This is a genomic window from Roseobacter fucihabitans (assembly GCF_014337925.2).
Lineage (GTDB): Bacteria > Pseudomonadota > Alphaproteobacteria > Rhodobacterales > Rhodobacteraceae > Roseobacter > Roseobacter fucihabitans.
The window spans coordinates 3,242,133-3,299,803 of sequence record NZ_CP143423.1; the positions used below are offsets into that span (position 1 = coordinate 3,242,133).

Consider the following 57,671-nt stretch of genomic DNA (forward strand, 5'->3'; position numbering starts at 1 on the left):
CGCAAGCCGCCAGGGCAGGCGCAAGTATCAGCGATACACAATCCCCGACCCCGCCGGTCGAATGCTTGTCCAGAACCGGGCCATCGAGGTCCCATTTCAACACCTTGCCACTGTCGCGCATGGCCAGTGTCAGCGCCACGCGCCCCTCAGCGCTCAGACCCCGCAGGCAAATCCCCATGGCAAAGGCACCCGCCTGCGCATCACTGATCGCGCCATCAGCAAGCCCCTGCGCGAGCCAGGTCAACTCTTCGCCGTCCAGTGGGGCCCCGCGGCGCAGCTGCGCCAGAAGCATCCGCGCGCTCAATTGGCTCATGTCGACATATGATCCGCGTTAAAGACACCCGGCAACAAATCCCCCATCGTCATGACCTGCTCGATGCCCGTGAGCGTCGCCATGGTCACGCGCATGTCACTGGTTGCAAATTCCGCGAGCTTCTGGCGACATCCACCACAGGGCGTCACCGGAGTCGGCGATCCGGCAACAACATAGGCCTCGATCACGCTGGTCTCTCCGGCAGCAACCATGGCGGCAATCGCCCCGGCTTCGGCGCAGGTGCCCTCCGGGTAGGCGACGTTTTCCACGTTGCACCCGACATAGACCGCGCCCGAGGCGGCCCGGATTGCCGCCCCCACCTTGAACCCGGAATAGGGCGCATGGGCATTTTCGCGCACGGTTGTTGCGGCCTCTTTGAGCGACATATGAACCTCTTGTGACATCATGCTGTCCCCCAGCGTGTCCTCAGTGACGCGCGTTTGCAAGAGGCAGGGCGCTCAAACTGCCCCGCCCGGTGTGGTGTTGAAAACACCCGGCAAGGAGACCTCAAGCAGTTCAAGATCATCCGAGGGGTCCCCGTAGCGCACCGGCATGCCCGGCGGGATCACAAATGCATCCCCCGCTTCCAACTTATGCGGTGCGCGCCCTTCGCCCTCCAAAACCATGTGACCTGCCATGACAAAAGTGAACAGAATATCTCCATCATGCTGCGTCCAAACGCTTTTCTCGGCGGTAGCGCGCACCACATGCACGCCCGCTACATTGCCGGTATGGGCGGCAATCGTCGTATCACGGCTCTCGAAACCGGGGATGCGGAACGGCCCCCATGTCGCCGCATCGGCCTTGTGATGCACGAACCGCTGGCCGGAGAACACCCGCTCCGGATTGGCAGGGCCATTGGGCAGTTCCATATCGTGATCAATCGTCGTGACATGCTCTGCCGGCACGCCAATTTCGATCACTTCGATGTTGTCAGAGGCAAAAAGGACGCGGTGCCGGATCTGGGGCGGTTGGATCACGCAATTGCCCGCGTGCAGGCGGAAGGGTTCGCCTTGGTCTTCATAGACCAGATCAACCCAGCCGCGATAGCAGAAGATCAGCTGAAACCCGACCGTGTGGTAATGCACCATATCAGGCACCGGCCCGCCGTCGGGAATGCGGATGTGGCTGGCAATGATCGACCCGCCCAGACGGTCGGGAATAAGATCACGGTAATGCATACCTGCCCGCCCGATCACCCAGGGGGCCTGATCCGCCAGGCGGCGCACCACAAAGCTATGCACCGTTTCGGGCATCACCAGCGGTTCGTACAGCGGGGCGATGTCGATCTGCGTGCCGTTGGGGGCCTTAAGGCGTGTCTTACCATCGGCAAACCCATCTGGATCCTCACAAAGGATGCGCAAATGCCCCGGCGCGACTGCGACGTCTTTTTCGATACGGACACGCAAACCATGCCCGGAAAATACCGCGACCGTAGGGTCATCCGCGGGATATATCATATCCATCCGCATCCCCAAAACCTTGGTATAAAAAGGAATATCGTCACGCAACTCCTGCGTTGGCAACAAAACCTCAGCTTTGATCTCGCCCATGACACCTCTCTTGCTTGCACCCGCATCCTGCGGTGCGCCCCACAGATTTACAAGACATCACCAAGGACCCGCGCGCAAACGACCCCTACCCCGCGCCCGTCGCAGGCGCACAAAAAAACAGCACCTTGGCGCGCACCCTTGAGTAGTTTAATGCTAAACTATTCCGATCGGAGGAGCTTCCACGTCATGACTGAATCCAAGAACCTGCGCCAGGCGGCACTTGATTACCACGAGTTCCCAAAGCCGGGAAAACTCGAAATTCGTGCCACGAAACCACTGGCCAATGGGCGTGATCTTGCGCGGGCCTATTCTCCGGGCGTGGCCGAGGCCTGTTTGGAAATCAAACAAGAGCCTTCAACGGCGGCGCGCTATACCGCGCGCGGTAACCTGGTCGGCGTTGTGACCAATGGCACGGCCGTTTTGGGGCTTGGAAACATCGGCGCGCTGGCCTCCAAACCGGTGATGGAGGGCAAGGCCGTTCTGTTCAAGAAATTCGCAAACATTGATTGCTTTGACATTGAAGTAGACGAAAGCGATCCGGAAAAACTGGCCGACATCGTTTGTGCTTTGGAACCGACGTTCGGTGCGATCAACCTTGAAGACATCAAGGCCCCGGATTGTTTCACCGTGGAGCGCATTTGCCGCGAGCGGATGAACATCCCTGTCTTTCATGATGACCAGCATGGCACCGCCATTGTCGTGGGTGCCGCTGTGACCAACGCGCTTTATGTGGCGGGCAAGACCTTTGAGGACATCAAGATCGTCTCGACAGGGGGCGGGGCTGCGGGCATCGCCTGTCTGAACATGCTGCTCAAACTGGGCGTGAAGCGCGAGAATGTGTGGCTCTGCGACATTCACGGCCTTGTCTATGAGGGCCGCGAGATCGACATGAACCCCAGCAAAACCCAATTTGCGCAAAACTCCGATCTGCGCACGCTGGAGGACGTCATCGGGCAGGCTGATCTGTTCCTCGGGCTCTCCGGACCGGGCGTTTTGCAGCCCGAAATGGTCTCGAAAATGGCAGAGCGCCCGATCGTTTTTGCACTGGCCAACCCGACCCCGGAAATCCTCCCCGACCTCGTGCGCAGCGTCGCACCCGATGCGATCATCGCCACCGGGCGGTCCGATTTTCCCAATCAGGTCAACAATGTACTCTGCTTCCCCTTTATTTTTCGCGGCGCGCTTGATGTGGGTGCGACCACCATCAACGACGAAATGGAGCTGGCCTGTATCGACGGAATTGCAGAATTGGCGCGTGCCACGACATCCGCAGAGGCCGCCGCCGCATATCAGGGTGAACAGCTGACGTTCGGTCCCGATTACCTCATCCCAAAACCGTTTGATCCGCGTCTTGTCGGTGTTGTTTCCTCCGCCGTGGCGCGCGCGGCAATGGAAACCGGTGTCGCCACTCGGCCCATCGAAGATCTGGAGGTCTATCGTCAAAAACTGGACGGGTCGGTCTTCAAATCCGCGCTATTGATGCGCCCGGTCTTTCAGGCGGCCCGCATGGCCCCGCGCAAGATCGTGTTTGCAGAGGGCGAAGACGAGCGTGTGCTGCGCTGCGCACAAGCTGTGCTGGAAGAAACTACCGAGAAACCCATTCTGATCGGGCGCCCCGATGTGATCGAAACCCGCATCGAGCGCGCCGGCCTCACCATTCGTCTGGGCAAGGACGTCGATCTGGTGAACCCGGAAAATGACCCGCGTTACCGGGATTATTGGGAAACCTATCACGCCCTGATGGCGCGCCGCGGTGCCACGCCGGACATCGCGCGGGCCATCATGCGTACCAATACCACCGCCATTGGCGCGGTCATGGTACAGCGCCAGGAAGCAGATAGCCTGATCTGCGGCACCTTTGGTGAATTCCGTTGGCATCTGAATTACCTGCAACAGATTCTCGGGCGGGACGGACGCAAACCCGATGGTGCGCTGTCGATGATGATCCTTGAGGACGGGCCATTGTTCATTGCGGATACGCAGGTGCATTTGCATCCAGACCCCGAACAGATTGCGACAATCGCCATGGGGGCTGCGCGCCATGTGCGCCGATTTGGCATCGAGCCTAAGGTTGCGTTTTGCTCGCAGTCGCAATTCGGCAATCAGGGCGAAGGCACCGGAGGGCGTTTGCGTGCTGCGATCAAACTGCTGGATGCGCGCAGCCCTGATTTCTGCTATGAGGGCGAGATGAATATCGACACCGCGCTCGATGCAGAATTGCGCGCGCGGGTTATGCCCTCCAACCGGATGGAAGGGGCGGCCAATGTTCTGGTCTTTGCCCATGCGGATGCGGCATCGGGCGTGCGTAACATTCTCAAAATGAAAGGCGGCGGGCTGGAAGTCGGGCCCATTCTGATGGGCATGGGCAATAAGGCGCATATCGTTTCCCCCTCCATCACCGCGCGCGGGCTTCTCAATATGGCGGCCATCTCCGGGACGCCGGTGGATCAATACGGCTAAGAGAAACGCGATCTCAAGCGGGGTTTCAGTGTCTTGCAGTTTTAGCAGACTAAACCGCAGTGGTCATTAGGATGACTTCTTCTTGATTTTGATTTCGACCAGCAAACACCCTATGTTCTTTCTAAGACAACCGTTCGCTTCATTCATCTTTCGGAGTTGCCCCGTGATCCAAAAAATGGCCTTCATATCCGCAACCGCCCTGCTGGCCTTGGGTGCATGCGCCACAGTGTCGAGCGAGACAATCAGCACGGTCGTGGTGGATGGGGAGGCCTATGACGTTCGCACCCGCACGATCGAGGGCGCAAACGGGTCTTATGAGACGTCGAGCGTTCGGGTAAATGCCCGGTATTACCTGTGCATCCTTGACAGCCCCGGCGATTGCGAAGCTGCCGCGCGCAGGGGGCTGGAAGACCCGATTGACCGCTTTTGAGCCGCCGCGCCTGTGCCACCCGGCGTTTCTGACCGGCTCACGCTTCATCCGGTTGCCGCTACGTATCATCCGCCCCCTTCGGATCGCAGATGCACCAAACCATTGCGTCATGGCGCGGGGGACCTGAAGCGTCGAAACCTTCACCCCCCCCGGTCGTCGCAATAATTCACAATAATTCGCAATAAGGAGACCTCATCACATGCAGCGTTTGATCGGGATAGCCGCCTTGAGCGCATGTTGTGTTCTTGCGGCCTGCACGAGCGCGACGCAGGAAAAAACCGGCTTGCTGAGCGTGGATGGGAAAGCCTACCCGCTCAAAACCCGCAGTTTCCAGACCGACCAAGGGAGCCGCGCGCAGCGGTATGAGCGCACATCCGTCGCCGTCGGCGCAACCCGTGTGGTGTGCGATCTTGAAGAGCCGGGACAATGCGAAAAGATGATTCGCCGCGCCGAGCTGGGGGACCTGCGGCGCACCGTCGACAGCCCCGTTAACGCAAACATCTTCGATTTCCCTTTCGGGCTTTGATCTCAGCCTCTTGCGGTTCGCCCCGCCGCGCGGCTACACCAAGGGAGGTGCAAGGCCGGGAGGGACATATGGGCTATCAGGAAATATACGCTGCCAGCATGGCGGATCCCGAGAAATTCTGGATGGAAGCCGCTGAGGCTATTGCGTGGAGCAAACCTCCGAGTAAGGCTCTGTTTGATCGTGGCGACGACCTTTATGAATGGTACGCGGATGGGTTGACCAACGGGTGTTACAACGCCGTTGACCGCCATGTGGCGGACGGTCGCGGCGATCAGGTCGCAATCATCCATGACAGCCCGATTACCGGTTCCAAATCGCACCTGACCTACTCTGAGTTGCAAACACGGGTGGCCGCGCTGGCCGGGGCGCTCGTTGCGCAGGGTGTGAGCAAGGGCGACCGGGTGATCATCTATATGCCCATGGTGCCGGAGGCGTTGGAGGCGATGCTGGCCTGCGCGCGCATCGGGGCGGTTCATTCCGTGGTTTTCGGCGGGTTCGCGGCCAATGAATTGGCGGTTCGGATCGATGATTGCGAGCCCAAGGCGATCCTTGCGGCCTCCTGCGGGTTGGAGCCGGGCCGGGTGATCCATTACAAGCCCCTGCTGGACGGCGCGATTGACATGGCGCGGCATAAACCAAAGGTCTGCCTGATCCTGCAACGGGATCAGGAACGCGCCGACTTGATCCCCGGACGTGATCTGGATTGGCACGCCGCACAGGACGGCGTAACCCCTGCGGAATGTGTGCCGGTTGAAGGCAATCATCCGGCCTATATCCTCTATACTTCTGGCACGACCGGCGCACCCAAGGGTGTTGTGCGCCACACTGGCGGGCATCTGGTGGCGCTCCACTGGACGATGAAAAACATCTACCAATGCGATCCCGGTGATGTCTTCTGGGCCGCATCCGACGTGGGCTGGGTCGTGGGGCACAGCTATATCTGTTACGCACCACTGATCCACGGCAACACCACCATCGTGTTTGAGGGCAAGCCCGTCGGCACCCCTGATGCGGGCACGTTCTGGCGGGTGATTTCCGAACATAACGTGCGCAGTTTCTTTACCGCACCGACGGCGATCCGGGCGGTCAAACGCGAGGACCCCAAGGGGCTGGAGCGGCAGAGATACGACCTGTCGTGTTTGCGCGCGCTTTACCTTGCTGGGGAACGCGCCGACCCTGATACCATCGAGTGGGCCGGTGATACCCTCGGCGTGCCGGTCTATGATCACTGGTGGCAGACGGAGACCGGCTATACCATCGCGGGTAACCCGGCCGGGCTCGAAGCCTTGCCGGTCAAGATCGGCTCTCCCACCGTCGCCATGCCAGGCTATGACGTGCAGATTCTCGATGAGGCCGGGCATCCGCAAAAGCCCGGTGAATTGGGCGCAATCGCAATCAAACTGCCGCTGCCCCCCGGAACCCTGCCGACGCTCTGGAATGCCACGGATCGATTTCGCAAAAGCTATCTCACGCATTTCCCCGGCTATTACGAAACCGGCGACGCGGGCATGATCGACGCGGATGGGTATCTTTATATCATGGCGCGCACGGATGACGTGATCAATGTTGCCGGGCACCGTCTGAGCACCGGCGCGATGGAAGAGATCCTGGCCGCCCATCCGGATGTCGCGGAATGCGCGGTAGTGGGTGTGTCGGATGCGCTTAAGGGGCAGGCACCCTTGGGTCTTTTATGTCTGACCAAGGGGGTGAACCGAGCGCATGGTGAGATCACCTCGGAATGCGTGAAGCTGGTGCGCGAGAAAATCGGCCCCGTGGCGGCCTTCAAGAATGCGCTGGTCGTGGAGCGTCTGCCCAAAACACGCTCGGGTAAAATCTTGCGCGCAACGGTGGTTAAAATCGCAGATAACGAACCCTTCAAGATGCCCGCGACAATAGACGACCCCGCAATTCTGGATGAAATAAAGAACGCATTGCAAACTATTGGTTACGCAAAAGATAAAGGGTCGGAATGAACCGCCAAAGCAGTGCTTTGGGACATTTTTCATGGCCTGTGAATAAAACCGCAATGCCCCCGTTGCGCACAACATAAAAAGGACGACCCCCGCAGGCATCGCCCTTTTTTTAAATCGGTCGCTACGAGGTAATTCAAGCGGCCGATTTATATTCTGCGACAAAGCTGTCGATCTGACGCTCAGCTTCATCCTTGGCGATGCCATAGCGTTCCTGGATCAGACCCGCAAGTCGGTCGCGGTCGCCCTCAAGCATATCGACCTCGTCATCGGTCAACTCGCCCCATTTGGATTGCACCTGACCGGCCATCTGTTTCCAGTTACCTTTGATAATGTCCCAGTTCATTGGTCTCTCCTTTACCAGTTGATCTCTTTGAACCAAGCACATGCGCTTCATATGCTCTTGCAAATACAACACCGCAGGGAACCAGAAAGTTCCCGAAGAAACCGTATTTCTGAAAATCCATTCAAATCGCGATTGGAGCCATGTGGCGGCTACGGACACAAACCAACGTCACAACAGCTCAAACACCGCGCCGCTCTTTGGCAGGCCAAAGCCATGCCGGGGAGCGCGCGTTGCAGGTCAGGTGAGATGAAATTCACCACGCCTTCCCGCGGCGTAGCACCGTCATTCCGGCTTGTGCCGGTCTGGTTCATCCGTTGGAGGTTGCTCGCCCGCACCGGGCACCAGCCCATAGGGTTTTGCGATCTGCCAGACGTGATCGGGGATCATGTTCTTCATCTTTGCCGGCACTTCACGGCGCAGATGCAGGACCGTCTCGGCGGCCTTCATCTCCACACGCGCGCGCGCAAACTCCAACCCGCGCGGCCCGATGCGCGGTTGCAGCCAACTCACGATAGGGCGCAGCCAGTCGGGCATCCGCCGCAGGGGCAACCCGCCCGCCGCGCGTTCTGTATTGGCCACGAACCCCTTGACGGCACCGGCACGTTTGCCCGCTGAGCCCGGCGCGCTCACCCGGATGTCATCCGCGATCGTATCGAGGATTTCGGCGCCGCGTGCATTGCGCACGATCACCCATTGCTCCCCCTGCCCGCCCATATACCCCACCGTGATATCGGCCAGCGCGTTGGTGTAATCCACACAGCTGCGGCAGGTCAGCGGGAAAAAGTCACGCGGCAGATCAGAGATCGGCAGCGATAGAAACGGGATCAAACGCTGGCGTCCGTCATTATAGCGCAGCTCGACTTTGAAATCGGTGCGAAACTCAAGATAGGTGATCGCGGCGGGGTCTTCATCCAGCAGGTTCAGGAACTGGTGGAAGTTCTCGGTCGTCGTATTGTCCGAACAGGGCGTGCCGATCACATAGAGCCGCTCCAGCCCCAGGTCTGCCTCCAAGGCGCGCAGCGCATAGATCTGGCAGGGGATCCCGATTACGGCCAGTCGGGTAAACCCCTGCGCCTGCGCCGTTTCCAGCAGAGCGAGCAGCGGCGCATAGCCCATCCGCATCCCCCGCGCCTGCGCCATGTCCTGCGCCTGCGTGATCAGCGCCGGTTTGGGCCGCCAGACGTCATCCGGGTCCGCCACCATGCATAAAACGGCCTGCACCTTGCCGGTTTCCAGCAGACGCGCGCCCAGCGATGTGGTGATCCCGCTCCATTGTGCACCGGGTTTGGGCGTTTTCATCTCGGCACGGTACATCGCCTGAAACGGGCCAAAAAACACCTCGTCGCCAACCTCACGCGTACGCCCATGCACCCGCCCCTCAAAACGCGGATAATCCGGCGCAATGAACTGGCAGGCGCGCCCGCAAGCCTTGGCGTCTTTCATCCGGGATACGCCGCAATCTGTGCAAAGGCCACGCGGCTCAGCAGGGCCAATATCAGGCGTCTGGATCATGTGAATTGCTCGCTGATCAGGCGCTCTTCAAGACCATGACCGGGATCAAACAGGATACGGTGCACGGTCTGCGTATCGGATCGGATTTCGACACTGATGACCCCCATGACCGAATTCGCATCCGCCTCCGCCATCACCGGTCGTTTTTCCGGTTCCAGCACATCAAAGCGTACCACCGCCTTTTTGGGCAGCAATGCCCCACGCCAGCGTCGCGGGCGAAAAGCGCTCATGGCCGTGAGCGCCAGCACTTCCGAACCGATGGGAATAATCGGGCCATGCGCTGAGTAATTATAGGCGGTGGAGCCTGCGGGCGTGCACACCAGCGCGCCGTCACAGACCAATTCCTGCATGCGCAACCGTCCATCCACGGTGATCTTCAGTTTCGCCGCCTGTGGCCCGGCGCGCAACAAAGAGACCTCATTGATCGCAAGCGCCTTGGTGGTCGAGCCATCCGCGCAGGTCGCGGTCATGCTGAGTGGGTTGATCTCGGCTTCCTCCGCCGCCTCCAACCGGTCCAGCAGATCGGTTTCAGAGTAGGTGTTCATCAAAAAGCCGATGGTGCCGCGGTTCATACCATAAACCGGCGTCGCCAGTTTTTGCACATCATGCAACGTTTGCAGCATGAAGCCGTCCCCGCCTAGCGCGACAATGGCATCCGCATCTTCCAGAGGCGCATTTCCATATCGGGTGATCAACGCAGCCCGCGCAGTTTGTGCAACCTCCGCTCGGCTGGCGGTAAAGGCGATCTTGAGGGGCATTGGTCATTTCCGATCCGGGTCTTTGTGATCCGAAACAAGCACATATCACCCGCCAAGGCCAGCGTCGCAGCACATACCACCTTTCGGCTGAATTGCCCCGCTGTGCCCTTCGCCCTATCAACGCCGCAGAGAACGGTTCACGGGTCGCTTTACACTCTTTGCGCGCGACTTAGTTTACTGTAGAAATCTTTAACTTTGATCACTCGATAGGGAGACCCCTCATGAACGCCCCGCACCGTGCCCCCGGCTTTTTCACCACATCGCTGGCCGACAGCGACCCGGAAATCTTTGCCTCCATCACCGATGAATTGGGACGCCAGCGCGATGAGATCGAACTGATCGCGTCCGAAAACATCGTGTCGGCGGCCGTGCTGGAAGCCCAAGGCTCCATCATGACCAATAAATACGCCGAAGGATATCCGGGGCGGCGCTATTACGGTGGATGCCAGTTCGTCGACGTGGCCGAAGAGCTCGCGATCGAACGCGCCTGCAAGCTGTTTGAGTGCGGTTTTGCGAATGTCCAACCAAACTCCGGCAGCCAGGCAAACCAGGGCGTATTTCAGGCGCTGTTGCAACCGGGTGATACGATTCTGGGCATGTCCCTGGATGCGGGCGGCCATTTGACCCACGGGGCCAAGCCAAACCAGTCCGGCAAGTGGTTCAACGCGGTGCAATATGGTGTGCGGCGCGAAGACAACCTGTTGGATTACGATCAGGTCGAGGCCCTTGCAAAAGAGCACAATCCCAAGATGATCATCGCAGGCGGTTCTGCCATTCCGCGCCAGATCGATTTCGCCCGGATGCGCGAGATCGCCGATATGGTGGGGGCCTATCTGCATGTGGACATGGCGCATTTTGCGGGTCTTGTCGCGGCAGGGGAACACCCCTCGCCCTTCCCCCACGCACATGTGGCGACGACAACGACCCATAAAACCCTGCGCGGGCCACGCGGTGGAATGATCCTGACGAATGATGAGGCGCTGGCGAAGAAATTCAACTCCGCGATTTTTCCGGGCATTCAGGGTGGACCCTTGATGCATGTCATCGCCGGCAAGGCCGTGGCCTTTGGCGAAGCATTGCGGCCCGACTTCAAGGACTACATCAAACAGGTCATCACCAATGCGCAGGCTCTGAGCGATCAGTTGATCAAGGGCGGTCTCGACACTGTCACACATGGCACGGATACACATGTGCTGCTTGTCGATTTGCGCCCTAAAAGCGTGAAGGGCAACGCGACCGAGAAGGCGCTCGGGCGGGCGCATATCACATGCAACAAGAACGGCGTGCCGTTTGATCCGGAAAAGCCGATGGTGACGTCTGGCATCCGCCTGGGATCGCCCGCCGGCACGACCCGTGGGTTTGGTGAGCCAGAGTTCCGCCAAATCGCCGATTGGATCATCGAAGTCGTCGATGGGCTTGCGGCAACCGGCGAAGAAGGCAACGCAGCGGTTGAGGCCAAGGTCAAGTCAGAGGTACAGCAGATGTGCGCCCGTTTCCCGATGTATCCCAACCTTTAGCGCGGGGTAAAGGTGGCCTGAAGCCCACCCTACGTCGATACCAACCGGCGATGTGACATGCCGTAGGGTGGGCTTCAGGCCACCCTTTCGGACCTCTAAAGGGCAGTAACGGTATGAAGATAACACGTTCAGGCACCGCACAATCCGCAGACGGGCCATCCGCGTATTTCACCGGCGCGGTGCACATCGCCCCTCTGCTTAATGCACCCGACCCTTCGCGCCTGCGTGCCGCCTTGGTGACTTTCGAGGCCGGAGCACGTACGGCGTGGCATACCCATCCGCTCGGTCAAACACTAATCATCACGTCTGGATCCGGTTACGCTCAAAGCGAAGCTGGACCGGTGCAGGCCCTTCACCCAGGGGATGTTGTATGGTTTCCCCCTGATGAAAGACACTGGCACGGCGCAACCGCCGAGGAAGCTATGAGCCACATCGCTCTTCAGGAAGCGCTCGACGGGGAAACGGTGGCATGGCACGAGCTGGTGAGCGATGCCCAATACACACAAGAGCCCTCGCGCACAGAGAAGTGAAGGACTACCGGCTGACGCCGGTAGCATCATTTGGAGGAATGTAATTCCAGATACTGCGTGATGATGTCGTCGGTGACATTGCCGGAGGTGGTTGAGAAGTATCCCCGGGCCCAGAACCGCCTCCCCCAGTAGCGCTTCTTCAACTCCGGGAACTCCATCTGTATCCGTCGCGACGAGCGGCCTTTGATGCGCTGCATGACTTTGGACAGGGAGAGCTTTGGTGGGCTCGACAGGAACATATGGACATGGTCGCGACCCAACACGCCTTTCACAATATGGACGCCCATTTCAGCACAGGTTTGCATGATAATCTCTCGGATACGCTCCCGCATCGGCCCTTGCAAAACCTTGTAGCGATATTTTGTGGCCCACACGACGTGAAACCTGTGGTAAAATCGCGTGTGAGCGGATTTCGAATAACGCATGATCTTCTCTCTTGAATTTTGAAACCACACCGCCTCAGCGGGTTTCAAAATTCAAGAGAGAAGATCAAAGACAGCTTCGCTGAAGCGGACCGGCTAGAAGCCGGTGGCTTAAATCCATTAGGTGGAAAGTAAACTGTGTCGGAACATTTTGAGCGGTGCCAAGGCATCAAAACAAATACCGGGATGCTCAACTCAAAAAACGCATCAAGCCGGTGCCGTCAAATCCGCGATCTATCTTCATTGCCCAGCGTGGGAAACAACCGCCAACCAGTGCCTGGTTGCCGTAAAAGCCGGCACCTCATGTCTTAAAGTTGAATTCAAACACGCCGCGACCGCCCCTGACCTCAACGAGGTTTTACCCCCGATGAGTGCATCCCTCCGAAGCGTCCAACTGCCCCTGCCTCCAGATTTCAAATCGTGCCGTTCAGACGCAACCAAATGATCACTGCCACACAGACCACTATGAAATTGAACGCAAGCGCGGCCAGCACGGAAATCACACGACCCCGGCGCGCATCCGCACGGTCGATCTTGCTCAGATGTTGCGTGACATCGTCAAAAGAGCGGTCAATCTCATGAGCGTCAAACTGCCGGGTCAATTTGATATTACCCCGCAACGCATCAACATCCGCCACCAAAACCGCCTGCCGGTACAAACGTTTTGGCAAGCGGCGCCGCGCCCGCCCGACGCTGTGTGCGAGCGTTTGCCCTTTGATCCCGAGATGTTTTTCAAACGCGGCGTTCAGGGTTTCGGCTTTTGTTTCGATGTCTAGTGAAGCCTGCATGGGCAGAGCATAATCATCCTGATGGCGCAGACACAATAGCACTGGCACCACGCGTTCAAATCCATTAGCCCGTTGTTATGCTCAGCTATTCTGAATTTGGCGCGCCGGACGCCCCCAAACTGGTCATCGTGCATGGTCTTTACGGATCCGGGCGCAATTGGGGCGTGATCGCCAAACGCCTCTGCGATGTCGCGCGCGTTATCACGGTGGATCAGCGCAACCACGGTCAAAGTGCTTGGACCAAAACCCATACCTACAGCGACATGGCGGATGATCTGGTTGAATTGATCCAGCATCTTGGCGGGCCGGTCGATGTGATCGGCCATTCCATGGGGGGTAAGGCCGCAATGGTTCTGGCTGTGCAAAACCCCGAACTAATACGTCGTCTGATCGTGGGCGATATCGCCCCGGTGCCCTATACGCATAGCCAGATGCAATTCATCACGGCAATGCGCGCGGTGGATTTGTCAAACCTGTCCCGCCGGTCGGATGCGGAAGCGCAGCTTGGTGCTTTGGGCGTCGAACCAGCCTTGCAAAGCTTTTTCACCCAATCTCTGGATGTCGCGGAAAGGCGTTGGCGTCTTAACCTTGATGTTCTTGCCCTGGAGATGGACCGCATATTGTCCTTTCCGACCTTGAGCGGCGCGTTCGAAGGCCCAACGCTGTTTTTATCCGGCGCTGCATCCGATTACGTTACGGCTGAACACCGCCCTGCGATCAAGTCGTTGTTTCCAAAGGCGCGTTTTGCCAAACTGCCCCAAGCCGGGCACTGGTTACATGCCGAAAAACCACGGGAATTCGAAGCCGCGGTACGCGCATTTCTGGCTCTGCAAACGTAACGCTGCTATGTGTTGAAAATGGCATAAATCCCAAGAGCCAGCCCAGGCAAAATATTAAATCCAACTCTGGGTTGTTTACCAATTTCCACTTAATTTATTGCTTTTTCAATCGTTTGGGACGAAATTTGAACTCTGGGCAGGGGTGTCTTGGTATAGTTGTAATGGTGTTGGTATGCGTGGTTTTCTTACGCTCGCAGTGGCAATCGTGCTCGCTGCAACGGTCGCTTTCGGAGCCTCCTCAATCAGTATGCGCGGCCTGCCGGGCATCGCTTTTCTGAACGATAGAATTGACGTTCAGGCTGAGGTTCTGAACGCCTCTTTCGGGATTGCGGATGCGGATCTGGACAGGGTGATCCTACAGTCACCGAAACCGGTAGTGCCGTTTTCCGACGCGGCGGTGCGTTTTGGTGACCTGTCCCAGCCCAAAGGCAATTTCGGCTACACGCCAGTCGATCCGACAAGCGGGGCGGACCCAATTGATGATTTCCGGGCCGTCGCGCTGCGCCGATGCATCAAGTTTATGAACGGGACGACGGACCTGATCGTCGGCCCCCCGACTTTTGAACCCAGTTTCCTGGGAGGAAATCCAGTAGATCCCGTGACATTTGGTTTCCAACCCGCCGTGTTCCGTTCTGGGGGCGGTGGCGGTGCGAATGTACCAGTGGCGACCACGACACCGCCGCTCTTTATCCCGCCTGCTCCTCCTACGGATGGACCAGTCATCACAACCGAAACGCAAATTGCGCCGATTCCAGTACCCGCCGCTCTCTTGTTGTTCGGAACGGCATTCGCCGGTCTCGCCCTGATGCACCGCAGGAAACCGGTTGCGTAGCCTGCTACCCAAAAGAATGCAGGGAGGATGGAGGCTTTTGCAGCACCTCTGGTAAGTGCAGGTTTCCTATTCAAACTCTACCGCGTTGCTGTTTCTTTGCGCATGCCCGCCCGCCGCAAAGCACCGCCGTTCACGAAAGTCAGCGGCGACCGCATAGCAACGCCAGACCGCCAAGACCCGTCAACATCAGCGGCAGGTCGGAGAGCGTGTTGCCTGACAGAATGGCGGGGCGGTCCGAAAACAAGGGATCGGTCGTCGTCGCCACTTCCTGCAACCCGCCCATCCTTTGATGTACTGGAAACGGTGGTCGTGAATTCCACCGTCATGGTGGCCGTCGATGCGGTGGCACATACGACTGCGGCAAATACGGCCAGGCATCAGGAGACGGAAAGTTTCATTCCAATGATTCCCAAATAAGTTTGTTGGTTTTATGTTTCGCAAGTTGCACCAGCGTATGATTTGATTTGCTCAGACCCGGAACGCTAAGGCGCATATCGTTAGTGGCAAATGCACGCTTTCCACTCGGGCGGTATCAACCCGGCCCTGTGGATGTCTTTTGGCTGTTCACTGCGCGGGCAGAGCCTCCCCCCGCTGGTGTGTCATTCGACCTTGCACCTGTGCGCGCGTTGCCTATAACGCAGACAATTTGGACACATGCGGGTGTCCGGAAATCAGGGGGCCGACCATGCCAAAAAGAACCGATATCAAATCCATCATGATCATTGGTGCGGGCCCCATCGTAATCGGGCAGGCATGCGAATTCGACTACTCCGGTGCGCAGGCGTGCAAGGCGCTGAAGGAGGAGGGCTACCGGGTCATTCTGGTCAATTCCAACCCCGCCACGATCATGACCGACCCCGGTCTCGCCGATGCCACCTATATCGAACCCATTACACCGGAAATGGTCGCCAAGATCATCGAAAAGGAACGCCCCGATGCCTTACTGCCCACCATGGGCGGGCAGACCGGCCTCAATACCTCGCTCGCGCTCGAAGAAATGGGCGTCCTGGACAAATACAACGTCGAGATGATCGGGGCCAAACGCGAAGCCATCGAGATGGCCGAGGACCGCAAGCTGTTCCGCGAAGCCATGGACCGCTTGGGCATTGAAAACCCCAAAGCGACCATCGTTACCGCCCCCAAGGTGAACGGCAAAAAGGACCTCGCCGCCGGTGTGGCCATCGCCCTTGAGGCGCTCGAAGAGGTCGGCCTGCCCGCGATCATCCGCCCCGCCTTTACCATGGGTGGCACGGGCGGCGGTGTCGCCTATAACCGCGATGATTACGAGGCAATCTGCCGCTCGGGCATGGATGCCTCCCCCGTGGGCCAGATCCTGGTGGATGAAAGCCTGCTCGGGTGGAAAGAATTCGAGATGGAGGTCGTGCGCGACACTGCCGATAACGCCATCATTGTCTGTTCCATCGAAAACGTGGACCCGATGGGCGTGCACACCGGGGATTCGATCACCGTGGCCCCCGCGCTGACGCTGACGGATAAAGAATACCAGATCATGCGCAATCACTCCATCGCGGTGCTGCGCGAAATTGGCGTGGAAACCGGTGGGTCGAACGTACAATGGGCGATCAACCCGGTGGATGGCCGCATGGTGGTGATCGAAATGAACCCGCGGGTGTCGCGCTCCTCTGCGCTCGCCTCCAAGGCCACGGGGTTTCCGATTGCCAAGATCGCCGCAAAACTGGCCGTGGGCTTCACGCTGGACGAGCTGGACAATGACATCACCAAGGTCACGCCCGCCAGCTTTGAGCCAACTATCGATTATATCGTCACAAAAATCCCAAAATTCGCCTTTGAAAAATTCCCCGGCTCCGAGCCCAACCTAACCACGGCGATGAAATCGGTGGGCGAGGCCATGGCCATTGGGCGCACGATCCATGAGAGTCTGCAAAAGGCGCTGGCCTCCATGGAATCCGGCCTCACCGGTTTTGACGAAATCGACATCCCCGGCGTTGGCGTTGACCCTTGGGGCATCGAGGGTGCGGATCGCGCCGCCATTATCAAGGCCATCAGCCAGCAAACGCCCGACCGTATGCGCACCATCGCCCAGGCCATGCGCCACGGCATGAGCGACGCCGATATCCACGGCGTGACGATGTTCGACCCGTGGTTCCTCACGCGGATCAGAGAGATCATCGAGGCGGAACGGACCCTGCGCGCAGACGGCCTGCCGGGCACGGAAAAGGCACTGCGTCACCTCAAGATGATGGGCTTTACGGATGCGCGGCTCGCCACCCTGACCGGTTGCGATGAGGCAGATGTGCGCAAGGCGCGTCAGAACCTTGGCGTGACGGCGGTGTTCAAACGCATCGACACCTGTGCCGCCGAATTCGAGGCGCAAACGCCCTATATGTATTCGACCTATGAGATGCCTGTTTTCGGCGAGGTGGAATGCGAAGCCCGCCCATCGGATCGCAAGAAGGTCGTTATCTTGGGCGGCGGTCCGAACCGGATCGGGCAAGGGATCGAGTTTGATTACTGCTGCTGTCATGCGTGCTATGCGCTGACCGATGCGGGTTATGAGACGATCATGGTCAACTGCAACCCTGAGACGGTTTCGACGGATTATGACACATCGGATCGGTTGTATTTCGAGCCGCTGACCTTCGAGCACGTCATGGAAATTCTGCGGGTTGAGCTAGAAAACGGCACGCTGCACGGCGTGATCGTGCAATTCGGCGGTCAGACCCCCCTCAAGATCGCCGCCGCCCTGCACGCCGAAGGCATCCCGATCCTCGGCACCACGCCCGACGCCATCGACCTTGCCGAGGACCGTGAACGGTTTCAACAATTGGTGCAATCCCTCGGCCTCAAACAGCCGCACAACGGGATTGCCCATTCGGACGCCGAGGCGCTGGAAATTGCCAAAGACATCGGTTTCCCGCTGGTGATCCGCCCCTCTTATGTGCTCGGCGGGCGCGCCATGGAGATCGTGCGTGATCAGGCCTCGCTGGAACGCTACATCACCAACGCTGTTGTGGTGTCCGGTGACAGCCCCGTACTGCTCGACAGCTACCTGTCAGGCGCGGTGGAACTCGACGTGGATGCGCTTTGCGATGGCAAGGACGTGCATGTCGCAGGCATCATGCAACATATCGAGGAGGCCGGCGTGCATTCGGGCGACAGCGCCTGCTCCCTGCCGCCCTACTCCCTGCCGCGCGACATCATCGCTGAGGTCGAAAAACAGACCCGTGCTCTGGCGCTCGCGCTCAACGTGGTGGGCCTGATGAACATCCAGTTCGCGATCAAGGACGGCGAGGTTTACCTCATCGAGGTCAACCCCCGCGCCTCGCGCACCGTGCCCTTTGTGGCCAAGGCGACGGATTCGGCCATCGCCTCCATCGCCGCGCGCATCATGGCGGGCGAACCGCTCTCCAACTTCCCGCAACGCGCGCCCTATGACGCGGATGCGGCCTATGCCGACGTGCTGCCGTTGGGCGATCCGATGACGCTGGCCGATCCGAATATGCCGTGGTTCTCGGTCAAGGAAGCGGTGCTGCCCTTTGCGCGCTTCCCCGGTGTGGATACGTTGCTTGGCCCCGAAATGCGCTCCACCGGCGAGGTGATGGGGTGGGACCGCGATTTTCCCCGCGCGTTCCTCAAGGCACAGATGGGGGCTGGGACGATCCTGCCATCTGAGGGCTGTGCGTTTCTGTCGATCAAGGATGCCGACAAGACCGATGACATGCTTACGGCGGCACGTATCCTGCTCGATCAGGGTTTCACATTGGTTGCCACCAGCGGCACCGCCTCCTGGCTCAAGGAACATGATCTGGCCTGTGGCCTGGTGAACAAGGTCTATGAGGGGCGCCCGGACGTCACCGACATGATGAAAGACGAAGCCATCCATCTGGTCATGAACACCACCGAGGGCGCGCAAGCGGTGGAGGACAGCAAATCGATCCGTTCCATCGCGCTTTATGACAAGATCCCCTATTTCACGACCGCCGCTGGCAGCTATGCCGCCGCATTGGCGATCCGAGCACAGGCGGACGGGGACGTCGGCGTGAAGGCCTTGCAGGGGTAAAATCGGAAAACGCAGATGCGCAAGATCATCTGGACAGGCCCTGCATACATAAAAAGACGGCGGAATCGAGAATTCGCCGTCTTTATTACTTAGGCAACCTCAGGTTCCGTGGTTGAACAAAATTCAGAACCGACGCACATAACGGGCTGAAAACCACCTGCCATCACTGTCTTCGTCAAAAACACTCTCGGACCTGTCCGAATATGGGGCCCTGAGCGCAATCAAAAGGTCCCGTTACCCCGGCGCGACGCAAACTGCATGAAGCCTCTGGCCATGTACGGATAAACGCTTCACACTCCCTCCATGCTGGATAAACAAAATGTCGCCATTTCCAATGTCAGGGTGCCCGCCAAAAGGGCGCGCACATTGGACCCCGGCAAGGTTCAAGACCTGGCTGAGGACATCATCGAGAACGGTCAGACCACGCCGATACAGGTCCGCAAGGACGGTACCGGGTTCATTCTGGTGGAAGGGCTGCACCGGTTGGAAGCCATTCGCGCGTTGGGGGAAACAGAAATCATGGCCTATCTTGTGCGCGCCCGCCTGCATTGACGCGCAGGATGTCAAAAAACACGCAACAGCGCAGCACCCCCATGCAAACGCTCAGAGCGCTCCCTGTCATTGCTGTTTTGGCGGGCTGCGATCAAACGAGCGAACCTACGGTCACGACACTTCCCCTTTTTGGTGAAGGCTATAGATTTGACGGCGACATATGCCGTCGCGTGGGAGAGGATGCGTTCACCAATCCGTTCCTCGATGACGCCGCGGTCCTCGTTGCCTGCCCCACCGGCGCGGCAAACACGGGCGGTCTGATAACGACCGCAGGCGCGCGGGAGGTTGCAAGGCGCGATGGGTACACGCTCTATTCGATCCCGACCCGGTAGCCGCGTTGCAACCCGACGCCACGTCACCTTTGCGGAGCTGCCTTGACCGCAGGGTTCATTTACGTCCAGAAATAGCGCCTCTTTGGGAGTTTCCAGCATGTATATACCCGCCATCACCGGAACTGGCGTTTTCACCCCACCAAACGTGATCAGCAATGCTGAACTGGTGACCGCGTTCAATGCCCATGTGGACCTGTTCAACGCGCAAAACGCAGATGAAATTGCGGCTGGTACGCTGGAAGCGAAGGCGTATTCATCCCAGGAATTCATCCTCAAGGCGTCCGGTATCCACCAGCGATACGTCATGGACAAAACCGGCATCCTCGATCCGGCGGTCATGCACCCGCTGCTGCGTCAACGCGATGATGATGAACCGTCCATCATGGCCGAAATGGGGCTCAACGCGGCGCAAAAGGCGCTCGATATGGCGGGCAAAACCGCGCGCGACGTGGGTCTTGTGATCTGTGCGGCCTCCAACATGGAACGCGCCTACCCGGCAGTCGCCATCGAAATACAGCAATTGTTGGGTGTCGAGGGCTTTGCATTTGACATGAACGTCGCCTGCTCTTCGGCGACCTTCGGCATTCAGGCAGCGGCGGACATGGTGCGCGCAGGCAGCGTCAAGAGCGCTTTGATCATCAACCCAGAGATATGTTCCGCGCATCTGGAATGGCGCGACAGGGATTGCCATTTCATCTTTGGCGATGTTGCGACCGCCACCTTGATCGAGCGCAGCGAAGACGCAAAACGCGGATATTTCGAGATCAAATCCACGCGCTGTGCCACAGAGTTTTCCAATAACATTCGCAACAATAACGGATATTTGCGCCGTTCCCGCCCGGCTGGCATGGCCGACCGACGCGACATGCAATTCATGCAAAACGGGCGCAAGGTTTTCAAGGAAGTCTTGCCCATGGTATCAGAGCATATTGCAGCGCATATCAGCGATGCGGGTGTGCATGCAAATCAGTTGAAGCGCCTATGGCTGCACCAGGCCAACAAGACGATGAATGATTTTATCGGCCGCAAAGTGCTTGGCCGCACGCCCGAACCACAAGAACAACCCAATATTCTGCAAGACTATGCCAATACCTCCTCCGCAGGGTCGATCATCGCGTTCTCCCAGAACTCAGAGGATTTCAAACACGGTGAATTTGGCCTGATCTGTTCCTTTGGCGCGGGCTATTCGGTGGGGTCTGTTTTGTTGGAAAAACACGGCTGAGCCGGGGGATGGCGGGCCGGATCATGCCGTGCCGTGATCGTTTTCTAGATGCAGTTTCATGTCGATGAGAACCTGCTGCAACAGGCCGGTTTCGCGCAACAGGCGCTTTGCTTCGTTCACCGTGATCTTACCGTCTTCCATGGATTGCTGATATTCCCCCATCAGCATGGCAAAACGCTGGCTCAGCGCAATGACATCGGCGTTTACCCCACCGGGCCGCTCTTCGTTCGGGCGCCGTTCATCATATTGCAACGACGAGCCGGACAGTTCGGCAAGTGCGCCTGTGACGTGGGGGTAATTCGCGGCCTGCTCCAGCAGCGCGACCGTTTCAATCGGCATATAGCGGTCGGAATGTTCATCGTGATCCGAGTAGTAACGCCCCAGCGTCGCCTTTGACTTGCCGGTAATCTGGCAGGCCTGCTCGATGCCGACGTCCTTTACCAGCGATTCCGTATGTTTTTTAAGGTACCTGCCGATCGCTGCCATATCATCCTCATCCGACTTAAATTGTAATTACTCTGTGCAAAGGGGAATTCCATCTGAAGTTTTCCATTAATCGGATGTGAGGGAAATGTCATTTATAAAAGTGTTCCCGGCCTTCGGGGTTTAATCAGTAACCGGTGTCCCCTGCACCGGATTTCGGTTGGGAGCCGGTTTGCGCTCTGCTGACTTGGGAACGGTGGGTTGGCCAAAATGCCGACAGTCGCGCGCTGGCTCTTACTAACGCCTGCAAGGATTTGTGGCGGCCCCAGTCGTATCCGATTGCGTTGGAGAAGCTCCATTTCTCCATTTTGAATGATGACATCTTGCTCGCTCTTGGTGGTGGGCTTTGAGACCAGTTAAAATGCGTCAAACAGACGCCGCTCTACGGGAGCCAGTCGCTCTTATGCTCCAACTCTCACAGCCGGGCCTCGACCGTACACATCGAACGCATTAATCGGTACCCTTGGCGGGGCCACGGATCTTGCACGCGGTCTCCATCTGTTGCATGCCCACGCGCTTTCTATCCGTCCTGGCTGTTTCGTGCATGGTGCAGCTTCATCACCGGCATCAGCCATGCACCTGACGATCAACCGCTTGTCGGTCACGTAGCGCCGGACCGTCGATCTCTATCGGGACGTTGAACCATCGCCATTCACCGCATGTTTTGATGATGCGCAGCCGGAGTCCACATCCCTTAATGGCACACATACTACGGGTTCTACTCTGTTTCTCGGGCCGTCTATCCTTGCTTGTTTATGGTCGCGCTACTCATTTTTCGTCATAAAAAAAGAGAGTGCCATGGCGTTCAAAACGATTCGCTTTTAAGCAGAAGATGCCGGCTAACAAACGGATAAACCTATGGCAAAACTGTACTGGATTTGGTCGACGATGGGGGCAGGCAAAAGCCTCAACCTCATCCAAACAGCGTTCAATTACGAAGAACGTGGCATGCAGACGCTGCTTCTGACGTCGGCCATCGATGATCGTCACGGCAAAGGAAAAATCACCTCCCGGCTGGGCATTTCGCGCGATGCAGAGATTTTTTCGCCCGACAAGGATCTCTATAGCGATCATCTTGTTCCGGCGGCTCAAGCAGGCATGGGTTGCGTTCTGGTGGATGAAGGGCAGTTCCTGTCGCGTCGCAACGTCGAAGACCTCGCCAGAGCCGTTGATACGCTGAATTTACCTGTGATGGTTTGGGGTCTGCGGACTGATTTTCTCGGTAACCTGTTCGAAGGCTCCAACGCCCTCTTCTCACTGGCTGACGAGTTGCGTGAAATGCGAACGCTGTGCCACTGCGGAAAAAAGGCGACCATGGTGCTCCGCCGCGATGCAAATGGCAACGCCGTTTCAGAGGGCCCGCAAGTGCAGATCGGCGGCAATGACAGTTACACACCGCTCTGCCGCAAGCATTGGGCTCAGGCCATCGCACAGAGTCGCTCCTCATCAATCACCTGATTTTGTTTCTGCCGGGATCGCCGCGCTAGCCCACAAGAGAGACTTTATCCGTAAAGCGCATCGGCATGATTTCCTTGGGAGTGGGGTGCCCGCAGCCCATAATTCATGACTTCTACTTCAAAAGATGGGACAAAGACTGCACGCTGATGTCAATGATGGACTTCCAAATATTGCCTGTCGTGTTCGCAACCCAATACATCATCACAATGCCAAAGGGCCGCAGTTTCTCGCTGCGGCCCTTTGACCTTCATCCGATGTGTTCACTCTGATCCGGTCACCCCAGAGGGGGTTGCGGACATTGCCTGTGACACGCGTGCCGCGTGCAGGCTCGCGCTCACTCAGTAATTTTGCTTACCACACCCGCGCCGACGGTGCGGCCACCTTCGCGGATCGCGAAACGCAGGCCCTGCTCCATCGCGATCGGTGCGATCAGCTCGACGCCAAAGCTCACGTTGTCGCCCGGCATCACCATTTCGGTGCCTTCAGCCAACTGAACCGTGCCCGTCACATCCGTCGTACGGAAGTAAAACTGCGGGCGGTAATTCGCGAAAAACGGCGTGTGACGGCCCCCCTCATCCTTGGTCAGGATATAGGCTTCGGCCTCGAACTTGGTGTGTGGTTTCACGGAACCGGGCTTGCACAGCACCTGGCCACGCTCAACGCCTTCACGGTCGATACCGCGCAGCAATGCGCCGATGTTGTCGCCCGCTTCACCACGATCCAGCAGCTTGCGGAACATTTCAACGCCCGTGCAGGTAGTCTTCTTGGTGTCACGAATGCCAACGATTTCAATCTCATCGCCCACATTGATCACGCCACGCTCAACACGACCGGTCACAACCGTACCGCGACCGGAGATCGAGAACACGTCTTCCACAGGCATCAAAAACGGCTGGTCAATCGCCCGCTCAGGCGTCGGGATGAACTCATCCACGGCCGCCATCAGCTTGCGAATGGATTCTTCGCCAATCTCTGGGTTTTCACCGTTCATCGCCGCCAGCGCGGAGCCGGGGATCACCGGAATATCATCGCCAGGGTATTCGTATTTGCTCAGAAGCTCGCGGATTTCCATCTCGACCAGTTCCAGCAACTCTTCGTCATCCACCTGATCGACCTTGTTCATGTAGACAACCATCGAAGGAATGCCGACCTGACGGCCAAGCAGGATGTGCTCGCGCGTTTGCGGCATCGGGCCATCAGCCGCGTTTACCACCAGGATCGCGCCGTCCATCTGCGCCGCACCGGTGATCATGTTCTTGACGTAATCCGCGTGGCCGGGGCAATCGACATGCGCATAGTGGCGCGCTTCGGTCTCATATTCGACGTGCGCCGTAGAGATCGTGATCCCACGCGCTTTCTCTTCAGGCGCGCCATCAATCTGGTCATAGGCCTGAAAATCGCCAAAATACTTCGTGATCGCAGCCGTCAACGTCGTCTTGCCGTGGTCAACGTGACCAATCGTGCCAATGTTTACGTGCGGTTTAGTACGTTCAAACTTTGCCTTTGCCATGGTGAGAGGCACCCTTTTCCTTGCAAGGGGTCAGGATCGACCCCGTCATTCACATGGCGGGCGATGTATTGTGATCGACAAGGAAAATCAAGCACGACATGCGTCTGAGTTTCATTCCAGATCATCGGCATTGCGTACCGGCGCAGCAACGGTCGCGCCATCGCGCGCATCAGGAGCCAAAGTTGCCTCGCCCAGGCTGTTCTGATCGCTGAACCAACCTTGCTCGGCGCTCTGTTTGATCAGATAATTTTCAATCGATTGCGCCGCATTACGCGACAGGTTGCGCAGTTGCGTTTCCTTGGTCTGCGTCCAGCCGGATCCAATGATGCTATCACCATCCAGGGTTTCCAGAACCGTTAATTGCTCGGGTTCTGCATTCATCTTTTTACCCAGCGCATCATCCCAGACGGTGACCCGAATAATCATGGCTGATTTCGGGGCCAACACGACGGGCACACCGGGTTTTGCCAGAATGTACCCCTCGACGCTGACGCCAAAATGGTAGGTCCTTGATCCCTTATACCGCTCAAACCGTTCCGCGATGGCAAGTGTCAGAGCGTCGGTTAATTCTTCCTTGGACACTTCACGGCTGACCGTCGCCGTCGTGGCGACTTTTGGTGCAACCACGATGTTATGGCCCAGACTGAAATCTCCCAGCGGTACGGGAGGTTCATTCAGATCGCTTGCCCCTGAACACGCCACAAGTCCGATGAAACCTGTAAGAACCAAGAATAGCCTGATCATAACGCACCTGTTTATTTTTGTTGCTCCTGCCTAGCCCAAGCGTAAGCAGCGCGCAATCGACACCTCTGAGAGCCGCTGGAAAAGGGACTTTCTTGCATTCGCCCCCCCTCCCGCCTCCAATCACAAAGGATCGGGTCAAGCTCTCCAGACATTTCGATCCCAGTGGCCTTAGTTCACCCGTCAAGATATTTGCAATCGTTGTGCTCTCTAATTGACACTCTGACCAATTCATGGGTTTCTCTATGAACTTGTTTCAAGGGCAAAAAGTTCAAATGACCCAATCAAACCAACGGCTTCTTGATATTTTGAGCTTTTGGCACAAGGTCGAGTTTTTCATCCCTTTCGACCTCGATAATCGTGCACGCGAGCAGACAAACCAGAAAAAACTCTGGCGAGCTTATGGTCAAACGTCAGAATTGAAATGTGATGACGTGGTCTTGTCGCGGTTGCGTTCCGGTCTCTCAACTCATTTAGGCAGCCTTTCGTTCGAAGGCCAAGGGGCTTTTGCCACCTAATGACGAGTGCCGCCGTCGTGGATTGTAGAACCCATTGATATACTGGAAAATCGCCCCTTCGGCTTTACGCCTGGTTTCCCAGCGGTTGCGCCAAATCAGCTCTGCCTTGAGTGATTTGAAGAACGTTTCAACCATGGAATTGTCGTAGCAGTTTCCCTTACCGCTCATCGAAACTTGGAAGCCGTGTTTAGACAGCCGTTTCTGATAGTCGCCTGAACAATATTGCGACCCGCGATCCGTATGATGCATGCAGCCCTTCGGCGGTTGCCGCAGTGCCACAGCCATATCCAATGCTCGGATCGCCAGATCCCGCTTCATACGATTGCTAACCGCCCAACCGATGACACGACGGGAATACAAATCAAGGATCACTGCCAGATACAACCAGCCCTCACTGGTCCAGATGTAGGAAATGTCATCGGCCCACTTTTGGTTTGGACCATCTGCAAAGAAGTCCTGGCCCAGCAAGTTAGGGGCGATGTTAAACGCATGATTGCTGTCGGTCGTAACCTTGTATTTCTGGGTCCTGATGATTTTGATGCTATTCTCCCGCATTAAGCGGCCCACGCGCCGGTGCCCAACTTGCAGACCCAGTTCTTGCAGTTCTTCGGTCATGCGAGGCCCGCCATAGCTTTGCAGGCTTAAGCGGTGCTGTTCGCGGATATGCGCCAGGATCACCATATCGTCGCGCTGTCGCTGGCTCATCGGGCGGCTTCGCCACGCGCGAAATCCTCGCGACGTAACCTGCATGACGCGGCAAAGAAATTCGACAGGCCATTCTTCTTTCCAGGCGTCGATAAAGGCGAACCTCACCGACTTTGGCCTGCAAAGAAGATTGCCGCTTTTTTTAACACTTCCCTCTCCTCGCGAAGCAACCGAACTTCCTTGCGAAGGCGTTCGTTCTCTTTCTCGACATCCTCGTGAGGACCCGACATCAGGTTGTCATGCTGATGCTTTTGAACCCACTTGTTCAACGTCGAAAGCCCAACTCCTAAATCCGCTGCCGCTTGCGGTCGTGTCAGCCCACTGGTCGTTGCGATGCGTACTGCATCAAGACGAAACTCGTCTGTGTATCTCGGTGCCATTCTCTATCTCCTTCATAGCAAACATTGCTCGAAAGAGACCGGAACTAAAACGTGGCAAGACCAAAGCCGCCTACGCATATGTTGAGGCGCGCATTTGGCCACATGGTGCAACTTGCCCCAAGTGCGCAGAGCGTGAGCGTGTGAGCAAGATGGGCGGCAAGTCCACCCGCGTTGGTGCCTACAAATGTTACAAGTGCCGCAAGCCATTCACTGTGAAGGTCGGCACCATCTTCGAGGCCAGCAACGTTTCAATGTGTCTGTGGATGCAAGCCATTTACCTGATGTGCGCCAGCAAAAAAGGCATTAGCAGCGATCAATTGCACCGCACCCTTGGCGTAACACTCAAAACCGCATGGTTTATGTCTCACCGCATCCGTGAAGCAATGCGCTCCGATGGTGGCCCGATGTTCGGCTCTGGCGGTGGTGTGGTAGTAGTTGACGAAACTTTCATCGGTCAAAAGCACAAAAAGAAAGAGCGTACACGCGGTTACGCTCATAAGAATGCCATGCTGTCTCTGGTAGACCGCACCACAGGCCAGTCTAAGCCTTTCGTGGTCAAGGATGTGACTAAGGCAACGCTGATCCCGATCCTGCAAACCAATATTGCTAAAGAAGCCAAGGTCTACACTGATGAGGCCAAGAAATACTGAACCGGCCCTTGTTTGCCGGAGGCTCCAACTCGTGAGTAGGATGGAGCATCATGAACAAGACAACAAACAAGTATACGCCAGAAGTCCGTGAACGTGCGGTACGGATGGTTTTAAATGGCGAAGGACAGCATGAGAGCCGTTGGGCTGCGATTGTGTCAATTTCTTCGAAGATCGGCTGTGCGCCGCAAACACTGAACGAATGGGTCAAGAAGGTTGAGATTGATACTGGCCAGCGTGGCGGCATCACAACCGAGATGGCCGGGAAGATGAAGGCCCTTGAACGCGAGAACCGCGAGCTGAAACAAGCCAGTGAGATCCTTCGCAAGGCCTCCGCGTATTTTGCCCCCCGCTCTCATCGCCGCAAGCGGCGACTGCCGCGCAGTGGGACGGAGCTCGACCGCCCGTTCAAGAAATGATCCGCTTCATAGAAGATCACCGCGATGATCATGGGGTCGAGCCGATTTGCAGGGTTCTGCCGATTGCCCCAGCGACGTTTTATGACAACCTCGCCAAGCAGGTTGATGCTTCGCGGCTTTCGGATCGTGCCAAGCGTGATGAGCAACTCAAGCCCGAGATCGAACGGGTCTCTGAGCAAAATCTCAAAGTCTACGGCGTGCGGAAGATCTGGCATCAGATGCGCAGAGAAGGCTTTGAGATTGCACGTTGCACAGTCGCCCGCCTGATGAAGGACATCGGTATCGAAGGCGTCGTTCGTGGCAAGAAGCCCAAAACGACTTTGCAGGATAAGGCGTTACCTTGTCCGTTGGACCGGGTGAACCGCCAATTCCACGCACCTGCACCCAACGTACTGTGGGTCAGCGACTTTACGTATGTCGCGACATGGCAAGGGTTCGTCTATGTGGCATTCGTCATTGATGTTTTTCCGCGGCGCATCGTTGGCTGGCGCGCAAGCCGCACAGCCAATGCAGGCTTCGTTCTCCCCTCTCGGGATATTGCTGCGCAATACCCTGCCGGGCAATGGATTCTTTGGAACAGGCCATTCATCAACGCAGGCCAGCGCAGGATCAAGTGGTGCATCACTCGGACCGTGGGTCGCATACCCATCAATCAAGTACACCGAACGACTGGCAAAGGCGAAGGTCGCCCCGTCTGTCGGCAGTGTTGGGGATTCCTATGATAATGCTTTGGCCGAAACGATCAACGGTTTGTTCAAAACTGAAGTCATCCACAGGCGTGGCCCATGGCGCAGCTCTGAGGCCGTTGAGTACGCCACCCTGGAATGGGTCGATTGGTTCAACAATCGCCGCCTGCTGGAGCCTATCGGGAATATCCCACCAGCTGAAGCAGAGGCAAACTTCTATGCCGCTATGGAAAGATCAGACATGGCAGCGTAACTAAGATAAATCAGCCTCCGGTAAACAGGGGGCGGTTCACAATTACTGGCATCGCAAAGCACGACTTCACCGCCCACAGCAAGGGCGAGTATGGCCGTGGCGTCGTCCATACCAACACGATTGAGGGTTATTTCAGTATCTTCAAGCGCGGTATGAAGGGCGTCTATCAGCACTGCGATAAGAAACATCTGCACCGCTATGCGGCAGAGTTTGAGTTCCGTTACAATATCTTAAAAGTCCTGCGCCGCAACTGCCGGTGCATTCCACCCCAATGCGCTGCAGGTTCCCGAATGACCGCATCCACGCCAGCATCAACTTGTAACCCTGCCGCGTCGTCGCAAAGTTCTGCGTGCCCAGCACTTGATCATTATCATCGACAACTGCCGCAACATGAAGATCTTTATGCGTATCAACCCCGCCAACGACTGGGATGGTTTGCTTAGTTTTGCCCATGGGATCATCCTTTGCGGCGGCTTTCGACATACTTCACCAGAAAGAATGCACGGACAGGACAGTCATGAGACCAAGTGGTCAGGCCCTTCTTTGGTCACGCGATATCTTCGAGACGAAGCCTCACCGCAAAGCGTTCCCGGATGATCGACAGGTCCAGGGAAAGACACAAGTCAGGTCGATCGGAGTGAGGGTCAGATCACACCAAGAGGCCAAGCGGTACCAACCCAACGAATGGTCGATCGGTGTTAGAGTCAAACCACCCGAGAACTGGTGTCCATTCTATGACTGTCGGAATGGATCATGACCTTTTGCTTTGGCTTGCGTCGCCAAACCGCGGCCAAGAGCGCTTGTAGGGCGAGATCGGTTGTCATACGCGATTGCATCCATTGCCCGGCAGGCGATTGCAAAGCAATCTGCCGAGAGGGGACCATCCGACTACACGTCGTGAGAACAAGTCAATGACAACGCACAGGTACGACCAACCCTCATGTGTTCTGATATCGGTGATATCGGTGACCCAAACTCGGTTGGGTGCATCGACTTCAAATTGCCGATCCAACGTGTTGTCAGCAACGACCGCAGGTTTGCCGCCATAACGACCAGGTCACCGTTTGTAGCCGATTTGCGCCGTGATGCCCGCGAGACTGGCCAACCGCGCAACATGGTTCTCAGAACAGATCTCACCTTGATCAAGTAGATCATCCTGCAGCTTGCGGTATCCATATACTTTGCCGCTATCCGTCCATGCTTGTTGGATCAGATCGGTTTGCCGTGCATCTTCAAGCGCACGTTGGCTTAACGGTTCCTTAAGCCATGCATAGAACCCACTGAAATGCACAGCCAGCACGCGACACATCGACCGTACAGAAAACTCTGCACGATGGGCCTCCCCTCTCGGGATATTGCTGCACAATACCCTGCCGGGCAGTGAATAAACGCGTATTTCACTGAGACTCGCGCGCGAAGTACGCGGTCGCCTTTTTTAAGATTGTCCGCTCCTCGGTCACCCGGGCCAGCTCGCGCTTTAGACCCTCTCGCGACATTGCCGCGCAACCTCCGATCTGACACGTGGCCACTTCGCAAACTGCGCCTTCCAGGTTTAGCAGGACCAGCTTGCCTTCCCGCGCCATGCGACGCCATTCGGATACATGATTGGGCCCCCCTATCTACGCGCAACCCCGTTCATAGTCGTACCATCAACCAATGTCTCAGCCATTATCCGCACCCTCACCTCATCCGGCCAATGTCTCTGGCCCTCAGGTCTGCGCCGCGCCTCAACGAGAAATTCCTTCATAGCCTCCATGGACAACGGACTCGCAGAATAAACGCCGCATCGGAAGATGGAGTCTAAACAGCGGTTACCACCCTACGCGCATCTCGACGGACCTGTGGCATGCCGTAAGGTGGGCTTTAGGCCACCTTTGCACCGCTTGCATCTTCAGAGGATTTTGCCGGGGTTCATGATGTTTTTCGGGTCAAGCGCGGATTTAATCGCCGACATCACACCAGTCGCGCCACCCAACTCTTCTTGCAAGTACTTGCGCTTGCCCTGACCGATGCCATGTTCGCCCGTGCAGGTGCCATCCATGGCAATGGCAACGCTGTTCAGCCAGCTCACGAAACCAGATGCCTTGTCCAGCTCGTCACCATCTTCCATATCAACCAGCAGTGAGACATGGAAATTGCCGTCTCCTGCGTGCCCAACGATAGGCGCGACCAAGCCCAAGGCATGCGCCTTTTCCTGAGAGGCCACCACACATTCCGCCAGCCGCGAAATTGGCACACACACATCCGTGGCAATTGCCTTCGCACCCGGGCGATAGTGCAGCATCGCCCAATAGGCGTCATGGCGCGCCTGCCAGAGCCTGTTACGTTCTTCGGTCGTTGTCGTGACGACGTAGCCTTGTCCGCCGTGATCTTCGGCCAATGCACCAAAAATCTCTGCCTGCTCCACAACCCCTGCTTCTGTCCCGTGAAATTCCAATAACAACAGCGGCGTTTCGGGTAAATCCAGCTTGGAATAGGCATTGACCGCCGAAACCGTCGTGGCGTCCAGCAACTCGATCCGCGCGACCGGCAGCCCGTATTGGATCACTGCCATCACCGTCTGGCAGGCCGCGTCTACCGTGGGAAAGGAACAGCTTGCCGAACTGATCGCCTCTGGAATGCCTTGCAGCTTCAGCGTGATCTCGGTGATGATCCCGAGTGTCCCCTCCGAGCCCACAAGCAACCGCGTCAAATCATACCCCGCCGAAGACTTGCGCGCGCGCGTTCCGGTGCGGATGATGCGACCGTCCGCCATGACCACCTCAACCGCCAGCACGTTGTCTTTCATCGTGCCATAACGCACCGCATTGGTCCCGGAAGCCCGCGTCGCCGCCATCCCGCCCAATGATGCATCCGCCCCCGGATCAATCGGGAAAAACAGCCCCTGATCGCGCAGATGCGTATTCAGCGCCTTGCGCGTGACACCCGGCTGCACCCGGCAATCCAGATCGCCCGCATTGACCTCGACGACCCTATCCATCTGGCTGAGGTCAACGCAAATCCCACCCGCAGGCGCGTTGACATGGCCCTCCAGCGAGGTTCCCGTGCCATAGGCAATCACCGGCACCTCATGTGCAGCGCAGACCTGAACCACATCGGAAACCTCCTGCGCGCTGGCCACAAAAACCACGCCGTCAGGGGGTTGGTTTTCGATCCAGGTGGTGGTGTGGCCGTGCTGCTCGCGGATCGATTGACCAGTCTGGAACCGTTCCCCGAACTGCTGTTTCAGCACCCCAAGCGCGGTCTCAATACCCGTTTCGTTACGCGGCAAACTCGCGTGTTGCACCATCTGCTCTCTCCCCTGACGCGGTCCCGGCCTATTGGCCAAGCGCGATGCCTTCGCGGCGCGGATCAGCCCCGCCCTTGAGCGTTTCGCCGATGGATATCGCATGCAATCCGGAGGTCAAGGCGCGGCTTTCCACCTCAAAACCCAGACCCGTCAAAGCCTCGGTAAGGCCTTCGGAGGAGGTCCCTTCTTCCACGTCATATTTGCCAAATCGGTTGACCGCATGCGGCACAGCAACGGCCTGCTGCACGTCCATGCCCCAATCCAGATGCGCGATAATGCCTTGGGCGACATAGCCAATGATGCGGCTGCCACCCGGGCTGCCGATAGCCAAAACGGGGGCACCGTCCTTCATCACGATCGTGGGTGCCATAGAGGAACGTGGACGCTTGCCCGGTTCCACCCGATTGGCGATGGGGACCCCGTCCACATGGCTGCGGAAGGAGAAATCGGTAAGCTCATTGTTGAGCAAAAAGCCCCGCACCATCAGGCGACTGCCGAAGCCATTTTCGATGGTTGTGGTCATGGAGGCCACGTTGCCCTGCTCGTCCACGATCACGAAATGCGAGGTGGAGGGCAGTTCAATGGATTGATCATCCGCCCAGTTCAGCGCATGATCGAAAGCCGGTGTGCCAGGGGCCACCTCTGGCAATGCGCCCTCCCCGGCCAAAAGGGCCGCACGCTCGGCCAGATAGGCGGGGTCCAGCAAGCCTTGGGTTGGGACCGGCACGAAATCGCTGTCCGCCATGTAGCGTCCGCGATCCGCGAAGGCCAAACGTGAGGCATCCCCGATCAACCGGCGCACCTCGACATCCATCGGACCCGCGCTGAGGTCATACCCCTCCAGCATGCCGAGGATTTGCCCCACCGTCAGCGCGCCCGAAGAGGGCGGCCCCATCCCGCAGACATCATGCGCGCGGTAACTCACACAGACCGGCGCGCGTTCCTTCACCGCATAAATGCTCAGATCGAGCGGAGACAGCACACCGGGATTGCCCTCCACACCCTGCACGGTTGTCACAATATCAGCGGCAATCTCTCCGGTGTAAAAGGCCCGCGATCCGCCCTCTGCCATGGCGCGCAGCGTCTCACCATAAGCGGTGTTGACCAGCAAATCCCCAGCGACCAGAGGTGTACCGCCAGGAATGAAGTAATCCGCTGTGCTGGCAAAGCGCCCCAGCCGTTCTGCGTCCCCTTCGATCAGGCCCGCAAGGCGCGGGGACACCTCAAAACCTGCCTCGGCAAGCTCGATTGCGGGGGCCAGCAGTTCCCACCACTCCAATTTACCCCACCGCTCATGCGCATCCTCCATCAACGCAGGCGTGCCGGGTGTGCCAACGGATAGCCCACCAACAACGGCATCAAAAAACCCCAAGGGTTCACCGTCTGCGTCCTGAAACAGGCGCGGTGTTGCGGCCAATGGCGCGGTTTCGCGCCCATCCAGCGTGGTCAACGCACCGCTTGCCGCATCATAATAGACCAGAAACGCACCCCCCCCGAGCCCGGAGGATTGCGGCTCCACCAGCCCCAGCATGGCCTGCACCGCCACCAGCGCATCCGCGGCCGATCCGCCTTTGGCCAATACATCCGCTCCGGCCTTCACCGCCCAGGGATTAGCCGCTGCCACCATCCAGTTTCGCGCCTCAACCGGGGTGCCTGCGAATTTCGCCTCCAGTGCTGTGGCCACCTGAGGCGAGATCGCCTGAAACGCGCCCTGCGTGGCCGCTTCGGGCTGCACCGCATCTGCGGCCTGTTGGGCGGTGGCCGTCGTTGCCGCCAAAAGGGCCAGTCCTGTCAAGAAAAGTCGCATGATCTCTCCAATCTGAAAGGGGGGGGGGTTAAAGCATGGATGGGACAACCTGATCGGGCGGGCGATGCCCGTCATCGAAGGTTTTGATATTAATGATGACTTTCTCGCCCATCTCGATCCGACCTTCGCGCGTGGCCGAACCCATATGCGGCAGCAGCACAACGTTTTCCAACTCGCGCAGGCGCGGGTTCACGCGGGTGCCACGCTCATAGACGTCCAGACCCGCACCGGCGATTTCGCCAGAGCGCAACATCCGCGTGAGCGCGTTTTCGTCGATCACCTCACCGCGCGACGTGTTCACGACCACCGCCTCGGGCTTCATCAGTTTCAGACGGCGCGCGTTCATCAGATGGAAGGTCGAGGGCGTTGCCGGGCAATTGATCGATACCACATCCATCCGTGCCACCATCTGGTCCAGGCTCTCCCAATAGGTCGCTTCAAGCTGTTCTTCGACTTCCGGGCGCAACCGGCGCCGATTGTGATAATGCACCTGCATGCCAAAGGCCGACGCGCGACGTGCCACCGCCTGGCCGATGCGCCCCATGCCGAGAATCCCGAGCCGCCGCCCGCCGATGCGCCCGCCCAGAAATGCCGTGGGTGCCCAACCTTCCCATGCACCCGACTGCATCGCGCTCAAACCCTCCGGAATGCGCCGCAGCACCGCCAGCAAAAGCGCCAGCGTCATATCGGCGGTATCATCGGTCAGAACACCGGGCGTGTTGGAGACCAGAATACCGCGCTGGCGGGCGGTGGCGATATCGATGTGATCCACACCCGCGCCGTAATTTGCGATCAGTTTCAAACGATCCCCCGCCTGAGCGATCAGGGTGGAATCAATTTCATCCGTCACCGTGGGCACCAGAACATCCGCCGATTTCATCGCAGTGACCAGATGCGCCCGGCTCATCGGCGTGTCATCATCGCGCAGTTTTACATCGAACAGTTCAGACAGCCGTGTCTCGACGGCTTCGGGTAACCGTCGCGTTACGACAACACTGAGCTTTGGCTTTGGCATTTTCCGTCTCCCCGGACTTGGCGCGCGTATTGGTTTCATGACATGGTGACCCACAAGGCGACGCGGCACAAGAACCTCGCGCCCTCAATTGAGCAAAACACGCATAGCAGGCAGTGACATGATCAGAAGATTCCTTGCGGCGCTGACCGTGGCCCTCGTGATCACCGGGGTCGCCTCCACGGCTGTTGCGCGCGATAACGGGCCTGTCACGAACCTGCCGCTGCCGCGCTATGTCTCGATGAAGGCCTCTGAGGGCAACGTGCGGCGCGGTCCTTCGCTGACGCATCGCATCGATTGGGTGTTCAAACACCGCGACATGCCGTTGCAGATCACCGCCGAACACGGTCACTGGCGGCGTGTTGAGGACCGCGAGGGCCAAGGGGGCTGGATCCATTACTCCCTGCTTTCGGGCGTGCGCACGGTCATTGTGGAACAGGATATGTTGCAGATCCGCACCCGTCCCGAGCCAGAGGCCCCGGTCGCCGCCGCCCTTGAACAGGGCGTGATTGCCCGTCTTGGCACCTGCGGCCCGGAATGGTGCCAGCTCAGATCCGGTGGCTATCGCGGCTGGGCTCCGAAGTCGCGCCTGTGGGGCGTGGCACCGGATGAAATCCGCGACTAGGACGGGTGTCTGTGCAGCCCGTCATCGCGCGGTATCGCGCATAAAAGCATTGATCCGAAGGGCCAAATCCAGCCCGACATCTTCTTGCAGAAAATGCCCCGCCTCTGGCAGTATCTGGTGGGATTGGCCCATGGCACCGGGCATTTGGGACTGAAAGACCTGGTCGATGCCTGCCATGATCTTATCCTCAGCCCCAAAGAGGGTCAGCACCGGTACCTCAAGCCCACGCAAAACCTCCCACGCCTCGGCGTTGGCTTGCGTCTCCACGTCCTCAGCGGTGCACGGCACCAACATCGGAAATTGGCGCGCCCCGGCCTTATAGCTCTCATCCGGAAAGGGTGCGTCATAGGCCTGCATTTCCGGCACGCTCAATTCCCTCACGCTACCGCCCTGCACGATCCGCCCGGCCCGAAATTCCGCGACGCCCTGAGAGTAGGCACGCCAGCTTTCGAATGCCGCCCCCAGCGGCTGATCGCCCGTTGGTAGCGCCGTATTCGCAACCACCACCCGGATAAATCGCTGCGGCATACGCGCCAGCAGCCGCAATCCAATGAGCCCGCCCCAGTCCTGGCAGACCAGCGTGATACTATGCAAATCCAGCTGATCAAGCACATCAGACATCCAATCCACGTGACGCTGATAGGTATAATCCTGCCGCTCAGCAGGTTTATCGGATCGACCGAAACCAACCAGATCCGGCGCGACGACACGGTGTCCGGCTTGCGTCAGGATCGGGATCATATGACGATAAAGATACGACCATGTGGGCTCTCCGTGCATCAAGAGAACCGGCGCAACCGCAGCCGGACCCTCATCCAGGTAATGCACCCGAAGTGCGCCACCTTCCGTATCGTCAATACTCAGATAATGCGGTTCAAAGGGGAAATCGATCAAGCCATCGAAACGCGCATCCGGGGTTCGCAGTACTTTCATAAGTCCTCGCACCCGATCCTCAAATACCTTGTGGTATTCAAATGGAATACCCCTAGGCTAGACATGATCGGAACAAAACACAAAGAGAGATCAAAAATGCGCGCAATAAGTTATACCCGCTTTGGCAAAGCGCGTGATGTTTTGGCGATGACCCAATGCGCATCACCTGATCCCGGCGCGGGGGAGGTTTGTGTCGCACTCGCCTTCTCCGGTGTGAACCCCTCAGATGTAAAGGCGCGCGCGGGCGCACGTCCGGGCGTCACCAAGCCCCCTTTCGAGCAGATCATACCACATAGCGACGGGTCTGGCACGATCCTATCCGTGGGTGCCGGCGTTGATCCCGCCCGTATCGGCCAGCGTGTATGGATCTGGAACGGTCAATGGCAACGCGCGTTTGGGACGGCGGCGACGCATATCACCCTGCCCTCGGCCCAGGCCGTGGAGTTGCCGGATCACGTCAGTTTTGAAACCGGCGCGGTATTAGGGATACCCGGCCTGACCGCCGCGCATACTGTTTTTGGCAACGGCAATGTGACGGGGCAAACCGTTCTGATCCAGGGCGGCGCGGGCACGGTTGGATTTCTTGCCGTGCAGCTGGCCAAATGGGGGGGTGCGCGGGTGATCGCGACCGCGCGCGGTGCCGGTATACAAAGATGCAAGGACGCTGGGGCGGACGTGGTGCTCGATTACACCGCGCCCGATCTGGCGGAGCAGATTCTGGCGGCCAATGCCGGTCAGCCGCTCCAACGCATCGTTGAGGTGGAATTCGGGCGCAACATTGACACCGATACGGCCATTATCGCGCCAAATGGCGTTATTGCAGCCTATGGATCAGCGGCTGAAATGACTCCACGCCTCGCCTTTGGTCCGCTGCTTTTCAAAGCGGTCACGATCGACATCGTCTTGATTTACCTTTTGGCTGATACGGCGCGCGCAGCTGCAATCGCGCGTTTGCATGGCGCTCTGCGCGATGGTGCATTGGAATGCCCTGTTCAATCGATTCACGCCTTGTCGCAAACGGCACAGGCACATGAGAGCGTTGAAAATGGCGGACGCGACGGGGCCGTTCTAATCGATGTGACAAAATGATTGGTAACACTGCGGATATTGGGTGGGACACTTGCAAGGTGATCAAATCGAGCGCTCAGCCATGATTGTTTTGACGTGGACAAGGCCAGGCTGCAGGGGGCAATGGACGTACTGTGCGAAATACATCTGACGATGTTAACGGAAAATGCACATTTTTTATCAAAAACGGGTCTTGCACGTCAGCGCAGAGCCGCTTAATTACCAGTGCAGTGTTGGGATGTGGCCTAGCGGTAGGGCAACTGTTTTTGGTACAGTAGATCGTAGGTTCGAATCCTACCATCCCAGCCAAACACTCCATGGAATGCAGACGATACGACTGTCGCTCGAGGTAGTGGCGTCATTTGCGTGGGTTACGGGTATGCCCACTCAACGCAGACCGTACATACCCGTCAAACAAGCCCCAATATGCCTCAAAGTCTGGGGGCGGGCTTTGTGCGATACGAGTGTCCGGTGGGAGACGATCAGAGAGTCGCGATTAACGCGCGCTGATCCTGCCAGTTGGTTGGCAATTTATGACGCACGCACCAGTCGGACGTCAGGCCCAGGGCCTGTTTGCCATCAAGGACATCGCGGATGATGTCCGGGGCGAGGAACGCCAGATCGATCAGCTGGTAAATCCTGCCGTTTGTCGTGCCTTCGGCTTTCGCAATCTCAGACAGCGTTCTGCCTGCTTTGATCTGTTCGAACCAGAGATGCGCTTTAGCGATGTTCTGAATCAGGGTTTCATCGGCGCCGGCGGAAGCATCACAAAGGACCAGCTTTGTCTCAACGCCGCGCTTCCTCAGCAGGAATGGCGTCGTGATGATCTGTAGCTCCTCGTTGATCTCATCAACACCCGCTTTGATCATTGCAGCAAGCTGAACGGCATCAATCGCGACGGTCAGCTCACCCGGGCTCAGATCGATCCGTGCGATGAGATTGAGCAGGTCCGCGATGTCGTTGTCGGCACACAGCTTTTGCAGGATGCTATGATGAGTCTTTATGTCTTCTGCGGAGCGGTTCGGAACCAGCCTGCCAATGAAGGTCATATCGCTCAGCCGTTGGCGTATCAGATCGGTAACTTTGATCTCCAGTTCCCCGGCGGGCAGTCGCCATCCATCACCTCCAGTCTCACCACTGTTCTTAATCAGGCGGTGGGAGACATAGTACCGAAGCCGAACCCCTGCCCTGGTCCTGCTGTGGGATGGGGTCAGCCGATCACCCGTCTCATCAAAGAGCTTGCCGCAAAGCAGGGATTGCTGCTTCGCCGTCCTGCGCGCCCTGCCTTTTGCCGCACCGCCTTGCAGAAGCTGCTGGATCCGATCCCAACGGTCCGGTTCAATGATCGCATCATGCTGCCCGTCAAAGACCTTTTCCTTGTGACGGATGCGACCCGCGTATACCGGGTTGGTCAGGATATGGTAAATGTGGCCGCGATCAAACGCCCCGCCGCCTTTTTGTGCTCCATCAGCTGTCGATCTAACTCTGCTGCGTAAGCCCCGCTGATCTGCAGCGGCCTTTACTTCCCGGACGGTGCCATGCTGTTCGTAGAGATCGTAGAGCGCCTTGACTGTCTTCGCTTCACTGTCATTGATCTTCAGCGTCCTGCCATCCGCATCGTATCCCAGCGGCACCTGCCCACCCATCCAGAGCCCTCTGCGTTTGGAGGCTGCGATCTTGTCGCGGATCCGCTCCGCCGTCACTTCCCTCTCAAACTGCGCAAACGACAGCAGCATGTTCAGTGTCAGTCGCCCCATGCTGGTCGCTGTGTTGAACGACTGCGTGACCGAGACGAACGACGCCTCTGCTGCATCCAGCGTATCGACGATCTTCGAGAAGTCAGCGAGCGAGCGTGTCAGGCGGTCGATCTTGTAGACGATGATCTGGTCCACCAACCCGTCAGCGATATCCTGCAGCAGCCTTTGCAGCGCAGGCCGGTCCAGCGAGCCTCCCGACAGGCCACCGTCATCATAGTGCTCGGGCAGCAGCACCCAGCCTTCGTGCTTCTGGCTGGTGATGTAGGCAGCACAGGCTTCGCGCTGCGCGTCGAGCGAGTTGAACTCCTGCTCTAGGCCGTCTTCCGACGACTTCCGCGTGTAGATAGCGCAGCGCAGTTTTTTCATGGCCGCGCTGCCCGACTGTTGAGCCCAAAAAAGCGCGGGCCTGACCATGTGGCCCCCGTGATGTGTTTGGCGATTGCGGACAATGATTTCCACGATTTGCCATCTAATTCAAAGCCACCTTCCACGACCTGAACCTGATAGGTTCTGCCATTCCATTCCCGAACAAGCTGCGCGCCAGGCCGAAGGCTGCTGCTGTTCGACGCGGCAACCGGTTCCCCTGTTGCAATGCGTTTCAGCGCGCGTTTGGTTCCCGCAGGCACGCCGCCCGACGCTTTACACTGTGCTTCATAGCGCAAGGCTTTCTGCATGAACGGCACAGACAGATACGGCGGCGGAGACGATCCGAAGACCGCCTCCCATTGCACGAGTGTCGCCGGACGCTCAGGGTCGGGTTTACGCCCCACGAGCCGATACCGTGGCTGTTTTGCCCTGCTGCGATGCTGGCGCGGACAGGATACGATACTTTGCAAGCCCGCCCGTCGCTGGCTTCTCGCAGGCAACCTCATACCCCGCTTTCCGCAGATCGCTCAGCGCCGCCCGGGTCGTATGCGGCTGCCAGCCGAGCTTTATGCTCATCGACTTGATATCGCTTCCCAACTTCGTGCCGAGCAGCCTGATCAGCTGGTCTTTCTTGGTGACGCGTTTCTTAGGTGAATGAGTCATGGCTGTCTCCTCAGATGATCAGCGGAAACATCCCGCTGCTACTGAATAGAGCCCGGTGGTTCCGGGCGAGCCATGCGAATACTTATCGCGCGCACTGACACTACCGCTCTGCCCGCCGCTGAAGTCCAGTCGGTTTATAAGAAAATCCTGCACGAGGGGCGAATTCTGTTGAAAAACTCTTCCTTGATCGAGGCCCCATTCGCTGATTCAATTGCTATATTGATTGGAGGGTTTGGCGATGATGGGACCAAGGCAGGAGGCACAGGCAGCGCTGTTTTACGAGTTCTCGCTTGATGATCATGTCCCACAAGATCACCTGTTGCGGTCGATTGATCGGTTCGTCGACCTTGATGGCATCCGCCAGTATCTGTCCGAGTTTTATAGCCACACAGGCCGCCCAGCGATTGATCCCGAACTGCTGATCCGCATGCTGCTTGTGGGCTATTGTTCTGGCATCCGCTCGGAGCGCCGTCTTTGTGAAGAGGTGCATTTGAATCTGGCGTATCGTTGGTTTTGCCGCCTCGATCTATCTGATCCAGTACCGAACCACTCGACGTTCTCCAAGAACCGGCATGGGCGTTTCCGGGAGAGTGCATTGTTGCGACACCTGTTTGAGAAGACCGTTGCACGGTGCATCGCGGATGGTTTGGTGAGCGGGCTGGTCTTGTCGCGGTTGCGTTCCGGTCTCTCAACTCATTTAGGCAGCCTTTCGTTCGAAGGCCAAGGGGCTTTTGCCACCTAATGACGAGTGCCGCCGTCGTGGATTGTAGAACCCATTGATATACTGGAAAATCGCCCCTTCGGCTTTACGCCTGGTTTCCCAGCGGTTGCGCCAAATCAGCTCTGCCTTGAGTGATTTGAAGAACGTTTCAACCATGGAATTGTCGTAGCAGTTTCCCTTACCGCTCATCGAAACTTGGAAGCCGTGTTTAGACAGCCGTTTCTGATAGTCGCCTGAACAATATTGCGACCCGCGATCCGTATGATGCATGCAGCCCTTCGGCGGTTGCCGCAGTGCCACAGCCATATCCAATGCTCGGATCGCCAGATCCCGCTTCATACGATTGCTAACCGCCCAACCGATGACACGACGGGAATACAAATCAAGGATCACTGCCAGATACAACCAGCCCTCACTGGTCCAGATGTAGGAAATGTCATCGGCCCACTTTTGGTTTGGACCATCTGCAAAGAAGTCCTGGCCCAGCAAGTTAGGGGCGATGTTAAACGCATGATTGCTGTCGGTCGTAACCTTGTATTTCTGGGTCCTGATGATTTTGATGCTATTCTCCCGCATTAAGCGGCCCACGCGCCGGTGCCCAACTTGCAGACCCAGTTCTTGCAGTTCTTCGGTCATGCGAGGCCCGCCATAGCTTTGCAGGCTTAAGCGGTGCTGTTCGCGGATATGCGCCAGGATCACCATATCGTCGCGCTGTCGCTGGCTCATCGGGCGGCTTCGCCACGCGCGAAATCCTCGCGACGTAACCTGCATGACGCGGCAAAGAAATTCGACAGGCCATTCTTCTTTCCAGGCGTCGATAAAGGCGAACCTCACCGACTTTGGCCTGCAAAAAAGATTGCCGCTTTTTTTAACACTTCCCTCTCCTCGCGAAGCAACCGAACTTCCTTGCGAAGGCGTTCGTTCTCTTTCTCGACATCCTCGTGAGGACCCGACATCAGGTTGTCATGCTGATGCTTTTGAACCCACTTGTTCAACGTCGAAAGCCCAACTCCTAAATCCGCTGCCGCTTGCGGTCGTGTCAGCCCACTGGTCGTTGCGATGCGTACTGCATCAAGACGAAACTCGTCTGTGTATCTCGGTGCCATTCTCTATCTCCTTCATAGCAAACATTGCTCGAAAGAGACCGGAACTAAAACGTGGCAAGACCAAAAGGCGTCAGGTAGCTGGATTGATCCGCTTCGTGATCTCCGACAGGCGCGACCACCCTTGTAGGGAGACCGGAAGTGCTATCGCAGAGTCAACGAACTCCCATGAGTAAGTGACGACGGAAAAAATCGCGCCAATCGTGATGTGCAGTGTTGTAGTCGCATACCAAAGATTGAAAACCACAACGCCCAAAAGAACTATGAAGATTGCCCCGTAAAGGCCAGATTCAGTATCGGAAAGGCGGACTTCGATCCTACGCAGATGTGACAGGTGCGATAGCAAGCGACGCGGTTTGCGGGCTTCAAGAATGCTGATTTGGCGTTCGTTCTGTTGGTTCAGATGCCCGTTCAGCCTGTAGAACCGGCGATGAAACAGGGCATAAATCAATAACATTGCCACTACAGCTACCGCTCCGGCGAACGCCAGCATCGTATCGAATGCGAGCAACACGATAATCGAGACAACAAGCTGGACCAGTGCTGCCATCACCATCGGCAGATCGTTTTCGAGAAAGTCGACCAGCTCGCGCCCCATGCCAAGGCGCGCGTTCAGCATCGAGATTGGTTGTTCTCGCCCGCGTGCCGCCTGCGCCTTTCCCACCTCCACCCGCACAGTGCCGAACACGCGGGTGTCATAGGCGCGGCGCGCGACGCTGACTACAATCAAAGCCGCCATAACGATGACCAGTTGAAACAACGCGTGCGTATCTTGCGCCAGCAACCCGTCAATTGCGAACCCGATGAAAAGGGGGATCAAAGCGGTAAGGGCAGTCTCGAACAGCGTTAGCAACCACGTTAGCCCGATACGACGCCAGAACCGTCGCAGCAGGGCCGGAATTGTGATCGGACCATCCTTCAGCATCGGTCAGACCTGGCCGCCGCTCTGAGTATCACGAAGACGACAAAGGAGACAGGCAGGACGCGCAGCATCAGGATGCGCCCTTGGAGACATTGGCGATCCAGTCTGTGAGGGTTTCGAGAACGTCACCCTCAAAGGCATTGCGGCCTGACAGAACAAACCTTGCCTGCGTAGCTAAGGGCCATTGATCGGGAAGTTGGTAGTTGTAGCGATTTGCCGACAGCAACGCATGTGTGGCGACGGGAACGATGTGAAACTGACTAAGCGGATGCACCCCGTCCAGCAGCGACCTGTAAACGGAAACCGTTTCCTGCGGGTCTGTGTTCAAGTCTTCGGCTCCCGACAAAACCAGCACCGGCAGGGTCAGTCCAGCAATGTTGCGGCGGGCATCTTCACGAAAGTTCAGTCGGGCAAAGTGAAACCTGTCTTCGGATAGGATCCGATCCTCGGACTGACCAATGGCGCGTTCCGCCCCAATGTATTCCTCGTACGTTGTATCGCCCCCGAACCAGACACGGTGCGCCGCCGCTTGCCGCGTCAGCTCCACCACAATTTCAGTAGGTGTCTTACCTTCCTGCTCCAACCGGATGGCCGCGTAGTAGCGACCTTGGGCCTGCCAGTTGATCGCACCGCCCATGATCACCAGAAATGAGACATCATCTGTTTGTGCAGACGCACGCGGCAAAACCCAGCCCGCTTGTGAAAATCCAACCAAGCCAATGCGCCTTTGTTCGAACCCCGACACTTGCCGAAGAGCCGCAACAGCGGCGAGTGTTTCATCCGCGCGATCCTGCATGGATTGGTGCAGCCAGTTTCCAGTGGACGCGCCCACACCCGGCTTGTCCCAGCTGAACACCGAGATCCCTGCGTCGAGCAGTGTGTTGACGAGCGGCAGATAGCCACTATCGGACCAACGGTCTTGGGCCCCGTCGCCATGGACAAGAAGCACGACAGGACCATCGGTGGACGCCATGATCAACGTTCCTTCCAGCTCGTTGCCGCCTTGGGAAAATGACACGGTCTTCTGATCGTTCTGCGGAAGTTCAAAGTCCGTGATGTTTGAAAACTTGAGGATAAGCCCGACAATCAGCACGAGCTGGACGACAAGACCCGTGACAGTGAGAAACGTGCGACGCATATCAGTCTCCTTGGGGTGTCAAAGCAGAGCGCACAAATGAAATCAGAGCCTCAGTTTCGCGCTTTTTCGGCTTTTTCCCCGTTAGCCCGACACGCAGTGCAAAGCCTTCGATGGTATCGAGAACTAGACCGGCACTTTCGTTTGCTTGGGTTTTTTCCTGTCCACAATCCGCAATTGCCTTCGCCAATGTGTCCACCAGCATTGCCCGATTACCGCTGAACAGGCCTTCGATCGCGGGGTTGCGCAGGGCTTCCGACGTGATCTCGACCGTCAGGACCGCCGATACGGGGTCAGCGCAGTAGGCAAAGTAACTTTTGACGAAGACATCGACCGCTTGTCGCGCATCGCTACAAGTCGCAACCTGCGCCACAACCTCGGCAAGCCCCGCCGTTTCAATTTGCGCGATCTCCGCGATTAAGTCGTCTCGTCCGGGAAAGTGGTTGTAAAGGTTTCCAACACTTACCCCGGCCTGCGATGCGATGTCGCGCATTCCCGTCCGGGCAATGCCTTGTTCGACGAAACAGGTGATTGCCGTCTCGACCAAAAGCGTGCGGCGGGCGCGTGTCGTCTCTTCACGATTGGTCCGTTCCGGTTTGGTATTTTCCATGTTGACCCTTTTTGTGTGTCTGCGCAGTATTATTCAGTGAACAATCGTTCATCGAATCAATAGCAGAGAGATACGGAGATGAAAATGCAGAATCACTGGTATTCTGACCTTTTGTGCGTTTCGCGTTCAGGTCAGGGGCTTCGTCATGACAGTTGAAACGCTCACTGACCTCTTTGAGACATCATTTCTACTGATCATCGTGGGTACGATCTTCCTGATCAATCTTGCCCTGACCACCGGCGAAGTGATCCTTGATCTTGCCACAGAAAAAGAACGTCGCTGGAAGGACAGCGCCTCGAACTGTGTAATCTTCATTGTTGGTCAGGTCTTGGACGGTACGATCTTTGCCTCCATCGGCTTTATTGGCCTGCTACCGTTCTACTGGCTTGTGCCATGGGAAATTCCGATGCTGTGGTGGACCTGGATACTGGCGTTTTTAGCAGCTGACTTTACCTATTATTGGCTGCACCGGATCGAGCACGAACGCCGCATCCTGTGGGCCAGCCACTCTGTCCATCACTCGTCAGAGGATTATAACCTGACGGTCGGCTTCCGACTGAGCTGGGTCGAAGGCCTGTTTGAGTGGATATTTCTGATTCCGATGATTTTGCTGGGCTTCAACCCGTTTCAAGCGATCATCTGCCTCGTTTTCGTGGCCCAGTATCAACACTGGATTCATACTGAGCGGGTCCGCAAACTGGGTTGGCTCGACGAAGTGTTCAACACACCGTCCGTCCACCGTGTTCACCATGGATCAAACCACAAATACCTAGATAAGAATTTTGGCGGCGTTCTGATCATTTGGGACAAGCTATTTGGCACGTTCCAACGCGAAGACGGTGCGGTCACCTACGGCCTGACTGAAAACATCGAAACCAACAATCCGGTTACTATCAATTTCATCGAATACCGCAATATCCTGCGCGACATGCGCAGATGCCAGACGTGGCGTGACAAGCTATGGATCTGCTTCGGGCGGCTGTCATGGCGTCCAGAGTACTTTAGGTCTGACAAAGGTTGACGGCTGGGCTTTCCTTTGAACCTTTTAAACTCATTTGTGGAACGCCAAGTTGAAAGCAGTCATCGGCGTAGACGCTGCGAACTGGTACTTCTCTAATCGAGCGTTTGGGTCAAGTTTAAATCATCGTGTTATTTCCTCGGTTACGGGGATTGTTGTCACTCATCCGGGTCACGCTTCTCTTCGCAGTCATTATTGGTCCGGTTCGGTTGGACCGCTGCATGCATGTGTCGGATCGGTTATGGAGCACCCAGCTTAGTCTCGCGCTTCAAGTGGCGCAGCACCATTTTTCGGCGTCTTCCACAGACCTCGTCCGGTAGAGGGACGATCCCATCATTAATCGTTAGAGATTTTTGTCAGTTCATGTGGCGACCTCCAATGGTTTTTGATGGAATTCTGTATTGTCCGCCCACATACGATGCATGACGACGGCAAGTTTTCTAGCAACGGCGACAACAGCCCTGCGACGGCCTTTTCGCTTCATCAATCGCAGGCCCCAACTTTTGATCTCTGATCCGGCAATCGATCGCATCATCATGGCGTTGGCGGCGCTGTAGAGGGCAGATCGTACATCCGGATCACCGGCCTTTGAGATGCGCCCGGGATTGTCTTTCTCACCTGACTGATATCGTCGTGGTGTGAGACCAAAATGGGCGGCCACTGTTCTTGAGTTGGTGAAGCGGCTGGGATCGTCTACGGCAGCTTTGAATGTCAACGCTGCAATCGGTCCCACTCCAGGTATCGCCATAAACCGCATGCAGATCTCATCATTGCTGGCGATCCGCTTCACCCTGCGATCCAACTCACGATAAGCTTGGTAGAGCTGCACACGCGCATCCAATAATGGAAGCAATGCATAAGATAAGCCCTGATCAGCCTCTATAATCGGGCGCACGCGTTCATCAAATGAGCTCTGTTCTACGCGAGATGGCAGCCGAAGGCCGAAGATGCGGAACAAACCGCGTATCTCGTTAGCCAAGTCGATGCACTTTCTCTGAACAGCTTTGCGGCTACTCAAGAGTGCCCGAACCGCGTGCGCCTCGCGGCTTTTGATATGAACAGAATTGTACCATCCAGATCGTAATACCTGAGCAATCCCACGAGCGTCTGATTTGTCAGTTTTATTGCGCATTGCAGACAAGGCCGCATTGACTTGGCGCGCCTCCATGCAGACAACATCAAATCCCTCTGCCTGCAATCCAAAGAACAAGAATTGGCTCATCGCACCGGCTTCAAATCCAAGGCGTAATTTGGCAGTCTGGAAAGCCAGCAAGCAATCGGCGATATCCTCAATCTCACAAGGAACGGATCGTTCAAGAATTGCCTTACCATCGCTATCCACAACGCAAACGGCGACTGAACGCAGCGAAACATCTAATCCAACATAGTAATCCATCTCGTTCTCCTTAAATTGCAGAAATACACTGCAACTATATCAAGAACCTGACCCATCAGCTTGGTCAGCCCGATTACTCATGCTTTGTCCGCGTCTCGCTTGTTCATGCGCGATGCAGCGAATGTAGGCTCCTCCTTACACCGGCCACTCGTGACGAACGCGGCGAAAGCTTCAAAAGAGCCCAGAGTCACCGATGCTGTGCAAGGCGCAAATGACCGCTTAGCATCATGGCGGTGTCGAATAGAACGCTCCGAGTGTTGTCAAAATATTGGTTCTAAAGGTACTGCTCCGACAACCTTTCCAACACTTGCCAAAGAGCCTTTGACTTGACCTTGTCGCGGGCAACATCATCAGGCCGCAAATTGACTTTTCCAAATATGTTATGCAGATAATCCCCTCTTGCGATATCTTGTGTCGCAGCAATCAAGGCAGTTTGGGCACCTTGCTGTTCAGATATAAATAGCCGCCTCTTCAGGGTGCCAACAAATCCAGATTTAGCCCCCGCAAACCCACTGGCGACGACGCCGGGGTGAACCGTGAAAGCGTTCAATTGCGGAAAACGGTCATTGATTTCCCGCATTTGCCATATGTTTCCTAGTTTGCTTCGCGCGTATGCTTGTGGCCCCATCTTAAATTGAAAATCGGGGGTGCTATCGTTGGCTATTGCGTAGATGTCGCCCGTTGTCATGATCACTTTTGCCTGAGGAACCAGCTGATCTCTTTTGATTAGGGTCTGATAGACAACGTGGTGCCCCAAGACATTGACAGAAAAGGTTTTCTCGACACCCATGCTGTTTTCAGAGTAACTGTTGGCCATAATACCTGCGTTACAAATCAAGATGTCGAACATCGCATCACGGACGGTGTCCAATGCGGCAACGATGGACGCGGGTTCCGACAGATCCCCGATAAGAGCATGCGCATCCAGACCCTTCGAGGTGCCTTTGGAAACACCGCGTGACAGTGTTGTGACGCGTGCGCCTCTCGCTATCAAGCCACGGGAAATGAACTCACCTACACCAGATTGTCCTCCAGTCACCAAGACAGATTTGCCTTTCAGATCTGGTGCCGATGGGCAGTCGAGGGTCTGGCTGCGTCGCTGCCACATCGAAGCCATTACTCTCAAAACGCGACTTTTGGGCGGACGAATGTTTGGAAGTTCAGAGTGCACTTATCATCTCCTTGGGTTTAAAGGGTGTACACTCAACTGAACGAAATAGTTCACTTTGAGATTCCACGTCCATAGCATCTTCGAAACCCAAAGCACGCAGTTAGCGCAGCGCCGATGCGAACACTTTGGAAAAGCGGAGGTTTCTGCGAGCGCGGCGAAAGGTGGCTCCGTCCGCACACTGACGTTTCAGCCCAAAAATGCTGCACAATGCACGAATGGTCGCTTCGACGGGCCGCACCGCAGCATGTTGACTGGGTGGCCAAGGTCCGGAATGGGCCGTGAGCTTTTGAAGATTGCATTGAATGCTGGCCTCAGCCACCTTTTAAAACATGTGTCGAAGCAAGCGCGTTCTTCGAGCGATGACACATGCGTTGTACTTACAAAGCAAACTCAACACGCCTTTCAAAGACGTCAAGGCTCGCTCAATGGTCAGTCATAGCCGAGTTACAACTTTCCAGAGCAGCAAGCCATAAATCCCTATCAAGATTGTGCTGACAATATCAGACTCGCTCAGACGCCAGATGCCGGACCCAATCAAAACAAGAAATGCGGCTATGACAATCCAAACAAGTGGCGCAAACCCAGCTGTAATCGCCAGCCAATTGGCTTGGGTGCTTGCGCGAATACTCTCAGGAATGTCCGGTGGTGTACCATTCACAACAAATTCGGCAATTGCATCCCAATTTTCTTCCACCAACGCGGCACTATGGGATCCTCTTATAAAAGTTTGTTCTAATCTTTCTCCACTTGATTGGGTCGGTGCATAGCCCAAGTATTGTTCGCTTTTCAATGCCTTAAACCCGTCATGACCGGCGCTGCCAAGGTCCTGAAGGTTGGTCAATTCGATGGCTTTTGGGAAGATGGCAACGACCCAATCTGATGTCGCTACATAGTTAAACACGTTCTCAATCCGCCCGTCATCGATTAGCGTCTTCCAAGGGAAACCGGACCGCACCACACTGCCCGCAAAGAGCACATTCTTGAATTTCACGAACTCATAATCCTGCAACGCACGTGCGAGCAGATATGTGCCATGACTGTGGCCAACATAGGAAAATTTTGCATTCGGAAACTTGGCTTTGGCTTGTGCAAACTGATCCATAAACCATTCAACTTTTTGACGTCGTTTCCAGGGCATGAGGAATGGCAACATCGGGAAAAAACCATAGCTTGGCGTCTCTGGTTCCAACAGGATCGCTCCGTGTGCTGTCTTGTGCTTGGACAAAATGGCGCGGGCTATTTTTTGGGTCCAATGCCCGACATCGCGAATGCCGTGGATAACAAAAACAACGTCCGTAATCGCCTCATTGGCCTCTGGCACAGGCTCGTCAGAGGGAATGTATGAGGCGTCTTTCAATTCGCGGAGTTCGGCTGCGAGGGCACGGGTTAATACAGCGCGACGCAAGGCACCAACCTCGACCATCGCGCCCTCAACCGTGCGGACTTTTTCGCGCGCATCCAATTCAACTACATTGGCATGCCCTGAATACGGCACGTCCAGATAGTAAAAATCGCTTCCAGACACGAGGTCGATGTTATCGGACGGTGCGACCATATCATCGATGGATCCCAACAACTGCACCACCTTGGGAAACGTCCGTCCCGCCCTCTTTGCGGCGTGACTGGCGTCGATCCAGTCCACCCGCAGCCGCGTTATGAATGGCGCCCCGCGGCGCACAGACATGATCAGCAGCGGCGATTTGTTGGTCAGCCCATGTAATACAGCAAGGACGGCCCCGATGCGCCATCGAATAAGGTTCCATAAGCTCAGTTGGTGCCCGGCCTGCCACCCCCGGTTCATCCCTGCGAGCAGGATGATGCGTTCGACCTTGTCGACCCAATGGGACGCGCCGTTACCCTGCTCGGACGCGTTCAAGGCGTTCAGGTAAATGCGACGGGCCAACAAGCCGCCGATACTGTGCCCAACAAAAAAAATGCTGTCATAATCGTGCGCGCCGCAGATCTTGTTGATGCCCTCACAATGATGTTGCGCCAGCACTTCTGGGTCCGTCAGTGCATCCGTTTCCAACGCAAGTTCCGGGACATACTGATCCGCATCAGGAAACGCTTGTCTTACAAGATCACTGACGCTACCCAAAGTTTCTGCGCTAGCGCGATAGGAATGCAGAAGAACAACAAGCTGCTTTGAGGCGCCATAGGGTGTTAAGAATTTAATCCGTGCGCGCAGCGGGGGTGCGTCGATGGTTTTCTGAATGCTCATTTCGACGGCTCGGGCGGGGTATCGTCTGGGCCCGGGGCTGGATCGGGCGGCTCGCCTTCCGCTAGAAGGGCCGTCCGGAACGCGGCCAGTTTTGCTTTTTGGTCGTCGGTCAAATCGCTTTGGTCGTCCTCATGAACGGAGTCGCGCGGTTCGGGTTGAATTTCCCCAACAGCCGTAAACCCGTTTTCGATGGCATCGACCAGCTTGCCCACATCCGCTTGTCCCTCAACGTGGCGCAAGATCGCGACGCGCATCCGCCAATACGCGTCGTAAAAAGCGCTCGCCATGCGGCCCGGTTGCACAAAGCTGACGACACCGACAATGATGGTCGAAACGACACCCAAGACCTGGTTGTCTAAAAAGGACACAGACGAACTGAAATCGGCAGCAATCAAAGCCCCTATCAAGATTCCGAGGATTCCGAGGAAATAGTGGAGGTAAAGAAGCGAGTGATAATATCGGTTCCACCATTTCATCGAGTCGCGGGCCGATTCTAATGCTGACGCTGTTTTCACAATTGCCACCTTCAATTTCGATCTGGAAATTCAGAAAAGGTGCCGCTGTTCTGTGGAATTGTCAAACTTGATATCTGTCGGCGTGCTGTAACTTACGTATTGCACTGTTAAAATCTCATCACGTGTTTGACCATAGACCTTTTCGCCTCGGCACGGAGGCCGCATAGACGCACTCATATTTCAGGCTCCGCCACAGTCGTTAGACAAAGATGTTGTCCAAGAAGCGGCCTTTGCCGTGCATTGAGATACGGACAGCTGACCGTCGTAGCCGATCCGTCCACGCAAATGATGTGAACTGGCTACCCTGATCGGTATTCATGATCTGTGGCGCGCCGAACTTGTGGATGGCTTTGTTCTGCGCATCGACCCAGAACTCAACCTACTGGCCGGAACAACCGTTTAAACAGATCGTCGTAGCGTACGTTGGTACGAAAGAAGCAAAGGTCTGAAGTGTCCCGACTGTGTGAATTCACCAGGTATCATATTTCGCGGTTGCCGCGAATGGCCGGTCTGGCGGGCCGCACTGCAGCATAGTTGAGGCGACGCGGACGGCATCTGTGGGTGGCTCCTGTGTTGATTTGCGTTGAGAACTGACCCGGTATTTTCACCGAGATTTGACCCACCTGTTTATGTATCAGCGTTTATGTGTTGGTCAATGTTGGCTTTTCCTTTCGTTTTTTCTTTGCAGCCTCTGAGCTGGCTTTGAAGCGGTAGCTGTCGTTTCCAGTTTCCAGGATGTGGCAGCGGTGTGTGAGGCGATCCAGAAGCGCGGTTGTCATCTTTGCATCTCCAAAGACCTGTGCCCATTCTGAGAAGCTGAGGTTGGTGGTTATGATGACGCTGGTTCGCTCGTAGAGTTTGCTCAGCAGATGGAACAGCAGTGCGCCGCCGGATGGACTGAACGGCAAGTAGCCAAGTTCGTCTCTTACCCGGCAGGCGCATGCAAAGCATGCTGCCGGGAGGGCAAAATCACGAGATCAATTTTGGTCATCATCTCTGCCATCTTTCCGGTCTTGCCGAGCGCCTTTTCCTGTTCTAGCGCGTTGACCAGTTCGACGGTTGAGTAGAAGCGCACTTTGCGCCGGTAATGTTCAATGGCCTGAACGCCGATGGCCGTTGCGACATGACTCTTGCCCGTCCCGGGGCCGCCGATGAGCACGACGTTCTCAGCATTCTCCATAAACTCGCACCGGTGTAACTGCCGGACAGTGGCCTCATTGATGTCGCTGGATTTGAAGTCAAAGCCAGCGAGGTCCTTGTATGACGGGAAGCGGGCCACCTTTGTTTGATATGCGATTGAGCGCACTTCCCGTTCAGCGATCTCTGCCTTGAGTAGTTGGGACAACATCGGTGTTGCGGCGTCAAAAGCTGGCCCACCTTGGGCGACCAGATCTTCTACCGCGTTTGCCATGCCATAAAGTTTGAGGCTGCGCAGCATGATCACGATTGAGGCTCCTGCTGGGTCATGACGCATGGCGTTTTCCCCCAGACTGTCTCAGATCATCATAGCGGTCCACGTTTGCCTTTGGCGCTGTTTCCAATGCCAAGGCATCCATTGCCCGACAGGCGATTGCGAAGCAATCTGCCGAGAGGGGGGCGGATCGACTTCTGGGAGATCAGTGTGTGTTCCGTCTATCAACCGGTGCAACAGGTTCAGAATGTGGGTCTTGGTGGGCACGCCAGCCTCCAAGGCCAATTCTACGGCACACAGAACGGCATTCTCATCATGGTGCAAAACCAATGATAGGATATCGACCATCCACTGCCTGTCAGGGTATTGCGTAGCAATGTCCCGAGAGGGTCACGGTCACCGCCTTCTCTGCGCAGCAGATGACCCTGCAGGAGGCGGAAGGCTTCAGGCATCTCGGTGAACGGCGCACCATTGCGCAGAGCACCGGGTTTGCGTTGGATTACAGCGAGGTAGTGACGCCAATCGTAGATAACACGACCGGGTTTACGGTGTGACCGATCTATGAGCCGTTCATGTGTGCAAACGGTCTGTCCCTCGGCCACTATGACCAGCCGTTCTGGGTAAACATGCAAGCTGATCCGCCGGTTGGCAAAGCTGGCAGGCACACTGTAGCGATTGCGTTCGAAGGTGATCAGGCATGTGGGCGACACACGCTTACTGTGTTCTACAAAGCCGTCGAAGGCTGGTGGCAATGCCATCAACATGGGCTTCTCCGCTTCCCAAGCGTCGGCAATAGTGCCGGGCAGTTCCCGGTGCGGTGTCTCGGCCCAAAGGGCGATACAGCGGTCTTCCAGCCATTGGTTCAGCTCATCCAGATCCTTGAAGACAGGCATAACCTGCCACATGCGATTGCGTGCATCCTGAACGTTCTTCTCCACCTGGCCTTTCTCCCAGCCCGCCGCTGGGTTGCAAAACTCAGGTTCAAAAACATAGTGACTGGCCATCGCTTTGAAGCGCGCGTTGATGTCGCGCTGTTTGCCACGGCCAACACGGTCCACAGCAGTCTTCATGTTGTCATAGATACCGCGCCCGGGCACGCCGCCGAACACGCGGAATGCATGCCAATGGGCATCGAACAGCATCTCATGCGTTTGCAATGGATATGCGCGCACCAAGAATGCCCGGCTGTGCGAGAGCTTCGTATGGGCCACCTGAAGCTTGGCCCGTTCACCACCTATAGTGGCCCAATCTTCGCTCCAGTCAAACTGGAACGCTTCGCCGGGTTGGAATACCAAAGGCACAAACGTGCCGCGTCCAGTTGTTTGCTCCACACGATGCCGGTCTTCACGCCATGCACGGGCAAAAGCGGCCACGCGCGCATAGGATCCCACATAGCCCAACTTCACCAAATCGGCGTGCATCTGCTTCACAGTACGCCGCTCTTTGCGCGATTTGCGTGTCTGAGCCAATAACCATGCAGACAAACGATCCGCATACGGATCAAGGTTACTCGGTCGTTTGGGTGTCTTGAACTTAGGCTCAACAGCGCCCTCTCGCAGGTACTTCTTGATGGTATTGCGAGACAGGCCAGTACGCCGGGCTATCTCACGAATTGGCATCCCTTCACGTAATGCCCAACGTCGAATGACACTTAAAAATCCCATGTCGATCACTCCATATCTCCCCGAACAAAAGCGTCAGGGTAGCGTCGTTACATGGGTCAGTTCTCAGTGAAAATTTATGGGGCTACCGGGTCAGTTCTCAGCGCAAATCAACAGCTCCTGCATTGCAAGCGTTTTCTGTCGATGTTTGCGGTCATTTTCGTCAGTACTGTCGTCTGTCCGGCCTGTTTATGTTTTGGCATTGCCTCCACTGGCCCTGATGAATTCCGCGAGCGAGGTTCCAATCGGCTTATCGACCTCAGAGGGCCGCTGCCATTCCCGGAGTGTCCTTGCTCTTGGTTGACTTAATTCCGCATCATCACTTCAACGTCTTGCATCTCTTAGGCAGTCGGCGCGTTTAGAACGCGGGCTGCCGGTATTCTTGTTTCTTTGTGAGCATCGCCCAGATGGAACGCGCTGCTTTATTTGCCATCGCGACTGTTGCCAGCCGGAACGGTTTCTCCGCGATGATCTTCGCCGTCCACAAATCCACTTTTTCAGGTGAGCGCTTCGCCATTACTGCGCGAGACGTCATGCCCACGACCAGCAGCTTGCGAATGTAGCGGTCGCCAGCCTTTGTGATCTTGCCCAATCGCTCCTTGCCGCCACTGGATTTGTTGAGCGGGGTCAGCCCCAGCCAAGCCGCTAGATCGCGCCCGGTGCGGAATTGTTTTGCGTCGCCGATCGTGGCGACAACGGCCGATGCCGTTATTGGCCCAATTCCTGGCATGCGCATCAATCGACGTGCATCTGCGTTCAGCATCGCGTGCTGCTCGATCATCTTGGAATAGCCCGAGATGCGTTCGTTCAGGCCGATGAATTGGTAACACTGGATGCCGAGCATGCCGTTCGCGATGTCGGGCATGTCCGGGTGATCACCGTCAAGGTGACGTTTTGCGAAAGCTGTAACTGCTTCAATCCCAATCGGCAAAATATGCCCAAACTCGCGCAACAGGCTGCGGATCATGTTGGCCAACTGGGTGCGTTGCCGGACTGCCAAATCCCGAGTGCGATGGATCGACAATAAAGCCTGTTGATCCTCGGTCTTGATCTCAACGAAGCGCATCGTTGGTCGCCTGACTGCCTCGCAAATGGCCTCCGCGTCCGCCGCATCGGTTTTGCCACGCTTTACGTAGGGCTTCACGTAGTTCGCAGGCATCAGCCTTACGTCATGGCCAAGCTTGCGCAACGTGCGACCCCAGTGATGGGCTGATCCACAGGCCTCCATTCCGATCATACAAGGTGGCAGCGTCTCAAAGAACGCCAAAAGCTTCGCACGCTTGATTGCCTTGTTGAAGATCACGCGCCCACTTTCTGAAATACCGTGAACTTGAAAAACATCCTTGGCCAAATCTAGGCCTACTGTCTTAACTGTCATTGGGTGGCTCCTATCCTAGCAGTTGATGATAACTGCACTTTGGCACATTCGATGCCGGTGGAGCAGGAGCCACCCACCTCATCCGGTTAGGGCCGTTACGGCATAAATTCGGGTTACTCATTGAAGGTCTCACCCATCTCAACGACCTCTGCAAAAAGCTTATTCAGCGCGCGCATTTCCATGCCTAATATGAATTCACTGTGATCGGGGGAGCCAAACCCGGCTGCATGAGCTTCCCGGAGAAGATGATCCTCAGCAGCTCTGGCGGCGGCGGCTGTATCAAACTCATACTGCTGATAAAGCGACCAGACGGTCTCGCCCTGGGAGACCCGGCGGTATCGGTTCAACTCCTTCAGGCGGTCTTCGGCCTTTCCTGAACCTACTTTCACCGTCATACCGTGATCATCGTGGATCACCGCAATATACAGCTGGCATCCGGGGGCGACGTCGGCACCGGCTCTCTGCCCCGGTTTCTGATGCCACGCCGAACGCACAGACGTACGGAACGGCTCAGAGCCACGCTCACCGTCGGGAGTCTGCTCCGCGACGCGCAGCGACCGGAAGCGCACAACTTCTTCAGGCGTCATCGGATGTATCGTGGCAGCGCCCTGAATTCCCTTAGCAGCATGGTCAGATATCAGACTGTCATTCGATTCCTGATCGATTACGCGCCAGGTTCTGGAAACGGATATACCGAATGGCCAGCGAAACCGCCCGTCTTCACGGTATTCGTGCGGCCTGATCCGTTCGGCGGCGCGGATTTCCTCAACCATCACCGGTGCACCGGCAATTTCAACTGCACCGGCCACTCTGCCGCGCACGAGCGGGTCAGCGTCGGTCGTGTCGCTTGTCAGATACACTACGATGTCACCGGGTTGCGTAAACTTCAGCACACGATCCCGGATGCGCTCACTGTTGAACGCAAGGGCATCTTTCGCAGGTTCGTCAGGCTGCCCCCAGACTTTCGTCCAGAAAAACCCGGGGCTGATCCTGGCCTCCTTTTCAATGATCAGATACCGTCGCGACATCTGATGGCGCGACGGTTCGATGCCACGGGCGGTGCAATACGCGAGGTAGGCGGCGTCAACTGACCTGTATGCTGCAGACCCGATTTCCAAAGGCGGGCCTGCAATACTCTCAATCCGCTTGCTTGTTATTCCGCCGTCTCTTTCCGACAGCTTCCGCTCGTGCTCTAAATCATTGGCGGCGTAACCGGCAAACTTGCTGGGAGCAAACCTGTAGTCATCCCCCTGCCTGACGGCGACAAACACTTTGCCGTTCTTTATGCGTCCGTCATGAAAACTCCGTTGCGGTCCATCGCCCAGTCCATACTGATAGAGTGTATCAACGTTCTGAATAATCTCTTCACGTGTCTCAACAAAATCCGCCATCGGTAGTCCTTTGTTAGCCCTGATGTTTTATCAACGGGCGCTTGTCTCAGACAGCACAACATCAGCTGCCACTTTCCGCCAGCTGCAGAAATTCGGCGACGTTCATAATCCAGTCCCGCTGTTCGTCGTGATAAGTTTCGTGCAACGGTTGTGGCAGAACGAGACGGAGGTTTTGTGTCTGCATCTCAGCGGTCTGCGCACGCGATATGGCCGGTTCCACGGTAAGCAGGTGTTTTTCTCCGATACGGTCGGCCTCGGCCAGAACCTGACGCCAGCGGTCTTTGCAGGTGGTTTTAACAGCCAGCATCACCAGTTTATCGTCCGGCCATGACGGATCGGCGTATTCGTCCTCACCGGGGAACAGGAAATCCGCCGCGTTTCGTTTTTCGGTGGTGGCCTCGCGGGTGAAGCGAAGCTTGTGAGCCTGAAGGATGACTTCCGTATGATGCCCGAACGCATATCCCGCTCGCGATTTGCGCCGGTTCTGAACGCCGAGAGAGAACTTCAGAAACCCGTCCACATCCGCGCCACGCTCGTCGAAGAACCCGCTTCGCAGCCGCTCGGTGACAATCTCACGCTCCAGATGGCGGAAGAGAGCCTCTTCCTGCTCCATCCAGGCGAGCAGCGCATCATCGGGGGACGCGACAGGATCGATCCCTGTCAGGTTGTCGCGTGCGAACGCCGAGAATATCGCGGTAGACGGGAAAGCCAGGCCGAACCGGCCGACCAGCTGATCGAAGGCGGCGGGAACGGG

At 56.8% G+C, this 57,671-nt stretch carries 47 protein-coding genes, 1 tRNA gene, 9 pseudogenes and 1 other annotated feature (2 of these 58 cut by a window edge); of the genes and pseudogenes, 21 read left to right on the forward strand and 36 right to left on the reverse strand.

What is annotated here, in order from left to right:
• The 3 genes in view from ROLI_RS15920 to ROLI_RS15930 are tightly spaced (at most 54 nt apart) and all read right to left on the reverse strand, a layout consistent with a single transcriptional unit that may run on beyond the window.
• On the reverse strand, window positions 1-304 hold the 5' portion of the coding sequence (locus ROLI_RS15920; RefSeq protein ID WP_187429489.1) for a thymidine phosphorylase. The gene continues 1,004 nt to the left of window position 1, outside the view; the window shows 304 of its 1,308 coding nt (coding positions 1-304); its start codon is at window positions 302-304; its stop codon lies beyond the left edge, outside the window.
• 5 nt (window positions 305-309) lie between these two features.
• On the reverse strand, window positions 310-717 hold the full coding sequence (locus ROLI_RS15925; RefSeq protein WP_262386446.1) for a cytidine deaminase: 408 nt from the start codon (window positions 715-717) through the stop codon (window positions 310-312).
• Window positions 718-771: 54 nt separating this feature from the next.
• Entirely contained in the window at window positions 772-1,866 is a 1,095-nt protein-coding gene (locus ROLI_RS15930) for a cupin domain-containing protein (RefSeq protein ID WP_187429469.1), read from the reverse strand.
• 186 nt (window positions 1,867-2,052) lie between these two features.
• Here ROLI_RS15930 and ROLI_RS15935 point away from each other — a divergent pair, with 186 nt between their 5' ends.
• The 4 genes from ROLI_RS15935 to ROLI_RS15950 all read left to right on the forward strand — a co-directional run bounded on the left by ROLI_RS15935 (window position 2,053) and on the right by ROLI_RS15950 (window position 7,255).
• Window positions 2,053-4,326 (forward strand): NADP-dependent malic enzyme, encoded by a 2,274-nt coding sequence (locus tag ROLI_RS15935; RefSeq protein ID WP_187429470.1) that lies wholly within the window; start codon window positions 2,053-2,055, stop codon window positions 4,324-4,326.
• A gap of 163 nt (window positions 4,327-4,489) precedes the next feature.
• A complete protein-coding gene (locus ROLI_RS15940; protein WP_187429471.1) occupies window positions 4,490-4,756 on the forward strand; it encodes a hypothetical protein in 267 nt (88 codons plus the stop codon).
• A 199-nt stretch (window positions 4,757-4,955) separates the two neighbouring features.
• The gene (locus ROLI_RS15945) at window positions 4,956-5,282 is read left to right on the forward strand and encodes a hypothetical protein (protein ID WP_187429472.1); all 327 of its coding nucleotides are present in this window, start codon (window positions 4,956-4,958) and stop codon (window positions 5,280-5,282) included.
• 68 nt (window positions 5,283-5,350) lie between these two features.
• Entirely contained in the window at window positions 5,351-7,255 is a 1,905-nt protein-coding gene (locus ROLI_RS15950) for a propionyl-CoA synthetase (RefSeq protein WP_187429473.1), read from the forward strand.
• Between the two features lie 133 nt (window positions 7,256-7,388).
• Here the strand turns inward: ROLI_RS15950 and ROLI_RS15955 are convergent, their stop codons facing one another.
• From ROLI_RS15955 to ROLI_RS15965, 3 genes are all read right to left on the reverse strand, one after another.
• Window positions 7,389-7,598: a CsbD family protein gene (locus ROLI_RS15955; RefSeq protein WP_187429474.1), complete on the reverse strand. Its 210-nt coding sequence runs from the start codon at window positions 7,596-7,598 to the stop codon at window positions 7,389-7,391.
• A gap of 282 nt (window positions 7,599-7,880) precedes the next feature.
• Window positions 7,881-9,110 (reverse strand): Coenzyme F420 hydrogenase/dehydrogenase, beta subunit C-terminal domain, encoded by a 1,230-nt coding sequence (locus ROLI_RS15960; RefSeq protein ID WP_187429475.1) that lies wholly within the window; start codon window positions 9,108-9,110, stop codon window positions 7,881-7,883.
• Window positions 9,107-9,868: an NAD kinase gene (locus ROLI_RS15965; RefSeq protein ID WP_187429476.1), complete on the reverse strand. Its 762-nt coding sequence runs from the start codon at window positions 9,866-9,868 to the stop codon at window positions 9,107-9,109. Before ROLI_RS15965 ends, ROLI_RS15960 begins: the two co-directional genes overlap by 4 nt.
• A 221-nt stretch (window positions 9,869-10,089) precedes the next feature.
• On the opposite strand from ROLI_RS15965, the gene glyA reads away from it, so the two are divergent.
• Together glyA and ROLI_RS15975 are read left to right on the forward strand one after the other, a co-directional pair.
• The gene (gene glyA, locus ROLI_RS15970; RefSeq protein ID WP_187429477.1) at window positions 10,090-11,385 is read left to right on the forward strand and encodes a serine hydroxymethyltransferase; all 1,296 of its coding nucleotides are present in this window, start codon (window positions 10,090-10,092) and stop codon (window positions 11,383-11,385) included.
• Window positions 11,386-11,498: 113 nt separating this feature from the next.
• Window positions 11,499-11,915 (forward strand): cupin domain-containing protein, encoded by a 417-nt coding sequence (locus tag ROLI_RS15975; protein WP_187429478.1) that lies wholly within the window; start codon window positions 11,499-11,501, stop codon window positions 11,913-11,915.
• A 26-nt stretch (window positions 11,916-11,941) separates the two neighbouring features.
• On the opposite strand, the gene tnpA is transcribed toward ROLI_RS15975, so the two are convergent.
• Window positions 11,942-12,343, reverse strand: coding sequence for an IS200/IS605 family transposase (tnpA, locus tag ROLI_RS15980; protein WP_405049029.1), 402 nt, complete (start codon window positions 12,341-12,343; stop codon window positions 11,942-11,944).
• Between the two features lie 407 nt (window positions 12,344-12,750).
• A complete protein-coding gene (locus tag ROLI_RS15985; protein ID WP_187429025.1) occupies window positions 12,751-13,125 on the reverse strand; it encodes a hypothetical protein in 375 nt (124 codons plus the stop codon).
• Window positions 13,126-13,202: 77 nt separating this feature from the next.
• On the opposite strand from ROLI_RS15985, the gene ROLI_RS15990 reads away from it, so the two are divergent.
• Entirely contained in the window at window positions 13,203-13,964 is a 762-nt protein-coding gene (locus tag ROLI_RS15990) for an alpha/beta fold hydrolase (protein WP_187429024.1), read from the forward strand.
• A gap of 172 nt (window positions 13,965-14,136) precedes the next feature.
• The gene (locus ROLI_RS15995) at window positions 14,137-14,796 is read left to right on the forward strand and encodes a hypothetical protein (RefSeq protein ID WP_187429023.1); all 660 of its coding nucleotides are present in this window, start codon (window positions 14,137-14,139) and stop codon (window positions 14,794-14,796) included.
• 139 nt (window positions 14,797-14,935) lie between these two features.
• Here ROLI_RS15995 and ROLI_RS16000 read toward each other — a convergent pair whose 3' ends face one another.
• Complete coding sequence (locus ROLI_RS16000; protein WP_262386416.1) at window positions 14,936-15,070, reverse strand: hypothetical protein; 135 nt, start codon at window positions 15,068-15,070, stop codon at window positions 14,936-14,938.
• A gap of 411 nt (window positions 15,071-15,481) precedes the next feature.
• Between ROLI_RS16000 and carB the strand changes: the two genes are divergently transcribed.
• The 4 genes from carB to ROLI_RS16020 all read left to right on the forward strand — a co-directional run bounded on the left by carB (window position 15,482) and on the right by ROLI_RS16020 (window position 20,944).
• Window positions 15,482-18,838, forward strand: a complete 3,357-nt coding sequence (carB, locus tag ROLI_RS16005) for a carbamoyl-phosphate synthase large subunit (RefSeq protein WP_187429022.1) — start codon at window positions 15,482-15,484, stop codon at window positions 18,836-18,838.
• 303 nt (window positions 18,839-19,141) lie between these two features.
• Window positions 19,142-19,390 carry a ParB N-terminal domain-containing protein gene (locus ROLI_RS16010; protein WP_187429021.1) on the forward strand — a complete coding sequence of 83 codons (249 nt, stop codon included), beginning with the start codon at window positions 19,142-19,144 and terminating at the stop codon, window positions 19,388-19,390.
• Between the two features lie 41 nt (window positions 19,391-19,431).
• A complete protein-coding gene (locus ROLI_RS16015) occupies window positions 19,432-19,722 on the forward strand; it encodes a hypothetical protein (protein ID WP_187429020.1) in 291 nt (96 codons plus the stop codon).
• 97 nt (window positions 19,723-19,819) lie between these two features.
• A complete protein-coding gene (locus tag ROLI_RS16020; RefSeq protein WP_187429019.1) occupies window positions 19,820-20,944 on the forward strand; it encodes a beta-ketoacyl-ACP synthase III in 1,125 nt (374 codons plus the stop codon).
• A 21-nt stretch (window positions 20,945-20,965) separates the two neighbouring features.
• On the opposite strand, the gene ROLI_RS16025 is transcribed toward ROLI_RS16020, so the two are convergent.
• The gene (locus ROLI_RS16025; protein ID WP_187429018.1) at window positions 20,966-21,430 is read right to left on the reverse strand and encodes a hypothetical protein; all 465 of its coding nucleotides are present in this window, start codon (window positions 21,428-21,430) and stop codon (window positions 20,966-20,968) included.
• Between the two features lie 855 nt (window positions 21,431-22,285).
• Between ROLI_RS16025 and ROLI_RS16030 the strand changes: the two genes are divergently transcribed.
• Window positions 22,286-22,885, forward strand: coding sequence for a thymidine kinase (locus tag ROLI_RS16030; RefSeq protein WP_187429017.1), 600 nt, complete (start codon window positions 22,286-22,288; stop codon window positions 22,883-22,885).
• A 334-nt stretch (window positions 22,886-23,219) separates the two neighbouring features.
• Here ROLI_RS16030 and tuf read toward each other — a convergent pair whose 3' ends face one another.
• The 3 genes from tuf to ROLI_RS16045 all read right to left on the reverse strand — a co-directional run bounded on the left by tuf (window position 23,220) and on the right by ROLI_RS16045 (window position 26,739).
• Window positions 23,220-24,395 carry an elongation factor Tu gene (gene tuf, locus ROLI_RS16035; protein WP_187429016.1) on the reverse strand — a complete coding sequence of 392 codons (1,176 nt, stop codon included), beginning with the start codon at window positions 24,393-24,395 and terminating at the stop codon, window positions 23,220-23,222.
• 111 nt (window positions 24,396-24,506) lie between these two features.
• Window positions 24,507-25,139, reverse strand: a complete 633-nt coding sequence (locus ROLI_RS16040) for a hypothetical protein (RefSeq protein WP_338469196.1) — start codon at window positions 25,137-25,139, stop codon at window positions 24,507-24,509.
• Window positions 25,140-25,609: 470 nt separating this feature from the next.
• A protein-coding gene (locus tag ROLI_RS16045) for an IS3 family transposase (protein WP_338469156.1) occupies window positions 25,610-26,739 on the reverse strand; the annotation gives its coding sequence in 2 pieces (ribosomal slippage) (window positions 25,610-26,493 and window positions 26,493-26,739; 1,131 coding nt in all).
• Between the two features lie 23 nt (window positions 26,740-26,762).
• Between ROLI_RS16045 and ROLI_RS16050 the strand changes: the two are divergent.
• From ROLI_RS16050 to ROLI_RS16060, 3 pseudogenes are all read left to right on the forward strand, one after another.
• A pseudogene (locus tag ROLI_RS16050) lies at window positions 26,763-27,386 on the forward strand (IS1595 family transposase); the annotation flags it as partial.
• A gap of 53 nt (window positions 27,387-27,439) precedes the next feature.
• Window positions 27,440-28,744, forward strand: a pseudogene (locus tag ROLI_RS16055) (IS3 family transposase).
• Window positions 27,765-27,876, forward strand: a sequence feature (AL1L pseudoknot). (Overlaps the previous pseudogene by 112 nt.)
• A gap of 80 nt (window positions 28,745-28,824) precedes the next feature.
• Window positions 28,825-28,971, forward strand: a pseudogene (locus ROLI_RS16060) (transposase); the annotation flags it as partial.
• A gap of 58 nt (window positions 28,972-29,029) precedes the next feature.
• Here the strand turns inward: ROLI_RS16060 and ROLI_RS16065 are convergent.
• The 5 genes and pseudogenes from ROLI_RS16065 to ROLI_RS16085 all read right to left on the reverse strand — a co-directional run.
• A pseudogene (locus ROLI_RS16065) lies at window positions 29,030-29,227 on the reverse strand (hypothetical protein); the annotation flags it as partial.
• A gap of 236 nt (window positions 29,228-29,463) precedes the next feature.
• A pseudogene (locus ROLI_RS16070) lies at window positions 29,464-30,225 on the reverse strand (IS3 family transposase); the annotation flags it as partial.
• Between the two features lie 410 nt (window positions 30,226-30,635).
• Window positions 30,636-32,033 (reverse strand): FAD-binding oxidoreductase, encoded by a 1,398-nt coding sequence (locus ROLI_RS16075; protein WP_187432273.1) that lies wholly within the window; start codon window positions 32,031-32,033, stop codon window positions 30,636-30,638.
• A 28-nt stretch (window positions 32,034-32,061) separates the two neighbouring features.
• Complete coding sequence (gene ggt / locus ROLI_RS16080; RefSeq protein WP_187432274.1) at window positions 32,062-33,840, reverse strand: gamma-glutamyltransferase; 1,779 nt, start codon at window positions 33,838-33,840, stop codon at window positions 32,062-32,064.
• A 28-nt stretch (window positions 33,841-33,868) separates the two neighbouring features.
• Window positions 33,869-34,855, reverse strand: coding sequence for a D-glycerate dehydrogenase (locus ROLI_RS16085; RefSeq protein ID WP_187432275.1), 987 nt, complete (start codon window positions 34,853-34,855; stop codon window positions 33,869-33,871).
• A gap of 118 nt (window positions 34,856-34,973) precedes the next feature.
• Between ROLI_RS16085 and ROLI_RS16090 the strand changes: the two genes are divergently transcribed.
• On the forward strand, window positions 34,974-35,477 hold the full coding sequence (locus ROLI_RS16090; protein WP_187432276.1) for an SH3 domain-containing protein: 504 nt from the start codon (window positions 34,974-34,976) through the stop codon (window positions 35,475-35,477).
• A gap of 21 nt (window positions 35,478-35,498) precedes the next feature.
• Here the strand turns inward: ROLI_RS16090 and ROLI_RS16095 are convergent, their stop codons facing one another.
• Window positions 35,499-36,410, reverse strand: coding sequence for a haloalkane dehalogenase (locus ROLI_RS16095; protein WP_187432277.1), 912 nt, complete (start codon window positions 36,408-36,410; stop codon window positions 35,499-35,501).
• A 96-nt stretch (window positions 36,411-36,506) separates the two neighbouring features.
• Between ROLI_RS16095 and ROLI_RS16100 the strand changes: the two genes are divergently transcribed.
• Both ROLI_RS16100 and ROLI_RS16105 read left to right on the forward strand, forming a co-directional pair.
• Window positions 36,507-37,499, forward strand: coding sequence for an NADPH:quinone reductase (locus ROLI_RS16100; protein WP_187432278.1), 993 nt, complete (start codon window positions 36,507-36,509; stop codon window positions 37,497-37,499).
• 213 nt (window positions 37,500-37,712) lie between these two features.
• Window positions 37,713-37,787 (forward strand) — tRNA-Gln (locus ROLI_RS16105).
• Window positions 37,788-37,960: 173 nt separating this feature from the next.
• Here ROLI_RS16105 and ROLI_RS16110 read toward each other — a convergent pair.
• From ROLI_RS16110 to ROLI_RS16120, 3 genes are read right to left on the reverse strand one after another with little or no spacing between them, the layout of a single operon-like run.
• On the reverse strand, window positions 37,961-39,601 hold the full coding sequence (locus ROLI_RS16110; protein ID WP_187432279.1) for a recombinase family protein: 1,641 nt from the start codon (window positions 39,599-39,601) through the stop codon (window positions 37,961-37,963).
• Window positions 39,598-40,107 carry a DUF2924 domain-containing protein gene (locus ROLI_RS16115; protein WP_187432280.1) on the reverse strand — a complete coding sequence of 170 codons (510 nt, stop codon included), beginning with the start codon at window positions 40,105-40,107 and terminating at the stop codon, window positions 39,598-39,600. Before ROLI_RS16115 ends, ROLI_RS16110 begins: the two co-directional genes overlap by 4 nt.
• Window positions 39,995-40,264 carry a DUF3489 domain-containing protein gene (locus tag ROLI_RS16120; protein WP_187432281.1) on the reverse strand — a complete coding sequence of 90 codons (270 nt, stop codon included), beginning with the start codon at window positions 40,262-40,264 and terminating at the stop codon, window positions 39,995-39,997. The genes ROLI_RS16115 and ROLI_RS16120 overlap by 113 nt, the downstream gene beginning before the upstream one ends.
• 238 nt (window positions 40,265-40,502) lie before the next feature.
• On the opposite strand from ROLI_RS16120, the pseudogene ROLI_RS16125 reads away from it, so the two are divergent.
• Window positions 40,503-40,922: pseudogene (locus tag ROLI_RS16125) on the forward strand (transposase); the annotation flags it as partial.
• Between the two features lie 39 nt (window positions 40,923-40,961).
• Here the strand turns inward: ROLI_RS16125 and ROLI_RS16130 are convergent.
• The 4 genes from ROLI_RS16130 to ROLI_RS16145 form a co-directional block, all read right to left on the reverse strand.
• A protein-coding gene (locus ROLI_RS16130; RefSeq protein WP_338469198.1) for an IS3 family transposase occupies window positions 40,962-42,091 on the reverse strand; the annotation gives its coding sequence in 2 pieces (ribosomal slippage) (window positions 40,962-41,845 and window positions 41,845-42,091; 1,131 coding nt in all).
• 70 nt (window positions 42,092-42,161) lie between these two features.
• On the reverse strand, window positions 42,162-43,013 hold the full coding sequence (locus ROLI_RS16135; RefSeq protein WP_187430920.1) for an ABC transporter six-transmembrane domain-containing protein: 852 nt from the start codon (window positions 43,011-43,013) through the stop codon (window positions 42,162-42,164).
• A 67-nt stretch (window positions 43,014-43,080) separates the two neighbouring features.
• Window positions 43,081-44,148 (reverse strand): S9 family peptidase, encoded by a 1,068-nt coding sequence (locus ROLI_RS16140; protein WP_187430921.1) that lies wholly within the window; start codon window positions 44,146-44,148, stop codon window positions 43,081-43,083.
• A gap of 1 nt (window position 44,149) precedes the next feature.
• Window positions 44,150-44,755, reverse strand: coding sequence for a TetR/AcrR family transcriptional regulator (locus ROLI_RS16145; protein WP_187430922.1), 606 nt, complete (start codon window positions 44,753-44,755; stop codon window positions 44,150-44,152).
• A 145-nt stretch (window positions 44,756-44,900) separates the two neighbouring features.
• Here ROLI_RS16145 and ROLI_RS16150 point away from each other — a divergent pair, with 145 nt between their 5' ends.
• A complete protein-coding gene (locus ROLI_RS16150; RefSeq protein ID WP_187430923.1) occupies window positions 44,901-45,776 on the forward strand; it encodes a sterol desaturase family protein in 876 nt (291 codons plus the stop codon).
• A 358-nt stretch (window positions 45,777-46,134) separates the two neighbouring features.
• Here ROLI_RS16150 and ROLI_RS16155 read toward each other — a convergent pair whose 3' ends face one another.
• The 10 genes and pseudogenes from ROLI_RS16155 to ROLI_RS16200 form a co-directional block, all read right to left on the reverse strand.
• Entirely contained in the window at window positions 46,135-47,169 is a 1,035-nt protein-coding gene (locus tag ROLI_RS16155; RefSeq protein ID WP_187430924.1) for an IS110 family transposase, read from the reverse strand.
• A 274-nt stretch (window positions 47,170-47,443) separates the two neighbouring features.
• Window positions 47,444-48,340 (reverse strand): SDR family NAD(P)-dependent oxidoreductase, encoded by an 897-nt coding sequence (locus ROLI_RS16160; protein ID WP_187430925.1) that lies wholly within the window; start codon window positions 48,338-48,340, stop codon window positions 47,444-47,446.
• A gap of 433 nt (window positions 48,341-48,773) precedes the next feature.
• Window positions 48,774-50,561, reverse strand: coding sequence for an alpha/beta hydrolase (locus tag ROLI_RS16165; protein WP_187430926.1), 1,788 nt, complete (start codon window positions 50,559-50,561; stop codon window positions 48,774-48,776).
• A complete protein-coding gene (locus ROLI_RS16170) occupies window positions 50,558-51,076 on the reverse strand; it encodes a hypothetical protein (protein ID WP_187430927.1) in 519 nt (172 codons plus the stop codon). The genes ROLI_RS16165 and ROLI_RS16170 overlap by 4 nt, the downstream gene beginning before the upstream one ends.
• 202 nt (window positions 51,077-51,278) lie before the next feature.
• Window positions 51,279-51,452, reverse strand: a pseudogene (locus ROLI_RS16175) (DDE-type integrase/transposase/recombinase); the annotation flags it as partial.
• A 265-nt stretch (window positions 51,453-51,717) separates the two neighbouring features.
• Window positions 51,718-52,550: pseudogene (istB, locus tag ROLI_RS16180) on the reverse strand (IS21-like element helper ATPase IstB).
• Window positions 52,540-54,151, reverse strand: a pseudogene (istA, locus tag ROLI_RS16185) (IS21 family transposase). Before istA ends, istB begins: the two co-directional pseudogenes overlap by 11 nt.
• Window positions 54,152-54,506: 355 nt before the next feature.
• A complete protein-coding gene (locus ROLI_RS16190; protein WP_187430928.1) occupies window positions 54,507-55,526 on the reverse strand; it encodes an IS110 family transposase in 1,020 nt (339 codons plus the stop codon).
• A gap of 113 nt (window positions 55,527-55,639) precedes the next feature.
• On the reverse strand, window positions 55,640-56,917 hold the full coding sequence (locus ROLI_RS16195) for a hypothetical protein (protein WP_187430929.1): 1,278 nt from the start codon (window positions 56,915-56,917) through the stop codon (window positions 55,640-55,642).
• A 61-nt stretch (window positions 56,918-56,978) separates the two neighbouring features.
• A protein-coding gene (locus tag ROLI_RS16200) for a type II restriction endonuclease (protein ID WP_187430930.1) crosses the window boundary here: on the reverse strand, window positions 56,979-57,671 show its 3' portion. The gene runs 540 nt beyond the window's last position; the window shows 693 of its 1,233 coding nt (coding positions 541-1,233); its start codon lies off the right edge, out of view; its stop codon occupies window positions 56,979-56,981.

Coding starts and splice junctions, on each gene's coding strand:
- ROLI_RS16115 (WP_187432280.1), bottom strand. CDS start 40,107: ATGAGGTTGCCTGCGAGAAGCCAGCGACGGGCGGGCTTGCAAAGTATC.
- ROLI_RS15955 (WP_187429474.1), bottom strand. CDS start 7,598: ATGAACTGGGACATTATCAAAGGTAACTGGAAACAGATGGCCGGTCAG.
- ROLI_RS16025 (WP_187429018.1), bottom strand. CDS start 21,430: ATGGCAGCGATCGGCAGGTACCTTAAAAAACATACGGAATCGCTGGTA.
- ROLI_RS16095 (WP_187432277.1), bottom strand. CDS start 36,410: ATGAAAGTACTGCGAACCCCGGATGCGCGTTTCGATGGCTTGATCGAT.
- ROLI_RS16135 (WP_187430920.1), bottom strand. CDS start 43,013: ATGCTGAAGGATGGTCCGATCACAATTCCGGCCCTGCTGCGACGGTTC.
- ROLI_RS16155 (WP_187430924.1), bottom strand. CDS start 47,169: ATGGATTACTATGTTGGATTAGATGTTTCGCTGCGTTCAGTCGCCGTT.
- ROLI_RS16195 (WP_187430929.1), bottom strand. CDS start 56,917: ATGGCGGATTTTGTTGAGACACGTGAAGAGATTATTCAGAACGTTGAT.
- ROLI_RS16090 (WP_187432276.1), top strand. CDS start 34,974: ATGATCAGAAGATTCCTTGCGGCGCTGACCGTGGCCCTCGTGATCACC.
- ROLI_RS15935 (WP_187429470.1), top strand. CDS start 2,053: ATGACTGAATCCAAGAACCTGCGCCAGGCGGCACTTGATTACCACGAG.
- ROLI_RS16010 (WP_187429021.1), top strand. CDS start 19,142: ATGCTGGATAAACAAAATGTCGCCATTTCCAATGTCAGGGTGCCCGCC.
- tuf (WP_187429016.1), bottom strand. CDS start 24,395: ATGGCAAAGGCAAAGTTTGAACGTACTAAACCGCACGTAAACATTGGC.
- ROLI_RS16085 (WP_187432275.1), bottom strand. CDS start 34,855: ATGCCAAAGCCAAAGCTCAGTGTTGTCGTAACGCGACGGTTACCCGAA.
- ROLI_RS15925 (WP_262386446.1), bottom strand. CDS start 717: ATGTCACAAGAGGTTCATATGTCGCTCAAAGAGGCCGCAACAACCGTG.
- ROLI_RS16030 (WP_187429017.1), top strand. CDS start 22,286: ATGGCAAAACTGTACTGGATTTGGTCGACGATGGGGGCAGGCAAAAGC.
- ROLI_RS16015 (WP_187429020.1), top strand. CDS start 19,432: ATGCAAACGCTCAGAGCGCTCCCTGTCATTGCTGTTTTGGCGGGCTGC.
- ROLI_RS16120 (WP_187432281.1), bottom strand. CDS start 40,264: ATGACTCATTCACCTAAGAAACGCGTCACCAAGAAAGACCAGCTGATC.
- ROLI_RS15985 (WP_187429025.1), bottom strand. CDS start 13,125: ATGCAGGCTTCACTAGACATCGAAACAAAAGCCGAAACCCTGAACGCC.
- carB (WP_187429022.1), top strand. CDS start 15,482: ATGCCAAAAAGAACCGATATCAAATCCATCATGATCATTGGTGCGGGC.
- ROLI_RS16145 (WP_187430922.1), bottom strand. CDS start 44,755: ATGGAAAATACCAAACCGGAACGGACCAATCGTGAAGAGACGACACGC.
- ROLI_RS15930 (WP_187429469.1), bottom strand. CDS start 1,866: ATGGGCGAGATCAAAGCTGAGGTTTTGTTGCCAACGCAGGAGTTGCGT.
- ROLI_RS16075 (WP_187432273.1), bottom strand. CDS start 32,033: ATGGTGCAACACGCGAGTTTGCCGCGTAACGAAACGGGTATTGAGACC.
- ROLI_RS15960 (WP_187429475.1), bottom strand. CDS start 9,110: ATGATCCAGACGCCTGATATTGGCCCTGCTGAGCCGCGTGGCCTTTGC.
- ggt (WP_187432274.1), bottom strand. CDS start 33,840: ATGCGACTTTTCTTGACAGGACTGGCCCTTTTGGCGGCAACGACGGCC.
- ROLI_RS16165 (WP_187430926.1), bottom strand. CDS start 50,561: ATGAGCATTCAGAAAACCATCGACGCACCCCCGCTGCGCGCACGGATT.
- ROLI_RS15950 (WP_187429473.1), top strand. CDS start 5,351: ATGGGCTATCAGGAAATATACGCTGCCAGCATGGCGGATCCCGAGAAA.
- ROLI_RS15975 (WP_187429478.1), top strand. CDS start 11,499: ATGAAGATAACACGTTCAGGCACCGCACAATCCGCAGACGGGCCATCC.
- ROLI_RS15945 (WP_187429472.1), top strand. CDS start 4,956: ATGCAGCGTTTGATCGGGATAGCCGCCTTGAGCGCATGTTGTGTTCTT.
- ROLI_RS16040 (WP_338469196.1), bottom strand. CDS start 25,139: ATGATCAGGCTATTCTTGGTTCTTACAGGTTTCATCGGACTTGTGGCG.
- ROLI_RS16190 (WP_187430928.1), bottom strand. CDS start 55,526: ATGACAGTTAAGACAGTAGGCCTAGATTTGGCCAAGGATGTTTTTCAA.
- ROLI_RS16110 (WP_187432279.1), bottom strand. CDS start 39,601: ATGAAAAAACTGCGCTGCGCTATCTACACGCGGAAGTCGTCGGAAGAC.
- ROLI_RS15990 (WP_187429024.1), top strand. CDS start 13,203: ATGCTCAGCTATTCTGAATTTGGCGCGCCGGACGCCCCCAAACTGGTC.
- ROLI_RS15965 (WP_187429476.1), bottom strand. CDS start 9,868: ATGCCCCTCAAGATCGCCTTTACCGCCAGCCGAGCGGAGGTTGCACAA.
- ROLI_RS15995 (WP_187429023.1), top strand. CDS start 14,137: ATGCGTGGTTTTCTTACGCTCGCAGTGGCAATCGTGCTCGCTGCAACG.
- ROLI_RS16140 (WP_187430921.1), bottom strand. CDS start 44,148: ATGCGTCGCACGTTTCTCACTGTCACGGGTCTTGTCGTCCAGCTCGTG.
- ROLI_RS16150 (WP_187430923.1), top strand. CDS start 44,901: ATGACAGTTGAAACGCTCACTGACCTCTTTGAGACATCATTTCTACTG.
- ROLI_RS16100 (WP_187432278.1), top strand. CDS start 36,507: ATGCGCGCAATAAGTTATACCCGCTTTGGCAAAGCGCGTGATGTTTTG.
- glyA (WP_187429477.1), top strand. CDS start 10,090: ATGAACGCCCCGCACCGTGCCCCCGGCTTTTTCACCACATCGCTGGCC.
- ROLI_RS16020 (WP_187429019.1), top strand. CDS start 19,820: ATGTATATACCCGCCATCACCGGAACTGGCGTTTTCACCCCACCAAAC.